Source organism: Bradyrhizobium semiaridum (genome assembly GCF_020329505.1).
GTDB classification, from domain to species: Bacteria; Pseudomonadota; Alphaproteobacteria; order Rhizobiales; family Xanthobacteraceae; genus Bradyrhizobium; species Bradyrhizobium semiaridum.
The window spans coordinates 279,657-337,327 of record NZ_JAGKJJ010000002.1 but is presented as its reverse complement, the minus strand read 5'-3'; the positions used below and the strand labels follow the sequence as shown (position 1 = coordinate 337,327).

The following is a 57,671-nucleotide window of genomic DNA, read 5'->3' as shown; positions in this document are numbered from 1 at the left end:
CGGATCGATCGGCGCGTTGGCGCGCACGTCGACCGACGACGGCGTGCGCTGAAACACGTAGAGCTCCTTGCAGGCTCGCGCGAGGTGCGGCACGCATTGCACTGAGGTCGCGCCCGTGCCGATCAGGCCGACGCGCTTGTCGGCCAGCCGGTCCATCAGCGCGCCCGAGGGATCGCCGCCGGTGTAGCTGTAATCCCAGCGGCTGGTGTGGAATGAATGGCCCTTGAAATCTTCCAAGCCCGGAATGCCAGGCAGCTTCGGCACATGCAGCGGGCCGGTGCCGATGCCGACATATTGCGCGGTGAAGGCATCGCCGCGCGCGGTGCGGATCATCCAGCGCGATTGCGCGTCGTCCCAATCGAGGCTCGTCACCTCGGTATGAAACAGCGCGTTGTCGTAGAGCCCGAAATGTTTGCCGATCCGCTGGCAATGCGCGAGGATCTCCGGCGCATGGGCGTATTTTTCCGACGGCATGTGGCCGGTCTCTTCGAGCAGCGGCATGTAGACCATCGAGGCCGTGTCGCATTGCGCGCCGGGATATCGGTTCCAGTACCAGGTGCCGCCGAAATCACCGCCCTTCTCGACGATGCGGACATCCCTGATGCCGGCCTCGGTCAGCCGCGCCGCCGTCGCAAGGCCAGCGAAGCCACCGCCGATGAAGGCGAAGGTGACATGGTCGGTCTTCGGCGCCCGCGCCGTGACCGGCGTGTAGGGATCGTCGAGATAGTGGGCGAGCTGTCCCTTGATCTGCAGATACTGGTCGTTGCCATCAGGGCGCAGCCGCTTATTTCGCTCCACGATATATTTCTGGCGCAGCTGCTCCTTGTCGATCGCAGCGGGCTGCGCAGCCCGGGATTGGTCCGTCATCGTCATCAGGGGCGCGCTCCAGCCGCGGCTTCTTATGGTTGTTCCGCGCCGGATGGGCCGATGTCAACACTATTTGCGGCTTGCAGACGCCGCACCGCTATTCATGCGAGACCGGCCCCCTGTCGCGATAGGCCCACAGGCATTCGCGCGGCAGCGAGACCGGCGCTTCGACGCCGACCTGGTGCCGCGCCGCGGTGCCGAGCTCGATCGCCTCCAGCCGCTTGCCGAACAGCTCGATGCCGTAGGCGGTCTGGGTGCCCTGATAGCGGCGGTCCAGCACCTTGGCGGAGAACGTGTTGGCGCCGTCAGGCCGGCCGATCGCGATGTTCTCCGGCCGCAGCGCGACGCGCACCTTCTCGTCGGGCGCCAACGCATGGAATAGCGCGACCTCGCCTCGCCTGCCGTCGCCGAAATCGACCACGCCATACCGGCCGTTGCAGGCGACCAGCGTGCCCGCGAGCTCGTTGGTGGCGCCGGTGAAGTTGGCGACGAACAGATCAGCGGGGCGATTGTAGATCGCGTCAGGCGAATCCATCTGCAGCAGCTTGCCGTCGCGCATCACGCCGATGCGGTCGCCGAGCACCACCGCTTCGGCCTGGTCGTGCGTGACGTAGAGCGCGGTCATCCCGGTCTGCTTGAGGATGACGCGAAGATCATCGCGGAGTCGCAACCGCAGCTTGGCGTCGAGGTTCGACAGCGGCTCGTCGAGCAGCAGCAGTTGCGGCCGGTAGACCATGCTGCGCGCCAGCGCGACGCGCTGCATCTGTCCGCCCGACAGCGCGACCACCGGGCGGTCGCCATATTCCGACAGCCCGACCAGCGCCAATGCCTCCTCGACCTTGCGTCCCGCGTCGGCGCGGCTGATATTGCGGTGCTTCAGCGGATAGACCACATTCTGCCGCACCGTCATATGCGGCCACACCGCATAGGACTGGAACACCATGCCGAGATCGCGCGAGCGCGGCGGCACCAGCACGCCGCGTTCGGGCGACGACACCACCTTGCCTGAGATGCTGATCTCGCCGCCGGTCGGATGTTCGAGCCCGGCGACGCAGCGCAAGGTCGTGGTCTTGCCGCAGCCGGAAGGACCGAGCAGCACCACGATCTCGCCGGCGGGCACGGAAAAACTGACGCCGTCGATCGCCGGGCGACCGATCGCGAACTGTTTCCGGAGCTCGGTGACCTCGAGTGTCGCCATCATCGCTTCACCCGCTATTTACTGCCGATAGCCGTAGGTCTTGTCCCAGTCCGCGACCCACGCCGAATGCAACTTCTTGTACTCGTCGAAGTCCGGATACCAGAGCTTCACCACCTTGGGATCGAACCCTTCCGGATAGGCCGGCGGCTGCTTCAGCGACGTCAGGTTGCCGAGCTCCTTGATCATGAAGGTCTGGCCCTCCTTGGACAGGCACCAGTTCAGGAACAGCTTGGCGGCATTCGGATGCGCGGCGGTTTTCGGAATGCCGGTGGCGTACGGATTGACGGGCGAACCCTCCGGCGGGAAGAAGATTTCGATCGGCGCGCCGTCCTTCTTCTTCTGGTAGATCACGTTGTAGAGCAGCGGCGCGATCGCGATCTCGCCGCGCACCAGCGCGTCCGCCGTCGGCGCGCCGGAGGGATAGAGCACCGGATGGGTCGCGGCCTGCTTGGCCCAGTAATCCTCGCCGAGCACCTGGCGCTCGAACATGATCCGCGTCCAGGTGGTGCCGCCGGACTGCGCGAACACCTGTCCGATCAGCTTGTCATATTGCGGCTTGGTCAAGTCCTTCCAGGACCTCGGCGGGTCCTTCACCAGCTCGGTGTTGTAGCCGATCGACCAGGCGATCGTGGCGCGCGGCCAGAGTTTTGGCGAGATCAGCGCGTGCGTATCGTAATCGGCGGCGTTCGGCGGCGCGTAGTCCTGGAATAGGTCCTCCAGCGGCTGCATCAGCGCGCGGTCGGAATGGTCGACCACGTCGGCGATCAGCTTGCCGGCTGCGGCCTCGGTCTTTACGCGGGTGATGAGCTGGCCGCCCGGCGCGCGCACCATCTCGATCTTGATCTCAGGAAAGCGCTTGTTGAAGGCCTTGATCACCTGCTGCTCGATCTCGGCGAAGTTCGCGGTGTAGTAGACCAGCTTGCCTTCGGCCTTGGCCGCCGCGATCAGCTCGGGCGAGCCGAACTCCTGCGCCTGCGCGCGAGGCACCAGCGTCAATGCCGCGACGCCGGCCATGGCCCATGTCGTGGCCAACGTGGTGAAGCTCCGTCTATCCATCGCCAATCCTCCCGTTGTTTGTTGTTATCCGGTCCGGGCCACGTTGCCCTGTGCTGCGCCGCGCGACAGCCAGTTGGCGCCGCCGATCAGCACGCCAAGCAGCACCGTCTGTACCAGGCTGAAGGCGGCGGTCTTGCCGATATTGCCGCCCTCGTAATAGTCGAGTAGCAGCACCGACATCACCATGGTGTTGCTGGTGTAGAGGAACAGCGACGAGCCGAGCTCGCGGATCGCCAGCACGAACAGCAGCGTCATCGCCGCCAGCACGCCCGGGCTCGCCAGCGGCAGCACGATGGTCCTGATGGTGCCGAGCATGCCCTTGCCGCAGACCCAGGCCGCCTCCTCGAGTTCGCGATGGATCTGCAGGAACGAGGTCGACAGCGCCTTCACGGTGTCGGGCATGAAACGCGCGATGAAGGCGAGCGCCAAAATCCAGATTGTGCCGTAGAGCCCGCCCGGGATGCCGATCCAGGCCCAGAGATAGGCGACGCCGACCACCAGGCCGGGAATCGCGACCGGCAGCGTCGAGATCAGGTCGATGGCGCCGCGGCCGGCGACCCGGGTGCGATGGATGGTGTAGCCGATCGCAAAGGCGAGCGCGCCGCCGACCACCGCGGTGATGACGCCGACCTCGACCGCATTGTAGATCGACCGCATCGTCAGCGGATTGTCGAAGATACTCTCGAAATGCGTCAGCGAATATTGGCGCATGTCGAACAGGCTGGCGACGTCGCGGATGAACATGAACTTGCGGAACGCGGCGACGATCAGCGCCAGCGACGGCAGCACCACGACGACGAGGAGATAGAGAATGCCGATCGCGAAGGTGAGCCAGCGCCACGGCCCGAGGTCGAGGCTGCGCGGCCGGAACGCCTTGCCGGCGACCGTCGTGTAGCTACGCCCGCTCAGCACCCGCTGCTGCAGATAGACCAATAGTCCCGTCACCACCATCAGGATGATCGCGACCGCGGCCGCGGTGTTGTAGAGCGGCGGCGACCAGTTGGTCAGCTTGAAGATGTAGGTGGTGAGCACGTTGAGGTTGGTCGGCGCACCGAGTACCGCGGGAATGCCGTAGATGCCGAGCATCACGATGAAGGACAGCAGCATGCCGGAGACGATCGCCGGCATGATCAGCGGGAACGTCACCGTGAACAGCGTCGAGAACGCGCTGGCGCCGGAGATCTCGGCGGCCTCCTCCAGGCTCGGATCCATGTTGCGCAGCGCCGACGAGGTGAACATGTAGACGTAGGGCGCATAGTAGATGCCGAACACGAAGACGAGGCCCCACATCGAATAGAGATCGACGCGGAAGTCCGAGCCCATCCACTTGAACATCGTGTTGATCAGCCCCGTTTTGGGCGAGCCGAGGATGGCCCAGGCGACGCCCGCCACCAGCGGCGGCGCGAACAGCGGCAGGATGCTGGCCGCGGCGATGAAGCCCTTGAACGGGGTATTGGTGCGCACCACGATCCAGGAGAAGAACAGCCCGATCGCCACCGCGATCGCGGTGCCGCCGCCGCAGGCGATCAGGGTGTTGAGCAGCGCCTCGCCCACATTCGGATTGGCGAGGACGGTGAGGAAATTCGCGACCGAGAGATGGCTGAGGCTGCGCGCAAGGCCGTCCACCACCGGATTGGTGTCGGTGAGCGCACCGAGCAGCAGCATAATGACGGGGTAGATCACCAGGAAGGCGAGGATCGCCAGCAATGCCCCGACCCAGAGGCCAGTGTACAAACGGCGGCGGGCCCCGTCGCTGGCGCCACGCGTGACCTCGCTGCGCCGGTCCGCCTGTCCGTGCAATGCGCTTCCCCTCCGCGGCCGCTTCTATCGTGGCCAGCTTGTATGCCAAGGGTAGTCGATCGGTCCGATGACGCAAGCTATCCGAAAGTCGTCCGCACGCGATAATGTGACACACGGACGAAACGGGGACTGCGTTTGCGCGGATGAACTGTGGGTTGTCGTCGCCCAATCGCAGCCATTGGTTCCGTCATGCGCGCGCAAAGGCTTCGCCTTTGTCGCGGGGATAACGGGTTGGTTCGCTCAACTTGCTCGGTGTCATCGCCCGGCTTGAACATCGCGCCGGGCGATGACACCGTGGTGGGGACGCAGCCTTGCATTCTCACGACAGGACTCGTTCGAACTCGCTTCGCCGAGCTCATCCTGCGAATGACTCTCCCACTCGTCATTCCGGGGCGGCCCGGAGGGCCGAGCCCGAAAATCCATTCATCCACCAACGCTGCGGCGCAATGGATTCCGGGCTCTCGCTTTACGAGCCCCGGAATGGCGGGGCAGGATCTGTCCCCTCCGGCCTCCGGCAAGGCTGCTTCGCATACGCATCATGCAGCGGCGCGGCTGTGGAACGGGATGCCGGCGTAGTACATGCGGCGCTGGAGACCGTCCCGATCATGCTCGAAAAGACCCCGACCGCCGCCGCAGTTTCAGCGCCTGTCACCGATGGATTGCCGTGGGAACGGCGGCGCTGGGCGGTGGCCGCGATCTTCACCGCGCTGGCGATGGCCTCGCTCGACACGGCGATCGCCAACATCGCGCTGCCCGCGATCGCCACCGATCTCCATGTCAGCCCGGCCGAGGTGGTCTGGGTCGTCAACGTCTACCAGATCGCCCTGGTCGCGACGCTGCTGCCGCTCGGCGCGCTCGGCGAGATCGTCGGCCACCAGCGCATCTATCTCTGCGGCCTCCTGCTGTTCACATTGGCGTCATTGGGCTGTGCGCTGGCGTGGTCGCTGCCCAGCCTCCTGATGGCGCGCACCCTGCAAGGCTTGGGCGCCAGCGGCCTGATGAGCGTCAACACCGCGCTGGTGCGCTTCGTCTATCCGAGCAAGATGCACGGTCGCGGCTTCGGCCACAACGCGCTGGTCGTCGCCACCGCCTTCACGCTCGGACCGACGATCGCCTCGGGCATCCTGGCGCTCGGTCCATGGCCCTGGCTGTTCGCCGTCAACATTCCCTTCGGCATCATTGCGATCCTGATCGGCCTGAAGACGCTGCCCCCGACGCCGCGTGCCACCCACAGCTTCGACTTCACCGGCGCGGCGCTCGCCTCCGCCTGTCTCGGCCTGTTCATCACCGGGATCGGCAGCGCCGCGCACCGGGCGGCACCCGCGCTTGTGATCGCCGAGCTGATCGGCGCGGTGCTGTTCGGCTGGATCCTCACCCGACGGCATGCCGATCATCCGGCACCGATGCTGCCGATCGACCTGTTCCGCCGGCCGGTGTTCGCGCTGTCGGCCGCGACCGCGGTCTGCTCATTCGCCGTGCAGGGCCTCGCCTTCGTGTCGCTGCCTTTCTACTTCGAGGACATCCTGCACCGCTCGCAGGTCGAGACCGGCTTCTTCATGACGCCGTGGCCGCTGGTGGTGGCCTTCATGGCGCCGATCGGCGGGCGGCTGTCCGACCGCTATCCGGCCGGCATCCTCGGCGGCATCGGCATGCTGCTGCTTGGGCTCGGCATGACGCTGCTGGCGACCCTGCCGGCCGAGCCGAGCGTCGCCAACATCGTCTGGCGCACGATGATCTGCGGCGTCGGCTTCGGCTTCTTCCAGACACCGAACATGAAGGCGATCATGTCGAGTGCGCCGCCGCATCGCAGCGGCAGCGCCAGCGGCATCGTCGCCACCGCGCGGTTGATCGGGCAGACCACCGGCGCTGCGCTTGCCGCATTCTGCTTCGCACTGGCCGACCGCGAAGGCGCGACCGTCGCGCTCGCCCTCGGCGCCGGCTTTGCGGCAGTCGGCAGTGTCATGAGCTTCCTGCGGCTGGCCGTCGCCTCGCCGAAAAAGGCATGACAGGCATGTGATATTCGCAGCCGCGGCCAAACACCGCGCGCGGTCAATTCTTGTCGGGTTGCAAACGCGGTTTCTTGATTTGAACGGTTCCAGTTTCGAGGCCAGATTGCCGCGCAGTTCAATCGATGGATTGGACCAATCAGGGGACCGCGATGGCAAACCTCAAAATCAATGGCAAGACAATCACTGTAGACGTCGAGGACGACACGCCACTGCTGTGGGCGATCAGGGAGAATGTCGGACTGACCGGAACGAAATACGGCTGCGGCATCGCGCAATGCGGCGCCTGCACGGTGCATATGGACGGCGTGGCGATGCGCTCCTGCGGCGTCACGGTCGGCGAAGCTGCCGGCAAGGAGATCACCACGATCGAGGGCCTTGCCGTCAACGGCGTGCTGCACAAGGTGCAGACGGCCTGGATCGCCAATGACGTGCCGCAATGCGGCTACTGCCAGAGCGGCATGATCATGGCCGTCGCGGCGCTCTTGAAGGACAATCCCAAGCCGACCGACGACGACATCAACGACGCCATCACCAACATCTGCCGCTGCGGCACCTTCCAGCAGGTGCGCGAGGCGATCCATGCTGCCGCGAACGCGTAAGGGGGCAGCCATGAATCAGCACGTCAAGATCAACCGCCGCTCCTTCGTGGTCGGCGCAGCAACCGCGGGTGCCGGCCTTGCGATCGGCCTCGACCTTCCGTTTGGCGGCCCCGCCGTGGTGCGCGCGGCCGACGGCTCGCCCGAGATCAACGCTCCTGAAGTCAACGCTTGGGTGGTGATCCGGCCCGACGAGACCGTCGTGATCCGCATCGCCCGCTCAGAGATGGGCCAGGGCACGCTGACCGGCCTCGCCCAGCTCGTCGCCGAGGAGCTGGAGTGCGACTGGTCGAAGGTCACGACCGAATTCCCGACGCCCGGCCAGAGCGTCGCCCGCAAGCGCGCCTGGGGTGATTTCTCCACCGGCGGCAGCCGCGGCATCCGCTCCTCGCAGGATTATGTCCGCAAGGGCGGCGCCACCGCGCGCGTGATGCTGATCCAGGCCGCCGCCAATGAGTGGAAGGTGCCGGCCACCGAATGCAAGGTCTCCAGCGGCGTGATCACGCATACGCCGTCCGGCAAGACCACGACCTACGGCAAGGTCGCAGAAGCGGCCGCAAAACTCGAGCCGCCGGCCGACGTCAAGCTGAAGGACCCGAAGGACTGGACCATCGCCGGCAAGGGCCTGAAGCGGCTCGATACCGCCGACAAGGTCACGGGCAAGATGATCTACGGTGCCGACGTCAAGCTGCCGGGCATGCTGAACGCCGCGATCAAGGACTGCCCGGTGTTCGGCGGCAAGCTGAAGAGTTTTGATGCCGCCAAGATCGCCAATATGAAGGGTGTCAAGAAGGTGGTGCAGGTCGGCGACAGCGCGGTCGCCGTCGTCGCCGACACCTGGTGGCACGCCAAGACGGCGCTCGACGCGCTGCCGATCATCTGGGACGAAGGCGATAACGCCAAGGTCTCCAGCGAGACGATTGCAAAATGGCTGGCCGAGGGCCTCGACAATGCGCAACCTGCCTATATCGGCAACCAGAACGGCGACGCCAAGGCTGCGATTGCCGGCGCGGCTAAGAAGGTCGAAGCTGTCTACAGCTACCCCTACCAGAACCACGCCACGATGGAGCCGATGAATGCCACCGTGCTCTACACGCCCGAGAAATGCGAGGTGTGGTGCGGCACGCAGAATGGCGAGGCGGCGTTCGCCGCGGCGCTCGAGGCCTCCGGCCTGCCGCCGGAGAAGGTCGACGTGCACAAGCTGCTGCTCGGCGGCGGCTTCGGCCGGCGCGGCATGACCGACTATGTCCGCCAGGCGGTGGCGATCGCCAGGCAGATGCCGGGCACGCCAGTCAAGCTGCTGTGGTCGCGCGAAGAGGACATGCAGCATGGCAAGTACCACCCGATCACGCAGTGCAAGCTGACCGGCGCGTTCGACGCCGACAACAACCTGATCGCCCTGCACTACCGCCTCTCGGGCCAATCCATCCTGTTCTCGGTGCGTCCCGAAGCGCTGCAGAACGGCATGGACCCCGCCGCGTTCCAGGGCGTCGCACAGACCGGCGAGGCCGCGATCGGTTACTCGGTGCCGAACTTGCTGGTCGAGCATTCGATGCGCAACCCGCACGTCCCGCCCGGCTTCTGGCGTGGCGTCAACGTCAATCACAACGCGATCTACATGGAATGCTTCATGGACGAGCTGGCCCACGCCGTCGGCCAGGACCCGCTCGAATTCCGCCGCAAGCTGATGGGCAAGCATCCGAAGCATCTGGCGGTGCTCAATGCCGTGGCCGAGAAGATCGGCTGGGGCACGCCGGCGCCGAACGGCGTCTATCGCGGCATCGCGCAGGTGATGGGCTATGGCAGCTATGTCGCGGGAGCAGCCGAGATCTCGGTCACCGACGGCAGCAAGATCAAGGTGCATCGCATCGTCGCCTCCACCGATCCGGGCTACATCGTCAACCCGGCGCAGGTGGAGCGCCAGATCGCGGGCTCGTTCGTCTATGGCCTCAGCGCGCTGTTCTACGGCGGCTGCACCGTGAAGGACGGCCGCATCGAACAGACCAATTTCGACACCTACAACTCGATGCGGATCAACGAAATGCCGAAGGTGGAATCGGTGATGGTGCCGAGCGGCGGGTTCTGGGGCGGGGTCGGCGAGCCGACCATCGGCGTCGCGGCGCCGGCGGTGCTCAACGCCTATTTCGCGGCGACGGGCAAGCGCATCCGCAGCTTCCCGCTGCGCAGCCAGAACATCACTTTCGCCTGATGCAATCAGAAGCAGCGGCCGGTTCGGCCGCTGCTTCGCTTTCCGGATTGTCGTGCATGGCCGTCACGCGTCGCCTGACGCGCAGGAATGTCATTGGTGGCGCCGCTGCCGTCGCGGCGGCGGCGCTGGCGCGTCCGTCGCTGGCGCAAGGCGCAGCCCGCGTTGCCGTGATCGGCGGCGGCTTCGGCGGCACAGTCTGCGCGCGGGCGCTGCGGCGGCTCGATGCGAAACTGCAGGTCACGCTGATCGAGCCTAACAAGACCTTCACCGCCTGCCCGTTCAGCAACGAGGTGATTGCCGGCCTGCGCGATCTTCCGCAGCAGCAATTCAGCTACGACAGGGTTGCAGCCGACGGCGTCACCATCGCTGCGCAGGCGGCCAGCAAGGTCGACGCGCAGGGACGTACGATCGGTCTCGCCGACGGCACGACGCTAGCCTACGACAAGCTGGTGCTCGCGCCCGGCATCGACATGCGCTTCGACGCCCTTTCCGGCTATGACGAGGCGGCGGCGGAAAAGATGCCGCATGCCTGGAAGGCCGGTGCGCAAACACTGCTGCTGCGCCGACAGCTTGAGGCCATGGACGACGGCGGCCTCGTCGTGATCGCAGTGCCCGCGGCCCCGCTGCGCTGTCCGCCGGCGCCTTACGAGCGCGCCGGCCTGATCGCGCACTATCTGAAGGCGAACAAGCCGCGCTCGAAGATCCTGGTGCTCGACGCCAAGGACGGCTACTCGCAGCAAAAGCTGTTCGAGAAGGCCTGGCAGGAGCTCTATCCCGGCATGATCGAGCGCATCGCGCTGTCGCAGGGCGGCCGGGTCACCGCGGTCAATCCGGCCGCGAATGAGATCGTCACCGATTTCGGCAATTACACCGCCGCGGTCGCCAACGTGATCCCGCCGCAGCGCGCCGGCCGCATCGCCGCGATCGCCGGCGCCGCCGACCGCACCGGCTGGTGCCCGATCGATCCCATCACCTTCGCCTCGAAGCTGGTGCCCAACATCCACGTCATCGGCGATGCCGCGATCGCCGGCGGCATTCCGAAATCCGCCTCTGCCGCCGCGGCGCAGGGCCGCGCCTGCGCGGCGGCGATCGTGAATGCGCTCGCGGGCAGGCCGCCGGAGACGCCGCGGCTCGATGGTGCCTGCTACAACACGGTGGCACCGGGCTACGCGTTCTCGCTGCGCGGCATCTATCAACCGAAGGACGATCAATACGCCGAGGCCGAAGTGACCACGAGCCCGGTCGATGCACCGCGCGAAATGCGGCAGCGCGAGGCCGAGGAGGCGGTGAACTGGTTCAAGACAATCACGGAGGACGCCTTTGGCTAGGCCCGTCCTCATCGCGTTGCTCGCGACCGCTGCGTTCGCAGCTTGCGGGCCTGCGGGTGCAGAGGGCCTGCTTCCCTACACCGTGGCGGGCGATGCGGTTCCCGACTCGCTCACGGGAACCAAAGGCGATGCAACACGTGGCCGGGCGCTGATCGTCGAGCGTTCCTCGACTTGCATCCTCTGTCACAGCGGCCCATTTCCCGAGCAGGCGTTTCAGGGCGATCTCGCGCCGAACCTGTCCGGCAGCGGCAGCCGCTGGTCGGAGGGACAGCTGCGGCTCCGCCTGGTCGATGCGTCGCACTTCGATCCGGCAACGATCATGCCGTCCTACTATCGCATCGACGGGCTGACGCGCGTCGGCAATGCGTGGCGCGACAAGCCAATCCTGTCGGCGGAGCAGATCGAGGATATCGTGGCCTATCTGGTGACACTGCGGGACTAGCGCATGATCCGGAAAAGTGGGAACCGGTTTGCCGATAAGATCATGCGCAAGCAAAGGACAATGATGCCGAATTCGGATCACACCACGCGCCGAACGTTTCTCACCCTCGCCGGTGGCGCTGCCGTGCTGGGAGCGGTTCCGGCCGTCATCGTGCGTCCGGCGGAGGCAACACCGGCGATGCTGTCGGCAGCGATCCGCAACGTCGTCGGCGAAGCCAATGTGCGCACCGGCAGGGTCAAGCTCGACATCCCGCCGCTGGTCGAGAACGGCAACACCGTGCCGATGACCGTCAGTGTCGCCAGCCCGATGACGACGGATGACTATGTGAAGAGCATCCACGTCTTCAATGAGAAGAACCCGCAGCCGAACATCGGCAATTTTTATCTCGGACCGCGGGCAGGCCGCGCCCAGGTCTCGACCCGCATCCGCCTCGCTGACAGCCAGAAGGTGACGGCGATCGCGCGGCTCTCCGACGATACGTTCTGGTCGGCGACAGCAGACGTCGTGGTGACGCTCGCCGCCTGCACCGAGGAGGCGATCTGATGCCGTCCGCGCTGATCAACGTGCCGTCGAAAGCGAAGCGCGGCGATGTCATCGAGATCAAGACGCTGATGTCGCACATCATGGAAACCGGCTATCGCCACACCGCCTCCGGCGAGGTGGTGCCGCGCGACATCATCACGAGCTTCACCTGCCGCTTCAACGGCGCGGAGATTTTCCGTGCCGATCTTTATCCGGCAATCGCCGCCAATCCATTCCTCACCTTCTTCACCACGGTGACCGAAAGCGGCAAGTTCGAATTCGAGTGGGTCGGCGACAAGGGGTTTTCGGAGACCGCATCGGCTTCGATCACGGTCGAATGAAGTTCGTCGGCTGCATCGCGATCCTGGCGGCGCTGGCGGGCACCGCGCTCGCGACCGAGATTCCGCAAGCCGATCGCCGCTCCGGCTACAGTTTCATGGGCCCCGACAGCAGGGCGATGCAGGATGATGACACGTCCAACCCCGGCATGCTCTGGGTGCTCGACGGCGAGACGCTGTGGAAACGCAAGGCCGGCACCGCGGGCAAGGCATGCGGCGATTGCCACAGCGACGCGCGCGTCAGCATGAAGGGCGTCGCGGCGCGCTATCCGACCTTCGACAAGGCCCTCGGCAAGCCGGTCGATCTCGAAGGGCGGATCAATCTCTGCCGCAGCAACCACCAGCAGGCGCCGCCCCTCGCCTACGAAAGCCGCGAATTGCTGGCGCTGACAGCCTATGTCGCGCAGCAATCGAGGGGCATGCCGATCGAGGTTGGCAATGATCCCGATCTCGCACCGTTCGTCGCCAAGGGACACGAGCTGTTCACCCGGCGGCAGGGCCAGCTCAATCTCGCCTGCGCCAATTGCCATGACGACAACTGGGACAGGAAGCTTGCCGGCGCGCCGATCACGCAGGGACAGCCGACCGGCTATCCGCTCTACCGGCTGGAATGGCAGTCGCTCGGATCGCTGCAGCGGCGGCTGCGCGCCTGCATCACCGGCATCCGCGCGCAGGCCTACGAATATGGTTCGCCCGAGCTGGTGGAACTGGAGGCGTATCTGATGTCGCGGGCGCGCGGCATGAAGCTGGAGACGCCTGCGGTAAGGCCGTAAATTCCCACTGCCCCATCCACGTCATTGCGAGCGCAGCGAAGCAATCCATCTCACTGCATGCTTGGTGACAATGGATTGCTTCGCTGCGCTCGCAATGACGGTGGTGGAGAGCGGAGCGGGCCTCAGCGCTCGGCGAACGCCTTCTCGACCACGAACTGCGCCGGCTCGCCGTGATTGCCCTCGACGAAGCCGCGGCCGTTGAGCAGCGTGCGGGTGTCGGCGACCAGCGCCGGCGAACCGCAGATCATGACGCGGTCATGCGCGGCGTCGAGCGCCGGCAGGCCGATGTCGTCGAACAGTTTTCCCGTGGTGATGAGGTCGGTGATGCGGCCGCGGTTGCGGAACGGATCGCGCGTCACGGTCGGGTAATAGATGAGTTGCTCGCGCACCAGCTCGCCGATCAGATCGTCGTTCGGCAGCTTCTCGGTGATCATCTCGCCATAGGCGAGCTCCTTGACGCGGCGGCAGCCGTGCAGCAGCACGACCTTCTCGAAGCGGTCATAGGTCTCGGGATCCTTGATCACGCTGAGGAACGGGGCAAGCCCGGTGCCGGTGCCGACCAGATAGAGGTTGCGGCCGTCCTCGAGGTTGTCGATGACAAGCGTGCCCGTGGCCTTGCGGCTGACGATGATCTCGTCGCCTTCCTTGAGGTGCTGCAGGCGCGAGGTCAGCGGACCGTCCGGCACCTTGATCGAGAAGAATTCGAGCGTGTCCTCGTAATTCGCGCTGGCGACGCTGTAGGCGCGCAGCAGCGGCTTCTCGCCGACCTTGAGGCCGATCATGGTGAACTCGCCGTTGCGGAAGCGGAAGGTGGGATTGCGGGTGGTCTTGAAGGAGAACAGCGTGTCGGTCCAGTGATGAACGCTGAGGACGCTTTCCTGGTTGAAATTGCTCATCGCACCAATCCCTGATTTGTGCTGCGCGGATAAGGACTTGAACCCTGTTGACCGGCCGGATCGTTTGTATACGATCATTCGTATACAAACGAATAATCCGGCTTGATCCGAAAGTCAAGCCGGGCTCAAATTCCCGAGCAATTTCAGGACAGAAGGAAACCACCATGGCTCACGACGCGCCCCAGGCCACCGGCCCCAGCAAGCTGGTGATCCGCAATATCGGGCTACTTTTGTCGGGAGCGCTGGAGAAGCCGATCCTGGATGCCGACACCATCGTCGCCGAGAACGGCAAGATCACCGCAATCGGCCGCCTCAAGGACGTCGACACCGAAGGCGCCACCACCATCGTCGACGCCAACGGCACCACCGTCGCCCCGGGGCTGATCGACAGCCACGTCCATCCGGTCGCCGGCGACTGGACGCCGCGGCAGAACCAGATCAACTGGATCGACAGCTACCTGCATGGCGGCGTCACCACCATGATCTCTGCCGGCGAGGTCCACATGCCCGGCCGTCCGCGTGACGTGGTCGGCGTCAAGGCGATGGCGATCTTCGCGCAGCGCGCGTTCTGGACGCTGCGGCCCGGCGGCGTCAAGGTGCATGCCGGCGCGCCGGTAATCGAATGCGAGATGGTCGAGGACGACTTCAAGGAGATGGCCGCCGCCGGCGTCAAGCTGCTCGGCGAGGTTGGGCTCGGCGGCGTGAAAGACGGCCCGACGGCGCGCAAGATGGTCGGCTGGGCACGCAAATACGGCATTCAAAGCACGATCCACACCGGCGGCCCCTCGATCCCGGGCTCGGGCCTGATCGACAAGGACGTGGTGCTGGAGGCCGACACCGACGTGGTCGGCCACATCAATGGCGGCCACACCGCCCTGCCCGACGACCAGATCCGCTGCATCTGCGAGGGCTGCAAGCGCGGGCTTGAGCTGGTGCACAACGGCAATGAGCGCTCGGCGCTGTTCACGCTGCGCACCGCGCGCGAGATGGGCGACCTGCACCGCGTCATCCTCGGCACCGACGCGCCGGCCGGTTCCGGCGTGCAGCCGCTTGGCATTTTGCGCATGGTCTCGCTGCTGTCCTCGCTCGGCGACCTCCCCGCCGAGCTCGCGTTCTGCCTCGCCACCGGCAACACCGCGCGGATGCGCGAGCTCGATTGCGGCCTGATCGAGGTCGGCCGCTCCGCCGATTTTGTCCTGATGGACAAGGCGCAGCATTCGCCCGGCAAAAACATCCTCGACAGCGTGCAGCTCGGCGATCTCCCCGGCATCGGCATGACCATCATCGACGGCATCGTCCGCACCCAGCGCAGCCGCAACACGCCGCCCGCGGGCAAGGTGCCGGAGATCGTGGCGAAGTAAGGCGAACAAGCCGGAGACCGTCGCTCTGAGAAGCGCGGCCTCCCCACGCCGTCGTCCTGGCGAAAGCCAGGACCCATAACCACCGAATTTGATTTGCAACGGGATAGTGGCCCCAGCGTCGCGCAACAACAAGCGATTGGGGCAATGGGTCTGGCTTTCGCCAGGACGACGCTAGATGTTTGGTGCCGCTCGCGAGTCATACATTCACCTGCAGGATCGGTGCTTATTCAATCCCTTGAGCAAATCTGCCAGATCACATGCCCCCCGCCGCGCGGCTATGCCGCGCTGGCGACGTCACCGAAGCTTGTTTTCAGCTGTCACCATTGAGGTGTAATCTGCCCACGAGCGAACCTTGACCGGCAGCACTCGCAAGAGGCATTTCGATCCGGATTTGAAGTTCTTGCCGTTGCATGCCGCCGTGCCGTGTTGATCACATCACACAATCAGGAGGGCAGCCGATGACGATGAGGCCAGATCCCACGTTCCACGCCTCGCCGAAGCTCGCGATGGAAGCGCCGGCCGAGAACTTCGCCTATACCGTGTTGCTCAGTCCGGACCATTCCAGGCCGGATGCGCTGGCCGTGATCGACGTCAAGCGCGGCTCGCCGACCTACAGCAAGATCGTCCACACCGTGACGATGCCCAACACGGGCGACGAGTTCCACCATTTCGGCTGGAACGCCTGCTCGTCGGCGCTGTCACCGCTCGCCGGCCACGCCTTCCTCGAGCGCCGCTACCTCATCATCCCCGGCATGCGGTCCTCCCGGATCTACATCATCGATACCAAGCCGGATCCGACGCAGGCCAAGATCCACAAGATCATCGAGCCGGAGGAGGTCTTCAAGAAGACCGGCTACTCGCGGCCGCACACGATCCACTGCGGGCCGGAAGGCATCTATGTCTCGACACTCGGCGGCGGCGGCAAGGACGGCACCGACGGACCGCCCGGCATCTTCATCATGGATTGCGAGACGTTCGAGGTGCTCGGCCGCTGGGAGATCGACCGCGGCTCGCAGACCAAGCATTATGACTTCTGGTGGAACCTGCCGCGCGACTACATGGTGAGCAGCGAATGGGCGCTGCCGCCGCAGTTCGAGAACGGCATCGTGCCGGAGGATCTGCTGTCGAACAAATATGGCCACCGCCTGCACTTCTGGGATCTGCGCGCCCGCCGCAACGTCCAGACCATCGATCTCGGCGCCAACCATCAGATGGCACTCGAGGTGCGGCCGGCACATGATCCGGTGCGCGAATATGGCTTCGTCGGCGTCGTGGTCGATACCACGAACCTCGAGGGCTCGATCTGGACCTGGTGGCGCGAGGGCGGCAAGTTTCACATCGAGAAGACGGCGACGATCCCGCCCGAGCCCGCGCCGAAGGACAAGCTGCCGCCGCTGCTGCAGGGCTTTGGCGCGGTGCCGCCGCTGGTCACCGACATCGACCTGTCGATGGACGACCGCTTCCTCTACGTCTCCTGCTGGGGCACCGGCGAGATGCGCCAGTACGATGTCTCCGATCCGCGCAAGCCGAAGCTTGCCGGCTCGGTCCGGATCGGCGGCATCGTTAGCCGCGCGCCGCATCCAAACGGGCAGGCCTTTGCCGGCGGACCGCAGATGGTCGAGATCAGCCGCGACGGCAAGCGGGTGTACTGGACCAACTCGCTGTACTCGACCTGGGACGACCAGTTCTATCCGCAAGGCATTCCCGGCGCCGAGGTGATGGCAATTGCCGGCCCGAACGGCGGCCTCGAACTGGCGAAGGATTTCTGGGTCGGCCTCCCCGACGGCTACCGCGCGCATCAGATCCGGCTCGACGGCGGCGACTGTTCGACCGACTCGTTCTGCTATCCCTCGGTCTGAATGTGAGTGCGGCCGACTGGACGCCGGCCTGGCTGTGGCTGGCTGTCATCGCGAGCGGCCTCTACCACGGGATCAACCCGGGAATGGGCTGGCCGCTCGCCGTGTCGGCCGGCTTGATGCAACGAACCCCGCGCGCGCTGCTTGGCGCGCTCGGGCCGCTCGCGATCGGGCACCTGCTCGCGATGCTGCTGGTGATCCTGCCATTCGCGATGCTGATCGCGCTGGTCGAATGGCAACGCCCGATCCGCATCGCGGCCAGCCTGCTCGTCATCGCCTTCGGCATCTACCGGCTGGTCGACCGCCGTCATCCGCGGGCGCTGGCGCGGATCCCGCCGACCCAACTGGGACTGTGGTCGTTCACCGTCGCGATCGCCCACGGCGCGGCGCTGATGCTGCTGCCGATCTATCTCGGGCTGTGCCGGGAGGCCGATGCCGATCGTGGCCACGAGGCCGCCGGTGCGCTGATCAATGCCAATTTCACGATGGCGCTGCTGGTCTCAGTGGTCCACGCCGGCGCGATGATCCTCGCCGGCGGGTGCCTGGCGTGGCTGGTCTACCGCTATCTCGGCCTCAAATTCGTATCGCGCAGCTGGTTCAATTTGGACACCGTCTGGGCCGCCAGCCTTGTGCTGGTCGGAGCAGTCGCGCTGGTGCTCGCGTCATGACGCCGGAATCCATTCATCCACCGAACATGCGGCCTGATGGATTCCGGGCTCTCGCTTCGCGAACCCCGGAATGACGAGGGGATGGAGTTGCGCAGCGTGCGCAAACAAATCGTCACCGCAACTTTCCCAGCAGCGCGATCAGCGTCTCGCGCTCCTTGGCGTCGAGCGGGGCCAACGTTTCCTTGGAGATCGCGTGTGCATGCGGCGCGGTCTTCTCCGCCATCTGCTGGCCGGCGCGCGTGAGACTCACCAGCAGCCGGCGGCCGTCGTCGGGATCGGGCGAGGTCTCGGTCAGGCCGCGCGCAGTCAGGCGGTCGATCACGCCCTTGATGGTTGCGACGTCCATTGACGTCAGCCGGCCGAGCTGGTTCTGCGAGCATGCCCCGACTTCCGCGAGCTTCGACAGCGCGGCCCATTGCGTCGGCGTCAGGTTGATGCCGATCTCGCGGGCGAAGATCATGGCGTGGCGCTGCGACACCTGGCGCAGGATGAAGCCGATCTGCTCGTCCAGCACGTAACTCGGCTTCGCCGCCTTGCCGTTTCGCTTCTGTGCAGCCGCTTTCGCCATGGTCCTGCATCGCCCTACAGCGACAGATGCGCGTCGCGGATGTCCGGCCGCGCGTCGAGTTCAGCCATGGTGCCGCCGAAGCAGATGCGGCCGCGCTCGATGATGTAGGCGCGATCCGAGATCAGGCGGGCGAAATGCAGGTTCTGCTCGGAGACGACGATGCTGACGCCCTCTTTCTTCATCGCCAGGATCGCATCGACCATCTGCTCGACGATCTTCGGCGACAGCCCTTCCGAGGGCTCGTCGAGCAGCACCAGCGACGGATTGCCCATCAGCGTGCGCGCGATCGTCAGCATCTGCTGCTCGCCGCCGCTCATACGGCCGCCGGGCCGGTTGCGCATCTCGCCGAGATTGGGGAACAGCTTGAACAGTTTGTCGCGATCCCATTGCGGCGCGCCCGCCCGCTTCGGCTGGCGGCCGACCTCGAGATTTTCCTCGACCGTCAAATCCGTGAAGATGCGGCGCTCCTCCGGCACGTAGCCGAGGCCGCCGCGCACGATCGCGTGCGTCGCCTCGCGCGAGACGTCCTTGCCCTCGAACATGATGCGGCCGGTGCGGTTCTCGACCAGGCCGACGATGGAGCGGAACGTGGTCGACTTGCCGGCGCCGTTGCGCCCGAGGAGCGCCACCACTTCGCCCTCGCCGACCTCGAGCGCGATGTCGAACAGGATATGCGCCGGGCCGTAGAAGCTGTTGAGGTCCTTCACCGTGAGCTTCATGCCGATGCTCCCTCCCGGTGCCGCGCGTCGTAGACCAGTCCTTCGCCGAGATAGATCGCCCGCACCTGGGCGTTGCCGCGGACCTCCTCCGGCGAGCCTTCGGCGATCAGGCTGCCGCGATTGAGCACCAGGATGCGGTCGGCATGCTCGAACACCACGTCCATGTCGTGCTCGGTGAACAGCACGCCGATCGCCTGCTCGCGCGCGATCCGCGCCGTCAGCCGCATCAACTCGACACGCTCGCGCGGCGCCATGCCGGCAGTCGGCTCGTCCATCAGCAGCAGTTTTGGTTGGTTGGCGAGCGCGATCGCAAGCTCCAGCCGCTTGAGGTCACCATAGGCGAGCTCGCCGCAGGGCCGCTCCGCATACGCGCCCATGCCGACCAGATCGAGCAGCCGCCCGGCCTCGTCGCGCGCGTGCTTTGCGGTCGAGGCCCACACATTGAACAGCTCACCGCCGTGCGAGACCAACGCGACCTGCACGTTCTCGCGCACCGTCATGGTCGGGAACGTCGCGGTGATCTGGAACGTGCGGCCGACGCCCATCCGCCAGATCAGGCGCGGCTTCTTGCCGGTGATCTCCTCACCAAGTAGCCGGACCCGCCCGGAATCCGGAATGATCTGACCGTTCAGCGCGTTGAAGCAGGTGCTTTTTCCGGCGCCGTTCGGCCCGATCAGCGCCAGGATCTCGCCGGCGCGCAACTCGAACGAGACGCCGCGCATGGCATGCACGCCGCCATAGGACTTGGTCAGGCTCTCGACCGACAGCAATGTGGGGACCATGCTCATTCGGCGGACTCGATGCGGGAGGCAAGTAAGGGCGAGGCCGATGATGACGCGGACTTGCGGCGGCGATGCAGCAATGCTTCCAGCGTGCCGACGATGCCCTTCGGGAAGGCCACCACGATCAGCACGACGAAGCCGCCGAGCACCAGCTTCGACAGATCGGTCTGGCTGACCAGCCAGATGTTGAGCGCCTTGTAGACGATCGCGCCGATCACTGCACCCGACACCGTCTCGACGCCGCCGAGCAGCACCATGACCAGCGCATCGACCGAGAGCGAGATGCCCATATTGTCCGGGAAGACGCTGCCCTTGAGGTAAGCGAACAGCGCGCCGGCGACGCCGGCCACGGTGCCTGCGATCACGAAGGCGGTCCACTGGATACGCTTGCTGTTGATGCCGATGGCTTCGCTGCGCAGCGGCGAGTCGCGCGTCGCGCGCAACGCGAAGCCGAACGGCGAGAACACGATGATACGGAGGATGACGACCGCGAGCGCGGCAATGCCGAGCGACAGCCAGTAGAAATGCGCCGGGCCCGCCGCCCAGTTCGCAGGCCAGACGCTGAGGATGCCGTTGTCGCCGCCGGTCACCGACACCCACTGGAATGCGATCGACCAGACGATCTGGGCAAAGGCCAGCGTCAGCATCGCGAAATAGACGCCCGAGAGCTGCACGGCGAAGAAGCCGAACACCGCCGCGCCGAGCAGCCCGACGATCGGCCCGAGCACCAGGCAGACGATCATTGGCAGCCCCGCCTTGGTAGCCAGCAGCGCCACGCCGTAGGAACCGAGCCCGAAATAGGCGGCGTGGCCGAATGACGCCAGCCCGCCGACCGACATCAAGAAATGCAGGCTGGCGGCGAAGATCACGAAGATCGCGATCTCCGAGCCGACCGTGAGCAGATAGGGATTGTTGAGGACCGGCAGGGCTGCTGCGACCAGCAGCGCCGCGAGCGCGGCGAAGCGCTCATTTGTGGTCAGCGGCCGCCATGGATTGACCGTCAGGCCGGGCGTGCGCCGCGCCGGCGCCTCCGGCTTGCCGAACAGGCCCCAAGGACGGACGATCAAGACCACCGCCATCACCAGGAACACCAGGATGATCGAGATCTTCGGGAAGATCAGGATGCCGAAGGCGTTGAGTTCCGACACCAGCACGGCGGCGACGAAGGCGCCGATGATGCTGCCGAGGCCGCCGATCACCACCACGACGAAGACCTCGACGATGATGCGCAGGTCCATCGCGTGATTGACGGCGTCGCGCGGGATCTGCAGCGCGCCGCCGAGCGCGGCGAGGAAGACGCCGAGTGCGAACACGCTGGTGAACAGCCATTTCTGATTGACGCCGAGCGCCGCGACCATGTCGCGGTCCTGCGTCGCCGCGCGCACCAGGATGCCCCAGCGGGTGCGCTGGAACAGCAGCCAGAGGATGCCGAGCACGATTGGCCCGAGCGCGATCAGGAACAGGTCGTAGCTCGGAATGTTCTGGCCAAAGAAATCGATTGCGCCTTTGAAGCCGGGCGCGCGGCGGCCGACCAGATCGTCAGGGCCCCAGATCAGCACCACGAGGTCCTCGACCATCAAGGTCAGGCCGAAGGTCGCGAGCAGTTGGAACAGCTCCGGCGCATGATAGATGCGGCGGAGCAGCAGCATCTCGACGAGCACGCCGATCACGGCCACTGCCAGCGCCGCCGCGACGATGCCGCCCCAGAAACCGAGCGCGCCGGAATAACGCTCGGTCAGCGTGAACGCGACATAGGCGCCGAGCATGTAGAACGCGCCATGGGCAAAGTTCACGATCCGCGTCACGCCGAAGATGATCGACAGGCCAGAGGCGACCAGGAACAGCGATGCCGCGCTGGCAAGACCGGTCAGGAACTGGACGACGTAAAAAGCCATGGGCGGTCCGCGTTGGCGTTTGTGCGTCGATCGAGATCGCCGCGTTCTCTCTTCCACCTCGCCCCGCTTGCGGGGAGAGGTCGGATCGCATCGAAGATGCGATCCGGGTGAGGGGGACTCTCCGCGAGCTGCACTCGTGGAGAGAGCCTCTCACCCCGACCCTCTCCCCGTAAGAACGGGGAGAGGGAGAAGTATCAATCCTTCGGCCGCATCTTCTCGATCTCGGCGTCACCAGGCAGATAGTCCGCACCCTTGCGATAGGCGCTGTCGACCATGATGCCCTTGCCGTCCTTGAGCGCGGTCCGGCCGGTGAAAGCGCCCAAGGTCGACTGGTGATCAATCTTGCGGAAGGTGATCTCGCCGAACGGCGACGGCATCGAGATGCCCTCGGCCGCGGTGATCAGCTTCTCCGGATCGGTCGAATTCGCCTTGGCGAGGATCGCCGCCGCCGCCTTGATGGTCTGGTAGCCGACGATCGAGCCGAGCCGCGGATAATCGTTGTACTTGGCCTGGTAGGCCTTCAGGAATGCATCATGCTCCGGCGTCTTGATCGCGTACCAGGGATAGCCCGTGACGATCCAGCCCTCCGGCGTCTCGTCCTTGAGCGGGTCGAGATATTCCGGCTCGCCGGTCAGAAAGCTCACCACCTTGCGATCCTTGAACAGGCCGCGGGTGTTGCCCTCGCGCACGAGCTTCACGAGATCGGCGCCGAAGGTGACGTTGAGGATCGCCTCGGGATTCGCCGCGGCAACTGCCTGCACCACCGGGCCGGCGTCGATCTTGCCCTGCGGCGGCCACTGCTCGTCGACCCACTGGATGTCGGGCCGCTTCTCCGACATCAGCTTCTTGAACACAGCAACCGCGGACTGGCCGTATTCATAGTTCGGCGCGATCGTCGCCCAGCGCCTTGCCGGCAGCTTTGCCGCTTCCTCCACCAGCATCGCCGCCTGCATGTAGTTCGACGGGCGCAGACGGAAGGTGTAGCGGTTGCCCTTCGACCAGGTGATGGCGTCGGTCAGCGGCTCGGCCGCGAGGAAGAACACCTTTTTCTGGTTGGCAAAGTCGCTGACGGCAAGGCCGATGTTGGACAGGAAGGTGCCCGCCAGCATCGCCACCTTCTCGCTCGACACCAATTCGTTCGCCGCGGTCTGCGCATCCGCCGGCTTGCCGCCGTCATCCTTGGAGACGACGACGAGTTTCTTGCCGCCGATGCCGCCGGCCGCGTTGACCTCCTCCACCGCGAGCTGCCAGCCCTTGCGATAGGGCTCGGTGAACGCCGGCAGCAGCGAATAGCTGTTGATCTCGCCGATCTTGATCTCGCCGCTTTGCGCCATGGCCGGTGTTGTCATGGCGCTGCTCGCCATGGCCGCAACCGCGATCGCCAAACCCGCCCCTACGAAATAGCCACGCATCCCGTACCTCCAGTTCGTCTTCAAAGAGATTATCGCAATCCGTCTTCGCCCTTGATCTCGTCCACCGTCAGCCCGCCGACCCGCGGCAGCGGCCGGCCGCTGTCGGTCACGGCAACCGCGACCATGATCTCGTTGGCCCGCGGCGCGTCGTTGATCTGCACCTCCATGCCGTCGAAATGGCTCCGCACGAAGGCCGCATCCTTGTGCCCGAGCGGAATGTCCAGCGTGGTGCCGGGGCCCGAGCGCTTCTTCGACGACGGAATCAGCGCGGCGCCCTTGGAGAGCACCTTGCGCACCGGCGCGCCCATCTTCGGATGCAGGATCGCGGCCGCGTGCTCCAGCTCACCATTCTCGCCGACCGCGGCGGCCTTGCCATAGCTGTGCGCGTTGGCACCGTCGATGCCGAGCGCGGCCACCGCCCGCTTCGACAGCAACTCACCGAGTTCCTCGCCAATCGCGATCAGCGGCGAGAGATCCTCGACATAGCGGCCCGCGAACGGATTTTCGATCACGGCGATGGCGGCCGCCCGGCGGGTCGGCGGCGCAATGGTCTTGCCCATCTCCAGATGGGTCTCCTCGACCACGGTGACGATCTTGCGAATGACGGCGCTCATCTGGCCTCGCTCCCGATCATGCCTGCAGCATGTTGTTTATCGTTCTTGCGTGAAACGCGTGCGGTGCCGGCGCTTCGCTGCCAATTGCACCGACCAACCGCGTTTCGCCCAATAGACGCAATGCCGCGCCCTCGATCAATCCCGACATCAGAAGCACGCGCGCCCGCGCCGCGCCGGCGTCGAGCGCCTGCTCGACCTCGTGTTCCGCCAGCGGACCGACGTCGCGGGTGACCAGCCGCATGCCGAGATCGCTGTCCGGCTGCAATTCGTCGGCCGGAATGCGAACGATCGCGGGATGGCCGGGCAGATCGACCGCATTGGCGATCACCGTCGCCGCAGCATCCGCCTGCGACGCAGAACGCGCCAGCACGGTGACGGCATCGGCAATCCCGAGCGAAAAACTGCGGCCGTGACGCCCGCTGGTTGCGATCCCCCGAACCGGCATGTCGGCATCGACGGTCGTCGTGCGCATCACGCCATGACGGTCCGGCCGGTCCATCAGGCCGATGCTGAACTGCTCGCCGCCAGCCAGATGCAGGGCAATATCGCCGCCATTGTTGACATAGGCGCGATCGAGCGTGGCCGCCCGCAGCATCGCGCCGAGGATCTCTTCGGCCACAGAGCCCGCGACTGCCGCCATCGGAGTGATGAAGCAGTCGCCGGCAAAAGGTGCGACCGCCGCGTGCATGCGCCGCGCCGCGACGCCGTTCAGCGCACAATGATGGGGGTCGGCCGCACTGCGCAGCAAGGGCAGTTCCGCACAGAGTTCATCGAGCAGTCCCGTGAAACGTTCCGCCGCAGCCTTGTAGGCCAAACGGATGTCGGCCTCCCTGCCCTTCGCCTCGATGATGAGATCAATGGGACCGTCCTGCAAATGCAGCCGCTTGCCGTCGGGAAGAAGCGCGATTTGCGGGAGCCGCGTCATGCGCGCCGCCCCGGGATATAGGGCATCGGCCGGACCTCGGCGCTGTCGCGCAGAGACGACAGCGGCCGGACGTAATCCATGTGGCCGCCGAGCGCCGCATAGTCGGATAGCCGCATGGTGAACTCGATCGGCGCCACCAGCGCCGGCGTCGGCACATAGCCGAACGCGCCGGCCGGCATCTGCGTGACATCGACCATGAAGGTGATGCCGCCGCCCGGCCAGACATAGACCGGCGCGCCGCCGCTGGTGACCCGCGTCAGCGCGTCCTTCACCGAGCGCGTCAGCCGCACCGGATTGTCGGTGACGCCGGCGCGCAGCGAGCCGCCGGCGCCGCCCATGAACAGCACCGTGCACAGCGCCGGCTCGCAATTCTCCTGGATGCGCTCGACCGAGAATCTGAGATCGGCCGGCATCTCGGTCTCGATCGGCCGCAGCGCGTCATCGAGCACGTAGTAGGAGGCATGCTCGCCGGTGGTCGAGACCATCAGCATGGTCAGCCCCGGCCGCGCCTCCTTCGGGTTGAACGGGCCGAGGATCGACAGCGGATCGGAGATGTTGGTGCCGCCCCAGCCGGTGCCGGGCTCGGCGACCTGGAAATACCGGCCTGGTGTCGAGCGCCGGCCCTTCATCTTGATGCCGGTGTCGGCGATGTCGAGCAGCTTGCCGGCCTGGTGCTCGCTGAGCACGCCGGTGATGTGGTCGTCGACCACCACGACTTCGTCGACCTTGCCGTGCCACTGCTTTGCGAACATGCCGATGGTCGCCGAGCCGCAGCCGACCCGCATCCGCTCTTCGGCCACGTTGTTGACGATCGGCGGCTTGCCGGCCTGCACGATCACGGTGGCGCCGCCGTCGATGGTCAACTCCACCGCCTTGCAGTTGGAGAGGTCCATCAGCGTGTCGCAGGTGAGGCGGCCTTCCTTCTTCGAGCCGCCGGTCAAATGATGCACGCCGCCGAGCGACAGCATCTGCGAGCCATATTCGCTGGTCGTCACATGTCCGACGGCCTCGCCGTCGGCACGCACCGTCGCGGTCTCCGGGCCGAGATAGCGGTCGGTGTCGATCTTCACCTTGACGCCGCAATAGGAGAAAATGCCCTCGGTCACCACGGTGACCATGTCGACGCCGTCGAGCTCCGACGAGACAATGAACGGTGCCGGCTTGTAATCGGGATAGGTGGTGCCGGCGCCGATCGCGGTGACGAAGATGTCGGGCTGGCGCACGATCTTGCCGTCCCAATCGCCACTCACCTGGAACGGCACCAGCTTGCCGCCGTGCGACACCGTGCGCTCCAGCACCACATGCGGATCGACGCGGACCAATGTGCCATCGTGATTGGCGTAGCGGTCGCAGGCGCCGGCCGCGCCCGGCTTGATGTAGCACATCACCGGACAGGCATCGCAGCGGATCTTGTCGCCGGCGGCGACGGTCATTGTGTCAGCCATCGTGACCAAGCCTGGACTTGAGGCGGCGGTCGATCATACTTCGCATCCCTCCGCCGATATCATTCGTGTACGAATGATCCTGCGCGCGGACCCGAAACCTGTCAAGCGGCCATCGCGAGCAAAAGCTGCTGCTGCCGAATAATAATCCATTTGCCTAGCCGCCCTGTTCATAAAGCGGGCACGCGCTGCAGCGCGGCATGCCGCCGCTTGCACGTTTGTATACAAACGTTATCCTCGCCGGCGATCCGACGCTCGCATTGCAGCGCAAACACGAGGGGAGAACCAGGGCGATGCGCCTGACCGTGAACGGCAGGAATCATGACGTCGACGCCGCTCCCGACACCGCATTGCTCTACGTGCTGCGCAACGATCTCCAATTGAACGGACCGAAGTACGGCTGCGGCCTCGGCGAATGCGGCGCCTGCGCGGTGCTGATCGACGGCGTCGCCGCGCGATCCTGCGTGATCCCGATCGAAGGCTGCGCGAACCGCGACATCGTGACGCTCGAAGGACTCGGCACGCGCGAGTGTCCCGATCCCGTGCAGGACGCCTTTATTCGCGAGCAGGCCGCGCAATGCGGCTATTGCCTCAACGGCATGATCATCACCACCAAGGCGCTGCTCGCGCGTAACGCTACGCCCTCCGAGCAGGAGGTGCTGGAAGCGCTGCGCTATAATCTGTGCCGCTGCGGCGCGCACATTGAAATCATCCGCGCCGCGATGCGCGCTGCCGGCCATACGCTCGAGGCGCGCGATTGATGGCCGATGCGGAGCAAGGCAAGCGCGGCTCGCTGTCGGTCGTCCGCTCCGCGGTGCTGGGCGCGGAAGGCGCGTTCGAGACCTTCGTCAGCATCACCGCCGACGGTTCGGTCAATGCCTATAACGGCCATGTCGACCTCGGCACCGGCATCCGCACCGCGCTCGGCCAGATCGTCGCCGAGGAGCTCGACGTCTCCTTTGCCCGTGTGGTCGTGATCCTCGGCGATACCGCCGTGGTGCCGAACCAGGGCGCGACGATCGCGAGCGAGACCATCCAGATCACCGCCGTCCCGCTGCGCAAGGCCGCCGCACAGGCGCGGCACTTTCTGATCGCACGTGCGGCCGAGCGTCTCGAACTGCCGGTCGAGGACCTCACCATCGAGGACGGACTGATCCGCGGCCATGACAACCGCAGCATCAGCTATGGCGAATTGATCGCGGACGAGACGATCCGGCTCGAACTGACCGACGATGTCCCCGTCAAGGACGTCAGCGCCTATTCCATCGTCGGCAGATCGGTGCCGCGCGTCGACCTGCCGGCGAAGGCGACCGGCGAACCGGTCTATGTCCATGACGTGCGTGTCCCCGGCATGCTGCACGGCCGCGTCGTCCGCCCGCCCTATGCCGGCGTCGATGCCGGCCCGTTCGTCGGCACCAGCCTGATCGCGGTCGACGAGGCTTCGGTGCGTGATATCCCCGGCCTCGTCGCGGTGGTGCGGATCGGCGACTTCGTCGGCGTCGTCGCCGAGCGCGAAGAGAATGCGATCAAGGCGGCGGCGCAGCTCAAGGTGACATGGAAGCCGGGACCGGCGCTGACCGATCTCTCGAACATCGAGCGGGCGCTGCGCGCCAACCCCTCGACGCCGCGCCAGCTGATTGACAAGGGCGATGTCGATGCCGCGATTGCCGCGGCCGCAAAACCGATGCAGCGGACCTACGTCTGGCCGTACCAGATGCACGGCTCGATCGGTCCGTCCTGCGCAGTCGCCGACTACGACAGCGCCACGATCCGCGTCTGGTCCGGCACGCAGAACCCGCACATCCTGCGCGGCGATCTCGCGCTGCTGATCGAGCGGCCCGAATCCGAGATCGAATTGATCAGGCTGGAAGCGGCCGGCTGCTACGGCCGCAACTGCGCCGACGACGTCTCCGCCGATGCGCTGCTGTTGTCGCGCGCGGTCGGCCGTCCCGTGCGCGTCCAGCTCACCCGCGAGCAGGAGCATGCCTGGGAGCCGAAGGGCACCGCACAGCTGATGGATGTCAATGGCGGGCTCAACGCTGACGGCAGCGTCGCCGGTTACGATTTTTCCACGCGCTATCCCTCGAACGGCGCGCCGACATTGGCGCTGCTGCTCACCGGACGCATTGCGCCGACGCCGGCCGTGTTCGAGATGGGTGACCGCACCGCGATCCCGCCCTACGACTACGAGAACCTGCGCGTCGTCGCCAACGACATGCCGCCGATCGTGCGCGCGTCGTGGCTTCGCGGCGTCTCCGCGCTGCCGAACACCTTTGCGCATGAATGCTATATCGACGAGCTCGCCGCCGAGGCCGAGGTCGATCCGATCGAATATCGCCTGCGCTATCTGAAGGACAAGCGCGCGATCGATCTCGTCAACGCGGTCGCCGAACGCGCCGGCTGGACGCCGCGTCCGGTGCGACAGGAACCCGAGCCGGAAGGCGACATCGTGCGCGGCCGCGGCTTCGCCTATGCGCTCTACGTGCACAGCAAGTTTCCCGGCTACGGTGCGGCGTGGTCGGCGTGGATCGCCGACGTCGCCGTCAACAAGGCGACCGGCGACGTCAGCGTGACGCGCGTCGTCGCCGGCCAGGATTCCGGATTGATGATCAATCCGGAGGGCGTGCGCCACCAGATCGAGGGCAACGTCATCCAGTCGACCAGCCGCGCGCTGATGGAGGAAGTCTCCTTCGAGCGCGGCGCGGTGACGGCGCGGGAATGGGGCGCCTACCCCATCATCAAATTCCCCGAGCTGCCCAAGATCGACGTGCTGATGCTGCCGCGGCAGGACCAGCCGCCGCTCGGCGTCGGCGAGTCCGCCTCGGTGCCGAGCGCCGCCGCGATCGCCAACGCGATCTATGACGCGACCGGTGTGCGGTTCCGCGAGCTGCCGTTCACGCCGGAACGCATCGTCAAGGGGTTGCACGGCGAGCAGCCGGCGGCCGCGCTTGCGCCGCCTCCTCAACCGGTTCAGCGCAACAAATGGCAGAACCCGTTCGTCAAGCGCGGCGGCATCCTCGCTGGTGCGGCTGCGCTCTGCGCCGCCGCGATCGGCATCGGCGCGGCGGTGCTGCCCTGGCGCGCGATCGCGCCGATCACCCGGACCGATGCCTCGGTCTTCTCCGCGGCGACGATCGCACGCGGCAAGGAGCTTGCGGCCCTCGGCGCCTGCGCCGTCTGCCACACCGCGGACAACGGCGTCCTGAATGCCGGCGGCCGCCCGCTCGAGACACCGTTCGGCACGATCTACGCGACCAACATCACGCCCGATGTGGCCACCGGCATCGGCGCCTGGTCGTATCCTGCGTTCGAGCGCGCGATGCGCGAGGGCATCCATCGCGACGGACGGCACCTCTACCCGGCGTTTCCCTACACGCATTTTGCCAGGGCAAGCGACGCCGACCTGCAGGCGCTCTACGCCTATCTGATCGCGCAGGCGCCGGTGCGCGCCGAGACGCCGCCGAACGCGCTCGCCTTCCCGTTCAACCTGCGTCCGCTGCTCGCCGGATGGAATGCGCTGTTCCATCAGCCCGATACGTTCCGGCCCGATCCGTCCAAATCGGAGGTCTGGAATCGCGGCGCCTATCTGATCGAGGGTCTCGGCCATTGCAGCGCCTGCCACTCGCCGCGCAACGCGCTCGGCGCGGAGCAGCAACGCGCGTATCTCGCCGGCGGCTTTGCCGAGGGGTGGGAGGCGCCAGCGCTGACCTCGCTGTCGAAGGCGCCGATCCCCTGGAGCGAGAACGAGCTCTACGCTTATCTGCGCACGGGCCAGTCCCGCCTCCATGGCGTCGCTGCGGGACCGATGGCGCCGGTCGTGAAGGAGCTGGCTGCACTGCCGGACCAGGACATCCGCGCGATGGCCGTCTACCTCGCCTCATTCAATGAGCCCGCCGACCGGCCGGCGCATGAGGCGCTGGTCGCCAAGCTCGAAGCCGGCACCGCCGTGACCGGTGCTGCCTCCGCGGGCGCGCGGACCTATCAGGGCGCCTGCGCGGTGTGCCACGAGGTCGGCGGCCCGCCGTTGTTCGGCAGCCGGCCGTCTTTGGCGCTGAACAGCAATCTGCACAGCGACGTGCCAGACAATCTGATCCAGGTGATCCTGCACGGCATCGCCAAGCCCGCTGTGACCGATCTCGGTTACATGCCGGCCTTCAAGGACAGCATGACCGACAGCCAGGTCGCCGAACTGGTCGGCTTCCTCCGGCGGCAATTTGCCCCGGGCAAGCCTGAATGGACCGGCGTCGCTGCAACCGTCGGCCGTATCCGGCAGACCATAGCGCGATGACCTGCCATGTTCCGCCCGAAACCCACTGGGCGCGCGGCGTCCGGCAGGCTAGAGTTCCCGCATGACCGTGACAGATATCGCGACCCGGACCTACAACCACGGCTGGCGGCTCGACCCGATCGTGCGCAGCCTGCTCGACACTGATTTCTACAAGCTGTTGATGCAGCAGATGATCCGGGAATGCTATCCGGACACCCGCACGACCTTTTCGGTGATCAACCGCTCGACCCATATCAAGCTCGCCGAGGTCATCGACGAGGGCGAGCTGCGCGCGCAGCTCGATCACGCCCGCACCATCCGCTTCTCCAAGAAGGAATTGATCTGGCTCGCCGGCAACACGTTCTACGGCAAGACCCAGATGTTCTCGCCTGACTTCATCAACTGGCTCTCGAACTTCCGCCTGCCCGAATACGAGCTGCACAAGGTCGACGGCCAGTATGAGCTGCACTTCCACGGACCCTGGACCCACACCACGATGTGGGAGATCCCGGCGCTCGCGATCCTCAACGAGCTGCGCTCGCGCGCGGCGACCAAGGACTATGGCCGCTTCGCGCTCGACGTGATCTACGCCCGCGCCAAAGCAAAACTGTGGGCCAAGGTCGAGCGGCTGCGCAAGCTGGACGGCCTGCGGCTGTCCGATTTCGGCACCCGTCGCCGCCACGGTTTTCTCTGGCAGCGCTGGTGCGTCGAGGCGGTGAAGGAAGGCCTCGGCCCGTCCTTCACAGGGACGTCGAACGTGCTCCTGGCGATGGACAACGATCTCGAGGCGATCGGCACCAATGCGCATGAGCTGCCGATGGTGGCTGCCGCGCTCGCCAATTCCGATGAGGAGCTGCGCTGGGCGCCCTATCGCATCCTCGACCAGTGGCGCCACACCTATGGCGGCAATTTGCTGATCGCGCTGCCCGACGCGTTCGGCACAAAACCGTTCCTGCGCGACGCGCCGGACTGGGTGGCCGACTGGACCGGCTTTCGTCCCGACAGCGCGCCGCCGATCGCGGCGGGCGAAGACATCATCAAATGGTGGAAGCAGAAGGGCCGCGATCCCCGGGAGAAGCTTTTGGTGTTCTCCGATGCGATGGATGTCGGCTCGATCGAGGAGACCTACCACCACTTCAGGGGACGCGTCCGCATCAGCTTTGGCTGGGGCACCAACCTCACCAATGACTTCGTCGGCTGCGCGCCCGACGGCTCGACCGAGCTCGACCCGATCTCGATCGTCTGCAAGGTGACGTCGGTCGACGGCCGCCCGGCCGTAAAACTCTCCGACAATCCGGAGAAGGCGACCGGCATCCCGTCCGAGGTCGAGCGCTATTTGCGCGTGTTCGGCAATGTCGGCCGCGTTCGCACCGCAGTTCACGTATAACCCTACGCGGCAATCCTTTCATCGACCGACCTGACGAGTTTCGCATGCCTGCACCCAAGCCGCCTGCCTTCGAAACCCTGAGCCTGCACGCCGGCCAGCGGCCCGATCCTGCCACGGGCGCGCGCGCCGTGCCGATCTATCAGACCACGTCCTACGTGTTCCAGGACGCCGACCACGCCGCGGCGCTGTTCAACCTGGAGCGCGCCGGGCACATCTACACGCGCATCTCCAACCCGACGACCGCCGTGCTCGAAGAGCGCATCGCCGCGCTCGAATGCGGCGTCGGCGCGATCTGCACGGCGAGCGGCATGGCCGCGATGCACCTTGCCATCGCGACGCTGCTCAATGCCGGCGACCACACCGTCGCCTCCGCCTCGCTCTATGGCGGCACCATCAACCTGCTGGCGCATACGCTGCCGCGCTTCGGCATCACCACGACCTTCGTGAAGCCGCGCGCGCTGGACGAGTTCCGCGCCGCGATCAGGCCGAACACGCGGCTGGTGATCGGCGAGACCATCGGCAATCCCGGCCTCGAGGTGCTGGACATTCCTGCCGTCGCGCAGATCGCGCACGACGCGAAGGTTCCGCTGCTGATCGACAACACTTTTGCGACGCCCTATCTTAGCCAGCCGATCGAACTCGGCGCCGACATCACGATGAACTCGGCGACCAAGTGGATGGGCGGCCACGGCATCGCGATCGGCGGCGTCATCGTCGACGGCGGCCGGTTCGACTGGCGCGCGTCGGGCAAATTCCCGCAGCTCACCGAGCCCTATGCCGGCTATCACGGCATCGTCTTCGACGAGCAGTTCGGCAGGGCCGCGTTCATCATGCGCGCGCGCACCGAGGGCCTGCGCGATTTCGGCGCCTGCCTGTCGCCGACCAACGCGTTCCAGCTGTTGCAGGGCATCGAGACGCTCGGCGTCCGCATGGACCGCCACGTCAGCAACACCAGCGCCGTGTTGGACTTCTTGACGGCGAACAAGGCGGTCGACTGGGTGCTGCATCCGTCGCTGGAGACCCATCCCGACTACGCGCTCGCGAAAAAACTGCTGCCGCGTGGTGCCGGCTCGATCGTCAGCTTCGGCATCAAGGGCGGGCGCGCCGCCGGCAAGAAGTTCATCGAGCAGCTCAAGCTGATCAGCCATCTCGCCAATGTCGGCGATGCCAAAACGCTGGTGATCCATCCGGCCTCCACCACGCATCAGCAGATGGATGCCGCACAGCTCAAGGCCGCCGGCATCGGCGAGGACCTGGTGCGGCTGTCGGTCGGCATCGAAACCGCTGACGATATCATCGACGATCTCGGCCAGGCGCTGCGCGCCTCGCAAAGGACTTAGGCACATGCAGCTTTCCGTCAACGGATCGGACACCTTCATCGCCACCGGCGGCAAGCCGTTCGATCCCTCGCTGCCGGCAGTGGTGATGCTGCATGGCGCCGGCTTCGATTCCTCGACCTGGGCGCTGCACAGCCGCTGGTTCGCGCATCATGGTTTTGCCGTGCTGGCGCCGGACCTGCCCGGCCACGGCCGCTCCGCCGGCAAGCCGCTGGCGACGATTGCCGAGATGGCCGACTGGACCGCTGATCTGATCGCTGCCGCCGGCGCGAGCAAGGCGCGGCTGATCGGCCACTCGATGGGCTCGCTGATCGCGCTCGAGACCTCGGCCCGGCATCCGGACAAGGTCTCCGGTCTCGCGCTGATCGGCACCGCCGCGACCATGACGGTCGGGCCCGATCTCTTGAAGGCCGCCGAAGCCAACGACGCCGCTGCCATCGACATGGTCTCGATCTGGGGGCTCGGCTTCAAGGCCGAGCTCGGCGGCAGTCTCGCGCCCGGCCTATGGATGCACCAGGGCGCCCAGCGGGTGCTGCAGGAGGCGAAGCCCGGCGTGCTGTACAACGACCTCAATGCCTGCAACGCCTATCAGAATGCGCTCGCCGCCGCAGCCGCGGTCAAGGTGCCCGCGACCTTCATCCTCGGCGAGCGCGATATGATGACACCGGCGAAGGCCGGCAAGACGCTGGCCGCCGCGACGCCGAATGCGCGAACAGTGGTGCTGCCGGGTGCCGGCCACATGATGATGGTCGAGCAGCCCGACGAGTTGCTGGCGGCGTTGCGATAGCGACTATGGCCCACTAGCGGCACCAAATTCTCAGTGTCGTCCCGGCGAAAGCCGGGACCCATAACCACTGAAGATCCGCGATGCTGGGGCCGCACCTTCTTCAACAATCCAATCCTGTGGTTATGGGTCCCGGCTTTCGCCGGGACGACACCGGATATGTTGCACCGCTGTTCAACCCCTCACCTTTGAGGAGCGCGGAACGCGCTTCTCACGATAGGTCCGCACTCACTGCTTCGCGGGCTTCCGCTCGATCGGATGAATCTCGATCGCGCGCAGGCGGCCTAACCGCAGCACGTCCATCGACAGCGTCCGATCGATCCGGCTGTGGTCGAGCGCGCGGATCAGGTCGTCGACGCCGTTGATCTCGACGCCGTCGAGCTTGATGACGACGTCGCCCGGCAACAGGCTTGCTCGCGCGGCGGGGCTGTCCGGCTCGATCTGCATCAAGAGCGCGCCCATCTTGTTCTCGACACCGGCCAACACGGCGTGCCGCCGCGGCACCGGCGCGGTCTGGCCGGCGACGCCGATGAAGGCGCGGCGGACATAGCCGTGGCGGATGATCTCCGACAACACGAACTGCGCGGTGTTGCTGGCGACCGCAAAGCAGATGCCTTGCGCGCCGCTGATGATCGCGGTGTTGATCCCGATCACCTCGGCGTTCGACGCCACCAGCGGCCCGCCGGAATTGCCCGGGTTGAGCGCGGCGTCGGTTTGGATCACGTCCTCGATGGTCCGCCCACTGACCGAGCGGATCGAGCGTCCGAGCGCCGAGACGACGCCGGCGGTGACCGTCGATTCGAAGCCGAGCGGATTGCCGATCGCGACCACAAGCTGGCCGCGCCGCAGCGTCTTGGAATTGCCGAGCGCGGCGTAGGGCAGATCACGTGCGCCATCGGCGCGCAGCAACGCGAGATCGGTGTCGGGATCGACCCCGAGCACATGGGCGTCGGTGACGAAGCCTTCGGTGTCGCGCAGGCGGATCTCCTTCGACGAGCCAACCACGTGGCTGTTGGTCAGCACGAGGCCATCGGGCGAGATCACGATGCCCGAGCCGAGCCCGCCGCGCTCGCGCGCATTGCGCACCTTCGGCCCGGTTTCGACGCGGACCACCGCCGGGCCGACGCGTTCGGTGACGTCGATCACGGCGTTGGAGTAGGCATCCAGCAAAGCCCGGTCGTCCGGGGCAGCATCAACCATCCGCGGTGACGGCCTGTCACCGGCGGCATCTGAGGTAAAATCCAGCATGGCGAGAATCCTTTGGTTCCCACAGATGGTGACCAGCTCCCGCCGCCGCAAGTGGCTACGTCCCGCGCAGGCCTGCTGCCCTGTTAGGCCCGCCGCAGCGTCCCGCCACGCGCCCGGACCGGGTCGAGCAGCGACCAGTCGCCCTCCTCCAGCACATGGCCCTTCGGGAACGGCGCGCGCAGTTCGAAGCCGAGCGAGCGCAGCACGCGGTCGTCGCGGTAGTAGCATTGCAGCACGACACGGACGAGCGTCGCCGCGGCCGCACCGCCGGTGGCGCGAAACTCCTGCGCCACCGCATCGCGCTTCGCTTCGTCGAGCTCGGCGAGCGGCTTGCCGGCGAGCCTCGCCAGATGATCCAGCGCCTGCGCGACCAGCGCGGTGTCGCGGCCGAGCGTCGCCAGCATGTCGGCCTGGATTACCGGATCGTCGGCGCCCGGCACCCGGTACTCGGAGCTCTCGGGTACGATCATCGCGGCGACGGTGCGGAGGTCGGCCCGCTGGGCTGCGGTCAGTTGATTGTTATCGGACATGACGGCCTCAATCGAACAGATCGGCGAGGCGCTGCTTCATCTGGTCGGCGATGTAGAGCGCGAGGGCCTGGATGGTGGAGGTCGGGTTGACGCCACCAGAGGTGACGAAGATGCTGCCGTCGACGATGAAGAGGTTCTTCACATCGTGCGAGCGGCCCCATTCATTGACCACGGAGCGTTCAGGATCGGTGCCCATCCGCGCGGTGCCGAGCAGATGCCAGCCGCCCCACGGGATCGGCGAGTTGACGCAGAGATCGGTCGCGCCGGCGGCTTCGAGCACCTCGCGGCCGCGCGCCAGCGCGTGGTCCATCATCTTCCTGCTGTTCTCGCTGATCGTGTAGTCGATCTTCGGCGCCGGAATGCCGTGGCTGTCCTTCAGAACGGGATCGAGCGTGACGCGGTTGTGCTCCTCGGGAAGGTCTTCGCAGATCGCAGAGAAACCGAGCCGGTGCCCGTTCAGCTTGCGGAAGACGCGGTGATGATCCTTGCCCCACGGCAGGATGCCCTTCTGCTCGCTGACCACGGCCTCGAACACCGGCCCGGCGCCACGCACGAACTGGACGCCGTAGCCGCGGACGAAGCCGCGCGAGAGGTCGGTGTCGTACCACTCCTTGCTCCACAGGCAGGTCGGCGGCGCGCGATTGGAATCGGTCGGCTCCTTCACATAGCCGTAGATCTGCGCATAGGGATGGAACATCAGGTTCTTGCCGACCAGGCCTGATGAGTTGGCGAGACCGTTCGGAAATTTGCCCGACACCGAGTTCAGCAGCAGCCGCGGCGTGCCGACGCCGTTGCAGGCGATGATCACGACCGCGGCCGGCTGAAACTGCTCGACGCCGTCCTTGTCGTAATAGACGACGCCGGTCGCCATGCCCTCGCCATTGGTCAGGATCTCGCGCACCCGGCAATGCGTCTTCAGCTCGACCCCGGCGCGGATCGCGTGCGGCCAATAGGTGATATCGGTCGAGGCCTTGGCGCCCTGCGCGCAGGCCGGCGTGCAGTGGCCGAGATTGATGCAGCGGGCCCTGCCCTCGTAATCCATCGTCGCGACCGTGGTGTCCGACGGCCACCAGTGCCAGCCGAGCTTGTTCATGGCCTTGCCGATCAGCGGCCCGGACAGGCCGAGCGGCTGTGGCGGCATCGGCGGATGCGACAACGGCGACTTTGGATCGCCCGACAGGCCCGAGGTGCCCATCATGCGATCGTTCTCCTCGAAGAACGGGGTGAGCGCGTCATAATCGATCGGCCAATCGTCGGCGACACCGTCCAGCGTCTTCACCTTGAAGTCGGACGGATGCAGCCGCGGCCAGTGCGCGGTGTACATCACGGTCGAGCCGCCGACGGCATTGAAGTTCACCACCTTGATCGGCGAGTTGTCGTCGTTGATCGGATAGTCTTCCGGCCGCCTGCGGACGTTCGGGCTGGACGACCACTCGCCATAGAACTTTGCTTCCCAGTCGCGACCGGTGCTCGGATATTCGGCGGGATTCATCCAGCCGCCCTGGTCGAGGCAGAGGATATGCATCCTGGTGTCTGCAAGGCTCCAGGCCACCGCGGCGCCGGAGGCGCCGGCGCCGATGATCAGGACGTCAACGGGATCGTTCTTCATTCTTCTTCCTTGTTCTCACTATCCCGTCATGCCGGGGCGATGCGAAGCATCGAACCCGGAATCTCGAGATTTCCCGGATGCAAGCAACGATAAGGGGAATCGCGCGGCTGAGTAAAGCCGCGGGGCGACGCGCCCCCGCAAATCGCGATACCAGCCCCGCTTTGCAATGTTTGTCGGCGGCGGCGAGACCGGTTAGCCTTGCCGGCAATCAACAAGGTTGGGAGCAACGCGAGGTGGCCGCACAGCGTCAAGACACAACTCCGTCGCAGACGGCTGCGCTGGACTACGACGTCATCGTCATCGGCGCCGGCCTGTCCGGCATGTACCAGCTCTACCGGCTGCGCGAGCTTGGCCTCAAGACACGCGTGTTCGAGGCCGGCACCGGAGTCGGCGGCACCTGGTACTGGAACCGCTATCCCGGCGCGCGCTTCGATTCCGAGAGCTATTCCTACGGCTATTCGTTCTCCAAGGAGCTGCTGCAGGAATGGGAATGGTCCGAGCACTTTGCCGGCCAGCCGGAGACGCTGCGCTACTGCAATTATGTCGCCGACAAGTTCGACCTGCGTCGCGACATCCAGTTCGAGAGCCGTGTCACTGCTGCGATCTATCAGGACGAGACGCGAAGCTGGCAGGTCACGCTGACAAGCGGCGCGCAGTACAGCTGCCGCTTCCTGATCACCGCGATCGGCCCGCTCTCGACGCCGACGCTGCCGCGCATCGAGGGACGCGACAGTTTCAAGGGCCAATCCTTCCACACCGCGCGCTGGCCCAAGGAGAAGGTCGATTTCGCCGGCAAGCGCGTCGCCGTGATCGGCACCGGCGCCACCGGCATCCAGACCATCCAGACCATCGCGAGCGAGGTCGGACACCTCACCGTATTCCAGCGCACCGCCAACTGGGCCGCGCCGCTGCACAACGGCAAGATCGACGCCGCCACCCAAGCCAAGATCAAGGCCAGTTATCCCGAGATCTTCGCGCGCTGCCAGGAGACCTTTGCCTGCTTCATCCATACGCCCGATCCACGCGGCGCGTTTGAGGTCTCCGACGCCGAGCGAGAGGCGAACTACGAGAAGCTCTATGGCGAGCGCGGCTTCGGCATCTGGCAGGGCAACTTCAAGGACATCCTGATCGACCGCAAGGCCAATGCGACAATCAGCGATTTCATCGCGCGCAAGATCCGCGAGCGGGTCAAGAACCCTGCGGTGGCGGAGAAGCTGATCCCGAAGAACCATGGTTTCGGCACCCGCCGCGTGCCGCTCGAGACCTTCTATTTCGAGGTCTACAACCAGGACAATGTCGAGCTGGTCGATCTGAGCGAGACACCGATCGAGACGATCACGCCCGAGGGCATCCGCACCAGCGCGCGGGATTTCGCATTCGATATCATCATCTACGCCACCGGCTTCGACGCCATCACCGGCAGTTTCGACGCGATCGACTTTCGCGGCAGCGGCGGCGCGCGGCTGAAGGAGAAGTGGAAACACGGGCCGGAAACCTATCTCGGACTGATGGTCGACGGCTTCCCCAACATGATGATGCTGATGGGCCCGCACACCGCGCTCGGCAACATCCCGCGTAGCATCGAATACAGCGTCGACTGGGTCACCGGCCTGCTGCGGTTTGCGCAAGCGAAGGGCCTGACGTTTCTCGACGCAACGCCCGAGGGCACCGCCGGCTGGACCGATCACGTCAAGGCGCTCGGCGTCGGCCTGCTGTCCAACGAGGTCGATTCCTGGATGACCGGCATCAACCGCAACGTCGAAGGCAAGCAGACCCGCATCGTCGCCCGCTACAGCGGCAGCGCGCCGGCGTATCGTGCGCGCTGCGATGAGGTCGCGGCAAACGGGTATGCGGAGCTGCGGCTGGGTTGAACCTTCCTGCACGCAGGATGCGGGAGAGGGTTAGGGAGAGGGGTGCCACACGGCGCGCACCCTCCGTATGGAAATGCGACGGCTTACGTGATTGCGAGAGCGATCCCGCATCGAACAGTTGAGCCCGCGGCCACCCCTCTCCCCACCCTCTCCCGCAAGGGGAGAGGGAGCCTGAGAGCGTGCTCACCTTACGTCACCACGCGTCGATGCACGGCCGCTTGCGGTGGGTGCGCGGCTCGACCTTCGGCACCGAGCGCAGGCCCGCCATGATCCAGTGCCGGGTGTCGGCGGGGTCGATCACCTCGTCGATCTCGAGCACCGAGGCGATCGAGACCGCCTTGCCGTTGGCGTAGAGCTCGGCGACCTTGGTTTGAAAATACTTCTCGCGCTCGACGGGATCCTCGATTGCTTCCATCTCCTTGCGGAAGCCGAGGCGGACATAGCCTTCGAGGCCCATGCCGCCGAATTCACCGGTCGGCCATGCCACCGTGAAGAACGAGGCGTGGAAACCGCCGCCGATCATCGATTGCGCGCCGAGGCCGTAGCCCTTGCGCAGCACGATGCCGAACAGCGGCACGGTGATGCTGGCGCCGGTGACGAACATCCGCGCGACGTGGCGCACGATCGCGGTCTTCTCCGCCTCCGGGCCGACCATGAAGCCCGGCGTGTCGCATAGCGAGATGATCGGGATATCGAAGGCGTCGCAGAGCTGCATGAAGCGCGCCGCCTTGTCGCCGGCCGGCGCGTCGATGGCGCCGCCGAGATGTTTTGGATTGTTGGCGATCAGGCCGAACGGCTTGCCCTCGATGCGGATGAAGGCGGTGATCATGCCAACGCCGAAGTCGCGGCGCAGCTCCAGCACCGAGCCTTCGTCGGCAATGAGGTCGATGACGTTGCGGATGTCGTAGACGCGCAGGCGGTTCTCCGGGATCGCGCGGCGCAAGAGCCGCTGGTCCGGCGCCATCCAGTCCCGTACCGCGCCCTGGAAGTAGGACAGATACTTTTGCGCCGTGGTCGTCGCCTCGGCCTCGTCTTCGACCAGGATGTCGATCACGCCGTTCGGCGACTGGAAGCTGACAGGACCGACTTCGGCTGGATGATAGACGCCGAGCCCGCCGCCCTCGATCATCGCCGGGCCGCCCATGCCGATCGAGGCATTCTTGGTGGCGATGATGACGTCGCAGACGCCGAGCATCGCGGCGTTGCCGGCAAAGCAATAGCCGGAGACGATGCCGACGACCGGCACGAGGCCGGAGAGTCTTGCGAACTGCACGAAGGAAGGACCGTCGAGGCCGGTCATGCCGAGCCGGTCGGTATCGCCGGGCCGGCCGCCGCCGCCCTCGGCGTAAAACACCAGCGGAAGCCGCCACTGCTCGGTCAGCGTGAGCATGCGGTCGATCTTCTTGTGGTTCATGTGGCCCTGGGTGCCCGCCAGCACGGTGTAGTCATAGGCGATCACCATGCAGCGTGCGCCTTCGGGACCGAAATCCTTCGCGTTGACGGTGGCGACGCCGGCGATCAGGCCGTCGGCCGGCGTGTTCTTGATGAGGTCCTCGACCTTGCGGCGGCGGCGCTGCGCTGCGATCGCGAGCGAGCCGTATTCGACGAATGAGCCCTCATCGACCAGATGGGCGACGTTCTCGCGCGCGGTGCGCTGGTTGGTCTTGCGGCGGCGCTCGACCGAGGCCGGCCGGTTCTCGTCCAGCGTGATCGCCTTGCGCGCGATCAGCTCGGCGAGATCGGGACGGATATGATCGAGGTCGATCGCCGCCTCCTGCTCCGCGGTGTGGCCGTCGACCTCGGCCGGCTCGAGGAACAGGATCGGCTCGCCATGCATCAGCGTGACGCCGGGACCGCCCGCGATCCTGGTCACCCGGCCGCCATGCGGCGCGGCGACGAGATGCTCCATCTTCATCGATTCCAGCACGGCGATCTGCTGGCCGGGGCGGACCAGATCGCCTTCGGCGACCTCGATCGCCACGATCGTGCCCTGCAGCGGTGCGGGCACGGGGAGCGACCCTTCGGGTGCGGCCTCTGCGACGACCGCCTTGGTTGCAGCGGTTTCGCTGACCTCGACCAGCGGCGCGGCAAGCTCCTTGGCCGCGCCGACCAGCGCCGCGACATGGGTATCGATGAAGTTGGTGCTGATCTTGTTGCGGGCAAAGCTCTGATGCGCCAGCACGGCGCCGAGGAACGGGATGTTGGTGGCAACGCCACCGATGCGGAATTCGCGCAAGGTGCGGGATGCCTTGTGCACCACGTCGGCCCATTTCGCGCTCGGCGAATGCACGATGACCTTGGCCAGCAGCGAGTCGAACGCTGCGCTGGTCCGGTAGCCGGAATAGCCGAATGTATCGACACGCACCCCCGGGCCGGACGGCAGATCGAACACCGCCAGCGTGCCGCCAGTCGGCTTTGTCACCCCCTTCTCGTCCATCACCTCCATGTTGACGCGGAGCTGCATGGCATAGCCACGCGGCAGCGGCACCGCGGCCTGCGCGAGATCGAGCGAGGCCAGCGTCGCGCCGGCAGCAACCGCGAGCTGCGCGCGGACCAGATCGACGCCGAGCACCGCCTCGGTGACGGTGTGCTCGACCTGCAGCCGGGGATTGGCCTCGATGAAGGCAAACGCGCCCTCGCCCTCGCCGGCCTCGTCATCGACAAGGAATTCAAAGGTACCGAGATTGTCGTAGCGCGCGGCCGACGCGAGCTGCTTGGCCGCCTCGATGATGCGGGCTCGGAGCACATCGCTCAGCGACGGGCTCGGCGCCACCTCGATCAGCTTCTGGTTGCGGCGCTGGATGGTGCATTCACGCTCCCAGAGATGAGAGATCGCGCCGTGACGATCACCGATGATCTGCACCTCGATATGGCGCGCCTTGCGGATCAGCCGCTCGACATAGACGGCGTCGCTGCCGAATGCCGCCTTGGCCTCGGACTGGCAACGCGCATAGGCCTCCGGAAGCTTGGCAGCGTCCTCGACCACGCGCATGCCGCGCCCGCCGCCGCCGGCGATCGCCTTGATCATCACGGCAGCGCTGTCGCCGAGCGAGGCGAAGAAAGCCTTTGCTTCGTCCAGCGTGGTTGCGCCCGAGGTGCCGGCGATAACAGGCACGCCGCACTTCTTCGCCAGCGCCTTGGCCGTGGCCTTGTCGCCGAACAGATCGAGCGCGTCCGGCGACGGGCCGACAAAGGTGATCTTCTCCTCCGCGCAGCGCCGCGCCAGTGCCGCATTCTCGCTGAGGAAGCCATAGCCCGGATGCAGCGCGTCGCAGCCGGTCGCTTTCGCAGCCGCGACCACCGCCTCGATGTCGAGATAGGCCCGCGCGCCGCGGCCGGGGATCTCGCGCGCCTCGTCGGCTGAGCGGACATGCAGCGAGGCCGCATCGTCGGCGGGATAGATCGCGACCGTGGCAAGGCCGCTCTCGCTGGCGGCGCGGGCAATGCGGATGGCGATCTCTCCGCGGTTGGCGATCAGCAATTTCTTGAAGGACATGGCCGGTTCCGTTGGTTACTTACCTCGCCCCGCTTGCGGGGAGAGGTCGAAGCCGAAGCGAAGCGCAGGCTTCGGGTGAGGGGGAGTCTCCGCAAGCGCGCCTGGGGAGAGTCCCCCCACCCGAAATTCGCGCTGCGCGCAAATTTCGACCTCTCCCCGCAGGCGGGGCGAGGTGAAGACGCACGCGGCTTGATATCTCATCGCTCAACGATCCTTCATGGTCGGATCGAGCACGATACGCAGGGATTCTCCCAGCGCGTTGAACGCCAGCGAGACGACGAGGATGGCAAGGCCCGGCGCGTACATCTGCTCGGGCGCGATCTCCATGTATTGATAGGCGCGCGCCAGCATGGCGCCCCAGCTCGGATTCGGCGGCTGGATGCCAAGGCCGAGGAACGACAGGCTGGCTTCGGCCAGCAGCGCCGCGGCGAGCAGTAGCGTCACCTGCACGATCACCGGCTGCAGCGTGTTCGGCAGCACGTGGCGCCACAGCACATGCCGGGTCGGGGCGCCGAAGCCTCTGGACGCATCGACATAGAGCTCCTGCCGCACGATCAGGGTGCGGGCGCGGACGATGCGCGCCAGCGCCGGAAACATCGTGATGCCGACCGCGATCATGCCGTTGGTCAGGCCGATGCCGAGCGCGCCGGTGACGGCGATCGCGAGCACGATCGCAGGGAACGAAAGAAACGTATCGATGACGCGGCTGATGATGTCGTCGATCCAGCCGCCGAAATAACCGGCGACGAGGCCGACCGGCAGGCCGATCAGGACCGCGACGCCGACCGCGAGCAGGCTGGCATAGACGGTCGCCGGCGCGCCGTAGATCAGGCGGGACAGCACGTCGCGGCCGAGATCGTCGGTGCCGAGCAGATGGGCGGGGCCCGGCGGCGCCAGCATGTTGTTGACGTCCTGCGCGGTCGGCGCGTAGGGCGCGATCCACGGCGCGCCGATCGCCACGACGACCAGCACCAGCAGCACCAGGATCGACAGCCCGGCGCGGAGATCGCCGACCAGCCAGCGCACGAGGCGGCGCAGCGCCGTCGGCTGTGCCGGGACCTTCAGCGGAGCGAGCGCCGTGTCGGTCATTGATCGATCCTCGGATCGACCGCGGCACACAAGAGATCGGTGACGAGGTTGACCACGATCACCACGACCACCATGGTGAAGACGACGCCCTGCACGATCGGAAAATCGCGCTGGATCGCGCCGCGCACGATCAGGCTGCCGAGGCCGGGAATCGCGAACACCGCCTCGATCACCACGGTGGCTGCCAGCATGCGGTTGACCAGGAGGCTGATTATGGTGAGCAGGTTGACGCTGACATTCTTCAACCCGTGCTGCCAGAGGATGCGCGACATCGACAGTCCCTTAGCATGCAGCGTGCGGACATATTGCGACGACAGCACCTCCAGCAGCGCACCGCGGAGCTGGCGCGCGACCTCGGCCATGCCGTAGGCCGCGATCGCAATGCCCGGCAGCAGCGCGTGCCTGACGGCATCGATCGGCGAGGCGGTGAAGGACTTTGCGCCGGTGGCGGGCAGCCAGTTCAACTTCAGCGAGAATTCCGCCACCAGGATCATCGCGAGCCAGAAACCGGGCACCGCGACGCCGAGCGAGGCGAGCATGCTGATCAGCTTGTCGATCCAGCCGTTCGGCTTGATCGCGGCCATCACGCCCATTGGAATGCCCGTCACGAGCGCCAGCGCCAACGCGATGAGGACGATCAGCAGCGTGTTCGGGAAGGCACGCCCGATCGAGTCGGCGACCTTCTCGCCGGTCAGCAGCGACTGCGAGAGATCGCCCTGCACGACATGGCCGAGCCAGGCGCCGTATTGCACCAGGAACGGGCGGTCGAGGCCGTAGATATTTCTGATCTCCGCGATCCGCGCATCGGTGGCGTTGTCGCCGGCGAGCGTCACGGCGATGTCGCCGGGTACCAGCTTGAGCAGCGCAAACACCATGAAGGTCGCAAGCAGGATCACCGGCAGCGCCTGCAACAGGCGGCTGCCGATGACCTTGACCGGTGACCGTCGTGCCATGGTTTACCCTTCAAGCCAGACGTCGTCGTATTTCGGCTTGCCCAGCAGGTTCGGCCGATAGCCCTGCACCTTCTTGTTCATGGCAACGAGCTCGAACTGGAACGCCAGCGGCGCGACGAAGGCATTCTCCATCACCAGCCGCTGCACGGTGGAGAACGCCTTGCGCCTGGTGTCGAGATCCTCCGATGCGCGCGACTCCCGGATCGCGGCCTCGAGCTCCGGCGGCACCGGCGCGCGGCCGCCATTGTAGTAGGCGTCCTTAGTGAACATCAGCGAATAGGTCAGGCTCGGATCGGGCCGCCCGGTCCACGCCGCGAGCAGGCCGGAGTTCTTCTTCTCCGGACCGAAGAACGAGGCGGAGGCTTCCGCGATCGGCGCGTTGACGAAGCGCACGTTCATGCCGGCCTTGCGGAACTGCTCGATCAGGATCTCCTGGCGCTGCACCGAATCCTGGTCCGGATAGCCGCCGAGCTCGATCGTGGTACCTTCCTTGAAGCCGGCCTCGGCGAGCAGCTTGCGCGCCTTGTCGGGATCGTAGGGATAGAGCTTTGCGACCTCGGCATCGTAGGCCCAATGCGCCTTCGGCAGGTTCATGTAGGCGGGCTCGGCGAGGCCGGCGAGCCCGGCCTTGACGAAGGATTCGCGATCGATTGCGAAGTTGAAGGCTTGCCTGATCTTGACGTTGTCGAACGGCGGCTTGGCCCAGTTGATGAAGATCTGGAACACATACAGCGTCGGGCCGTGCACCACCTTGACGCTCGAGGCGCGCTCGATGATCGCCTTCTGCCGCGGCGGCAGCTGGTAGATCAAATCGTTCTGGCCGGCGGTGACCGAGCGCGCGCCGGTGGTGAGCTCGGGGATGATCGAGAGCTCGATGCCGTCGGGATAGGGCCGGTTCGGCTTCCAGTATTTTTCGTTGCGCTTGACCACGATCTTCTCGCCGTCAGCCCAGCTGACGAACGCATAGGCGCCGGCGCCGACCGGCTTGCGGGTGACGACGCCGCCCTCGGCCGCCTTCAAGGCGGTCGGCGACACCATCATGCCGGCGCGATCGGACAGGATGCCGGGCAGCGCGGTATCAGGCGATTTCAACATCAGCGTCACCTGCTGGGGACCGGTGACCTCGACCGAGGATACCGACAGCAGATCGGCCTTGATGTTGGATTTCGCGTCGCTGCGGTTGCGATCGAGGTTGAACTTGACTGCCTCGGCATCGAGCGGCGTGCCGTCGTGAAAAGTCACTCCCGCGCGGATGTTGAGCACCAGCGTCGTCGGATCGACGAACTTCCAGCTTTCGGCGAGACCGGACTTCGGCTTCAGCGTGTCGAACTCCCATTCAGTCAGCGTGTCGTACATCGTGAACAGGAAGGCATGATCGGAGCCGGCCCCGCCGGTCGCCGGATCGAGGCTCGACGGATTGGCTGGCGCCGAGATGCGCAGGATCCCACCCTTCTTCGGCGCGCCCTCAGCGAATGCTCTGCCGCCGAGGCTGGTGCTCGCCAATGCACCCGAGATCAGCGCCATGGCTTCGCGTCGTGTCGTCATCGTCATGGCATTCCCTCCGGTGTTGTTAATTCGGCGAAAAGTTCGGGCGGTCGGCAAAATGGCATGCGACCCAGTGGTCGGGCGTCAGCTCGCGCCAATCCGGTGCACGCTCGGCGCACAGCGGCTGCGCATGCGGGCAGCGGGTGCGGAAACGACATCCTGACGGCGGATCGATCGGGCTCGGCACCTCGCCTTGCAGGACAATGCGCGCATCGGTGCGCATCGACGACGGCAGCGGCCGCGGTTCGGCCGATAGCAGCGCGATGGTGTAGGGATGCAGCGGCCGCTCTGCGACTTCCTCCGTCGGGCCGAGCTCGACGAACTGCCCGAGATACATCACCGCGACGCGCTCGCTGATATGTGAGACCACGGCGAGATCGTGGGTGATGAAGACATAGGTGAGGCCGAGATCGCGCTGCAGATCGGCGAACAGATTGAGCACGTCGCCGCGGATCGACATGTCGAGCGCGGCCACGACCTCGTCGCAGACAATCAGCTTTGGCCTCAAGGTCAGCGCGCGGGCGATCACGACGCGCTGCTTCTGGCCGCCGGAGAGCTGGTGCGGATAGCGCGCGCCGAACTCCTGCGGCAGGCCGACGCGCTCCAGCGCCTCCCTCGCCTGCCGCTCGCGCTCGGCCTTCGATCCGACGCGGGCAAGCTCCAGCGGCTCGAGCACCGAGGCCAGGATGGTCATGCGCGGATTCAGCGCGGCGTTCGGGTCCTGGAAGATGATCTGGTAGTCGCGGCGGTGGCTCCGGAAGGCGCTGCGCGACAGCGCCGTCGGGTCGACGCCGTCGTGCAAAATCGCACCGGCGCTCGGCTTCAGCAAAAACACCAGCGCGCGGCCGATCGTGGTCTTGCCGGAGCCTGATTCCCCGATGATGCCAAAAGTCTCGCCGCGGCGGACGTCGAAATTGACGCCGTCGACTGCCTTCACGGTGGCGCGGCGGTCGGTGGTCTGGAAGCGGACCTGGAGGTCGCGCACCGAGACGATGGGCTCGCGGGGCTCGGTCGATGTTGCAGTCATTGTCGCGCGACCATTGGCGCGGCGGCGGGTCCGGGCGGATGCAGCGCCCCCGGCAGATTGAGCTCGGCGAAGCGCCAGCAGCGCACGCGCCGGCCGCCGGCGTCCTGCAATGCCTGCTCGGCCTCGCAGCCCTTTGCGGCGTGCGCGCAGCGGGCACGAAACCGGCAGCCGTTCGGCATCTCGGCGATCGACGGCACCCGGCCCGGGATCGACGGCAGCCGGCCGTGGCGCGGGCACAGATGCGGCAGCGAGCGCAACAGGCCCGAGGTGTAGGGATGGAGCGGCCGCACCAGCGCCTCGTCGACCGAGGCATCCTCGATCACCTCGCCGGCATACATCGTGATCATCCGCGTGCAGGTCTCGGCGACGACGCCGAGGTCGTGGGTGATCAGCATCAGGGCGGTGTGCGAGGTTTCGCTGATGTCGCGCAACAGTTCAAGGATCTGCGCCTGCACGGTGACGTCGAGCGCGGTTGTCGGCTCATCGGCGATCAAAAGCTGCGGCCCGCAGATCAGGCTGGCGGCGATCATCACGCGCTGGCGCATGCCGCCGGAGAGCTGGTGCGGATAGTCGTCGATCCGCCGCTCCGGCGAGGCGATCCCGACTCGCCGCAGCATCTCCAGCGTCTTCGCCCGCGCCTCCTCGTAACTGATGTCGGTGTGAACGCGCAGCGTCTCGGCGATCTGGTGGCCGACGGTGAAGACGGGATCGAGCGCGCTCATCGGCTCCTGGAAGATCATCGCGATCCGCTTGCCCCTGATCGCGCGCATCTGCCGCGCGCTGCAGGAGGCGAGATCGATGCCATCAAACAGGATCTTGCCGTCGAGGCCGGCGAAATTGCCCGGCAGCAGTCGCAGGATCGAGAGGCCCGTGATGGTCTTGCCGCAGCCGCTCTCGCCGACGATGCCGACCCGCTCGCCCGGCGCGATGTCGAAGTCGATCTTGCGCGTCGCCTGCCAGACGCCCTGCGCGGTCTTGAAGCGAATACCGAGGCCGCGCACGGACATCAGCGGCCGCGCGCCGTCGCGCGCTCCCTCCGCCCCAGGCTGTGCCGGCCGGCCTGTCCCCATCAGCCTGCCGCCCGCTTCTTCTCTTTCACCAGCTGCTCCTCCATCAGCATCTCGGTGCCGATGATGCCCTCTTGCGCCAGCTCGGCAAGCTCGGCGTCGGAGAGGCCGAGCATGCCGCCGAGGATCTCGCGATTGTGCTCGCCGAGCGTCGGCGGCACCGAGCGGATCGCAAACGGCGCGGCGCCCTCGCGGAACGGCATCGACGGCTGCGGGTGCTTGCCGATGAAGGCGCGGTCGACCTGCTGGATGAAACCGCGGGCCTGGAGCTGCGGGTCGTTCAGGAGTTCGATCGGCAGCCGCGCCACGCCCGCCGCGACACCGGCTGCTTGCAGCGCGGCCATCGCATCGTCAGGGTCGCGAACCGAGGTCCAGGCGTTGATCGCGGCCTCGATCTCCGACTCGATCGCGCGGCGACCTGCGGCTGTCGCAAGCGCGCGATTGCCCGCCCAGTCCTCGCGGCCGAGCAGCCGCGCCAGCTTCGGCCACATCGTGTCGTCGGAGGCCGCGACCACGATCCAGTTGTCCTCGCCGGCGCAGCGGAAGCAGCCATGCGGCACGAGATCCGGATGCCGATTGCCGTATTTCGTCGGCGGCTTGCCGTCGATCGAATGAGCCACGATCCAGGGCGCGGCAAACGGCATCATGCATTCGATCTGCGCGAGATCGATGAACTGGCCCTGACCCGTCAGCCTGGCGTGGATCAGCGCGGTGAGGACGGCCGCGCAGCCGTTGAGGCCGCCGACGGCATCGCCGAACGCAGTGTGGCTCATCACCGGCGGCCCGCCGGCATCACCGACCACGCTCGGCAGTCCGGAGCCCTGCTCCAAGGTCGAGCCATAGGCGCGGCAGTCGCGATGCGCGCTGCCGGCGCCGAATGCCGACATCGACATCATCACGAGCTTTGGGTTGGTCTTGCTCAGTACCTCGTAGCCGAGGCCGAGCTTGGGCAGCACCTCGACCGAATAATTGTCGACCACGAGGTCGGCATCGGCGAGCAGGCGTTTCGCCAGCGCGAGCCCCTTCCGCCGGGTGAGGTCGAGCGTGATGCCGCGCTTGTTGCGGTTCATGATGCAGTAGCGCACCGACTTCTCGTACATCTGCTCCAGCACATAGGCCGGGCGGCGGTCGACACCGCGCCACCAGTCCGGATACTGGATCGCCTCGATCTTGATGACGTCGGCGCCGAGATCGGCGAGCGTGCGGGTGCAGATCGGCCCGGCCCAGCCCATCGAGAAATCGATGACGCGGATGCCTTCAAGCGGCAATCGAGCCGCCGCAGCGGGCTTCGGCACTGGCACCCGCGGTGCAGCCTCGCGCCTTGCCTGCTGCTCGCCGACATCAGGCACGCGTCCCCCGCGCAGCGGCGGCGTTGCCATCAGCCGCTGCATCGTGCCGGCGGAAAAGCCGGTCTCGTCCCCGACCGTGATCGGGACGATCGCGCCGCGGGCGCGCTTCTCCTCGTCCGCGATCAAGTCCGCGATCTCCGGCACCGGCACGATCGGGATCTTGCGCTTGAGGCCTTCGGCAAACCATTCCTGCGCGGTGCGCTGCTTCAGCTTCGGCAGGATCCTGCCTTCGATCTCGGCGACATGCTTGAGCCGGTCGACGCCCATGAACAGCGAGGGATCGTTGCCCAGCTCAGTGAGCCCGAGCATCTCGCAGAACGCACGCCACTGCGCGGGTGTCACCGTGGTGACGCCGAGCCAGCCCTGCTTGGTCTCGTAGATGCCGACCGGGAACGTCGGCCAGAACCGGTTGACGCCGATCCGCCGCATGATGTCGCCTCGCTGGAACGCCTCGAACATGATGTACTCGGTGACGGCGATGCTGGCCTCGAACAGGCTGAGGTGACTGCTGCGCCCGCTTCCATCCTGCATGCGGCCGAACACCGAGGCGCTCGCGGCGATGAAGCCCCACAGCCCGCCGAGAATGCCGGTCTGAAAATCCGGCGCGTGCATCGGCGGCCCCTGTTCCGGGCCGACCAGTTTGATCAACCCGGTCAGCGCGCGGATCGTGGAATCGGTCGCCGCGAAGTTCGCGTAGGGGCCGCGATCGCCGAACCAGGACAGATCGAGATGGATCAGACCAGGATTGTCCCGCTTGATCGCATCGAGATCGACCGCTGGACACTCCGCCGCATCGATGCCGCGGCCGTCGAGCAGAATGTCGCAGCCGGCAATCAGCTCGCGCAGGCGAGCCGCGTCATCCTTGCCGAGCGCGAGGCTCGATTTGTTGAAATTGAGGAACGCGAACCACGCGCTCTGTCCCTTCGGCGTCAGTGGCGCGGTGCGGCGCAGCGGATCGCCGTGCGGCGGCTCGATCTTCTGCACGTCGGCGCCGAAATCGGCGAACAGCCGCGCGCAGTAGCTGGTCGCAGCCGCGCTTCCGACCTCGACAATCCGCAGATGCGACAACGCGCCCATCACGCTTCCTCGCGACAAAATGACCAGCCGATGACATCAGCTGATTCAGTTTCTTGTTGGCTGAACTTGAAGCCGCGCCGACACTGTGATGCAAGTGGAATTTTCTTCCGCTTCGCGGAATACGCGCGGTCGTAACGACGATAGCCGATCGGTCTGGCGCGTGCCTTTGCCGCCTAAATGCAGGTGAGCTGCGCTGCGAACCAGTCCTGCAATGACGTCGAAAGCTGCGGCCATGCACGCAGAACATGCGCGTATGTGGCAGCACTTCCGCGATAGAGGCCACGCAGTTCCTGTTCGATGCCGGGGAGATCAACACCCAAGCACCGACCATTGCTGACGATGCTGCGCCCCTCGACGACGACGTCTCTCACCAGCGACGCATTGCCGCGTGCAAACAACAGATCGAGCGGATCGGCGGCGAGGATCTGACCGTCCTCGAGGCGGTCGAGATCGATGCTGACGAAATCGGCCGGTGCGCCGACCGCGAGCTCGCCGCTTCCCGGCGCGCCGGTGGCGCGGCGGCCATTGCGGATCGCAAGCGTGAAGAATTCCTGCGGCGTCCAGGTGCGCGCAAAACCGAGGCCGCCGTGCATCATCTGCACCAGCCGCATCTCGCGCAGCACGTCGTCGTCTTCGTCGAGCGCGAGGCCGTCGACGCCGACCGCGATCGCGCAGCCGCAGCGGTGCGCCGCCGCGATCGGCGCCAGCCCGGAGCGCAGATGCAGGTTGGACGAGAAATTGGTGACGATGCGCGCGCCGGATGCCGCGATCATCTCGATCTCGTCGGGCCTCGCATGAATGCAGTGCGCCAGCGTCAGCCGCTCGGAGAGCAGACCGATGTCGCGGAGATAGCGAACGATGCCGCCGGGGAAATGCCGGTCGGCCCAGGCGCGCTGATAAATCGTCTCGAGCAGGTGCATATGGACGCGGCGTCCGGTCTGCGCGGAATTCTCCGCGACCGCCTCGAGCAGCGGCTTCGAGCACCATTGCACGCCGGCAGGCCCGAGCTGCACGTCGACCATGGGACCTGCGATCGCCGCTGCGATGGCATCGGTCAGCTCGGTATAGGCTTTCGGCGACATCGGCGCGCGGACGAACAGTTGCTCGATCGCGTTGCGATCGTCGGCGGCGAGAGCCGACAGCACCGGTTCGCTGTCGCCATAGACGATCGGGTTCTGATCGCGCACCGCGATGGCAAAGGCGATGCGGATTCCGACATCGCCCGCCGCGCGCGCAATCGCTTTGGCCTCCTCGACCAGCGGCATCCTTCCGCTCGGTCGGGTGTAGTGCACCATCATCGCCGCGCAGCCGGCCTGTGCCGCACGCGCGAACGCGGAGGCCGCCGTCAGATACGGATCGACCGGCGCCCCCACCACCGTGCGCAGGATCCAGCCTTCCAAGGGCATGCCAACCACGCCGAAGCTGGACGCCCGCGGGCGGGCGTGATCGTGGGAGTTGATGAAAGCGGGGAGGATCAGGGAGCGCGGGCCTTCAACCCGGCCCTCGGCTTCCGAGATATCGGTGATCACGCCGCCATCGTGCCGCAGCACGACGTTGTCGCGGATGGCGGCGCCAGGACCGGTGAACAGACGGGTTGCGTTGACGTTCACTGCCGCTGCCCTCCACTGTCATTGCGAGGAGCGAAGCGACAAAATTGCACATCAATTTTGCGCTGAAGCGACGAAGCAATCCATCTATCTCCGCGCTGAGGAATGCATTGCTTCGCTTCGCTCGCAATGACGAATTGCCTCAGTTCGCCGTATACACCAGATCCCTCTCCGCGCGCGGCGGCAGGAATTCGCGCGAGAACACTTCCGCCGGGGTCGGCGCGCGGGCGAGCTGGTAGCCTTCGACGATGATGCCGATGGCGCGGGCCATACGGTCGTCCTTGACGTCGCCGATCCCGATCTCCTTCATCTCCGGCGAGACGATCAGCTTCTCGAAGGAATATTGCAGCCGCCGCTTCTCGACATCGACATTGATCAGATTGTCATAGTTCAGCGCCGCCTTCATGCCGGCGTTCTGGTCCGTGGCGACCGCGATGGCGCCCTTGTTGATGGCACGGACGAGGCCGGCCACCGCCTTCGGGTTCGACGCGATCAGCTTGCGCGAGACCATTACGCCGTTGGAATAGAGGTCGAGCCCGTAATCGCCGAACGAGAACCATTTGAAATCCTTGTCCGGGTCCTGGCGGTTCAGCACCAGGTTGAAGTAGCTGGTGATGTTGAACACCAGCGCGGCATCGATGTCGCCCTTGATCAGCATCGGCTCCTGCAGGTTCGGCGCCATGTTGGAGATCTTGATCTTCTCGCCGTCGAGCCCGTTCTTGTGCACGAACACCGGCAGCAGCCGCGTGGTCGGCGTGCCCTGCGCGCCGCCCAGCGTGTGGCCCTCGAAATCCTTGATCGACTTGATGCCGCTGGAGTTCTTGGCGACGATCGCGAATGGCGGCTGGTTCCACATCATGTAGACCATGACCGGCGCATCCTGCGGCTTGGTCGCGGCGTTCTGGATGATCGCGTTGACGTCGCCGAAGCCGGCATCATAGGCGCCGGACATGATCCGCGTCACCGTCGCACCGGAGCCCTCGCCCTGGTCGATCACGACGTTGAGGCCTTCCTCTTTGAAGTAGCCGTTGTCCTTGGCGTAGAAGAACGCGGCGTCGCTGCCTTGCGTCTTCCAGCCCAGCGTGAACTTGATGGTGGTTTCCTGGGCGCTCGCGGACCCCGCAACCAGGGCCAGTCCCAGCAGCGCAGCGCTTATTGTCTTCAGCATGACGACCTCCTCAACTCCAGTGAACGGCGATTGACGAAACCTCAGGTAGCGATGACGTTGTCCTTGCGCGTCGCCCATCCCGTCACCTGGCCCTCGATCAGCGAGAACAGGACGTAGAGCGCGACGCCGAGGCCGGCGAGCACGAATAACCCGGCGAACACCAGCGGCACGTTGAAATTGGAGGACGCGGTCATCATCACGTTGCCGATGCCGCGGTTCGAGGCGACGGTCTCCGACAGCACTGCGCCGACGAACGCGTAGGAGATCGCGACCTTCAGCGAGGCGAAGAAGAACGGCATGGTTCTCGGCAGGCCGACATTCCAGAGAATGTCGAGTTTGCTGGCGCCGAGCGCCTTCAGGACGTCTTCGAGCTCCGGCTCGGTGGTGGCGAGGCCTGTCGCGATATTGACCACGATCGGAAAGAAGCAGATCGACAGCGAGGTCAGCACCGCCGGCACGGTGCCGGAGCCGAACCACAGCACGAAGATCGGCACCACGGCGACTTTCGGGATCGAGGAGAAACCGACCAATAGCGGATAGCAGGTGTCGTACGCGGTCCTGGAGACGCCGATCACGGCGCCGAGCGCGACGCCAAGCGCCACGCCGAGCACGAAGCCGATCATGGTGGTGACCAGCGTCTGGACGATGTGCGGCCACAGCAGCGGGAATTTCTCGATCAGCGTGACGAAGATCTGCGAGGGGCGCGGCAGCACGAGGTCCGACATACCCGTGATCAGGCAGAACAGCTCCCAGGCGACGAAGAACAGCACGATCAGCACCGCGGACCAGGCCTTCTGCCTGATATCAGACACGGACACGGTCAGGGCTCCCCTTGCGCCGACGTGCGCGCCTCGACGATGAAGGCACGGAGCTTCTGGTTGAGGGCGACGAAGTCGGGTTCGAACGTCATGGCGACCGTACGGGGCCGCGCAAAATCGACCCGGGAGTCGTCGAGGATGCGGCCGGGCCGCGCGCTCATCACGCAGATGCGGCCGGCCAGGAAGCCGGCCTCGCGCAGATCGTGGGTGACCAGCAGCACGGTCGGCTTGTGGGTCATCCAGAGCTGCTGCAGGATTCCCCACAGCTCCTCGCGGGTGAACTGGTCGAGCGCGCCGAACGGCTCGTCGAGCAGCAGCATGCGCGGCTCGTGGATCAGTGCGCGGCAGAGATTTGCACGCTGGAGCATGCCGCCGGACAGTTGCCAAGGATAACGGCCGCCAAAACCCTTCAGCCCGACCTGCTCGAGCAGCGCGTTGGCCTTGTCGCGGAATTCGGTCTTGCGCAGCCTGCGGAACTGCGAGCGGTACGGCTCGACGATCTTCAGCGGCAGCATGATGTTCTTTTCGATCGTCATCCACGGCAGCATGGTCGGGTTCTGGAACGCCATGCCGACCCGCATCGCCCGCGCCGCGACCTCGCGGCCGCCGACGATGACGACGCCGCCGGTCGGCCGCGTCAGACCCGAAACCAGCCGCAGGATGGTGGACTTGCCGCAGCCGGACGGGCCGACCAGCGCCACGAACTCGCCGTCGGCGATCCTTAAGGTGGTGGTCGACAGGGCCGGCACGGCGCGGGCGCCGCGGCCGAAGGTGACGGAAGCTTCCGACAGCTCGATCGCGGTCGGCGCGGATCCGGCGGGAACGACCTCGCCGGCAAAGTCGGAGTTTGGTTGCATGCGCATCACGGGCAAAGTGCATGCAAGCTGGATGCCAGCGGCCGGGCTGTGGAAAATCAAGGGGATCGCGGGACACGCGGACGAGAAGCCGGATTCCGTTTAGGCAATTTGCGGCACAAACTGCATGCAATTCGGGCGCCCGATTGTTTCGCCGGTATGATAAAGAAGCGCCCGAAGCACTTTCTGAACAGGATTCGCTGATATGGCGGGGCGCGCCGGCACGGGCAAGACGGCTGAATCGACCGACAGGGTCAGCGTGATCTGCCGCGCGCTGCGGCGGGCGATCATCGAGCAGGCGCTGGAGCCCGGCGCGAAGCTGCCCGAGGATTCGCTCGGCGAACGCTTCGGCGTCAGCCGCACCATTGCGCGGCATGCGCTCGGGCAGCTCGCCGCTGAAGGCCTGGTCGAGCTGCGCCGCAACCGGATCGCGGTCGTGGCGACGCCGAGCTGGCAGGAGGCGCGCGATGCCTTCGACATCCGCATCGAGCTCGAGCGGCTGGTGGTGCGGCAGCTCGCGGGCAGGCTGACCAAGGCGCAAATCGCCGAGCTGACCGCGCATGTCGACGCCGAGGACCGCGCCCGCGACGGCACCGACGCGGTGTCGATCCGGCTCGCCACCGAATTCCATATCCTGCTCGCGCACATGACGAACAGTCCGATCCTGGTGCGCTATGTCAGCGAGGTGGCCTATCGCTGCTGCCTGACGCTCTCGCTGTACAGCCGGCCGCATTCATCGGAGTGCGCGATCAACGAACACCGCGCGATCATCGCTGCGCTGGTGAAGGGCGACGCCGCCAAGGCGATGGAGCTGATGCATGGCCATCTCGATTCCGTGGCAACCCGCGCCCTGGTGGCGCCGACGCCGCAGCGCGGCCGGGATCTGCTGGATATTCTGGCGCCATACGCCGATGAGACGGGCAGCGAGCGCGTGGTGAAGCTGCCGAAGGCGGCGCGAAGATAGTAGCGACAACCGCTCCATTGCCGCCATCCCTGAGCGGGTGTGAAGCTTTGTCCCACCCACCGCTGTGGTGGGCGTGCCTACGCCTCGATGCCCCGCTGCAGCAAAATCCGCTCGGCGCTGTCGTTCCAGACGTCCATCTTCACGATCCGCCCGCCCTGCACCACGAAGCGGTCGACATAGCGGTTGCCTTCGAACGGCGTGCCGTCGATCCATTCGCCGTAGAGCGTGCCGATGCTGTAGACGACGGTCTCGCCGGCACCCGGACAGACGTCGAAGCGATCCATCCGCTTCTTGACCCACCGATAGCGCTTGGCATTGAACCCGGTCGGCCCGCGCGGATGGTCGAATTCGCGCCCGCCGGTGAAGGTGATCACCGTGCCCGGCTTCATGTAGGCCGCCGCGGCGTCGGGATCGGGGATCATCGATGCGGTCAGATAGGCCTCGACGATCTCGGCATCGGACAGCGGGCGGGCATCGGCTCTGGCGATGACGGACATGCGGTATCTCCAAGGATGCTCGAACTCTACAATCTAGCGGCAAAAGTGCATGCACATTTTTTGAACAATCTGAGGGGGCAAACTGCACACAATCTGATACTGCTCGTTCCCTGCGATTCCGCTAGGCTGAAACCATCCTGGCCCTTGCTCCACGATGATCGCGAAACCTGTCTTCGACCTCGTCTTCCGTAACGCCGTGACGCGCGGCTCGGCCGCTGCGGTCGATATCGGCATTATCGGCGGGAAAATCGCCGAAGTCGCGCCACGGCTCGCCTGCGAGGCGGTGGAGATCGATCTCGGCGGCCGGCTGGCGCTGCCCGGCTTCGTCGACAGCCATATTCATCTCGACAAGGCCTGCCTGCTCGGCCGCTGCGGGCACGACCATGCCAATGTCACCGAGGCCATCCGCGCGGTGGCGGCGATGAAGCGCGACTTCACGGTGGAGGACGTCTACGCGCGCGGCGCCCGGGTGCTGGAGCGCGCGATCACGGCCGGCACCACACGGATGCGGACCCATGTCGAGATCGATCCGCGGGTCGGCCTGCGCGGCTTCGAGGCGGTCAAGGCGCTGAAGCGCGACTATGCCTGGGCGCTCGATCTGTCGCTCTGCGTCTTCCCGCAGGAAGGCCTGACCAACGACCCCGGCGCCGACGAGCTGCTGGTCGCGGCGCTGCGCGACGGCGCGCAGGCGATCGGCGGCTGCCCCTACGTCGACACCGACCCGAACGCCCAGATCGCACGCATCTTCGATCTCGCGCAGGAGTTCGACATCGATGTCGACCTTCATCTCGATTTCGATCTCGATCCGTCCTGGTGGCACATGGAGGAGGTCTGCCGGCAGGCCGAGCGGC

The 57,671-nt window shown here is 66.0% G+C and carries 47 protein-coding genes (2 of these 47 cut by a window edge); 19 read left to right on the top strand and 28 right to left on the bottom strand.

Going from position 1 to position 57,671, the window contains the following annotated elements; all coding sequences use genetic code 11:
* From J6500_RS03940 to J6500_RS03925, 4 genes are all read right to left on the bottom strand, one after another.
* Positions 1 to 873, bottom strand: partial view of a flavin-containing monooxygenase gene (locus J6500_RS03940; protein ID WP_225711354.1) — the 5' end (the start) only. It extends 948 nt beyond the left edge of the window; 873 of the gene's 1,821 nt are visible here — the first part of the coding sequence; the start codon lies at positions 871 to 873; the stop codon falls past the left edge of the window.
* A 91-nt stretch (positions 874 to 964) separates the two neighbouring features.
* A complete protein-coding gene (locus J6500_RS03935; protein WP_225711353.1) occupies positions 965 to 2,065 on the bottom strand; it encodes an ABC transporter ATP-binding protein in 1,101 nt (366 codons plus the stop codon).
* An 18-nt stretch (positions 2,066 to 2,083) separates the two neighbouring features.
* The gene (locus J6500_RS03930; protein ID WP_225711352.1) at positions 2,084 to 3,121 is read right to left on the bottom strand and encodes an ABC transporter substrate-binding protein; all 1,038 of its coding nucleotides are present in this window, start codon (positions 3,119 to 3,121) and stop codon (positions 2,084 to 2,086) included.
* 24 nt (positions 3,122 to 3,145) lie between these two features.
* The gene (locus J6500_RS03925; protein ID WP_225711351.1) at positions 3,146 to 4,921 is read right to left on the bottom strand and encodes an ABC transporter permease; all 1,776 of its coding nucleotides are present in this window, start codon (positions 4,919 to 4,921) and stop codon (positions 3,146 to 3,148) included.
* 605 nt (positions 4,922 to 5,526) lie between these two features.
* Here J6500_RS03925 and J6500_RS03920 point away from each other — a divergent pair.
* From J6500_RS03920 to soxA, 8 genes are all read left to right on the top strand, one after another.
* Positions 5,527 to 6,927, top strand: a complete 1,401-nt coding sequence (locus tag J6500_RS03920; protein ID WP_225711350.1) for an MFS transporter — start codon at positions 5,527 to 5,529, stop codon at positions 6,925 to 6,927.
* A gap of 152 nt (positions 6,928 to 7,079) precedes the next feature.
* Complete coding sequence (locus J6500_RS03915) at positions 7,080 to 7,529, top strand: (2Fe-2S)-binding protein (protein WP_225711349.1); 450 nt, start codon at positions 7,080 to 7,082, stop codon at positions 7,527 to 7,529.
* A gap of 10 nt (positions 7,530 to 7,539) precedes the next feature.
* Positions 7,540 to 9,735, top strand: a complete 2,196-nt coding sequence (locus tag J6500_RS03910; protein ID WP_225711348.1) for a xanthine dehydrogenase family protein molybdopterin-binding subunit — start codon at positions 7,540 to 7,542, stop codon at positions 9,733 to 9,735.
* 56 nt (positions 9,736 to 9,791) lie between these two features.
* Positions 9,792 to 11,063, top strand: coding sequence for an NAD(P)/FAD-dependent oxidoreductase (locus J6500_RS03905; RefSeq protein ID WP_225711347.1), 1,272 nt, complete (start codon positions 9,792 to 9,794; stop codon positions 11,061 to 11,063).
* On the top strand, positions 11,056 to 11,505 hold the full coding sequence (soxX, locus tag J6500_RS03900) for a sulfur oxidation c-type cytochrome SoxX (RefSeq protein ID WP_225711346.1): 450 nt from the start codon (positions 11,056 to 11,058) through the stop codon (positions 11,503 to 11,505). The genes J6500_RS03905 and soxX overlap by 8 nt, the downstream gene beginning before the upstream one ends.
* 63 nt (positions 11,506 to 11,568) lie before the next feature.
* The gene (locus J6500_RS03895; protein WP_225711505.1) at positions 11,569 to 12,048 is read left to right on the top strand and encodes a SoxY-related AACIE arm protein; all 480 of its coding nucleotides are present in this window, start codon (positions 11,569 to 11,571) and stop codon (positions 12,046 to 12,048) included.
* Entirely contained in the window at positions 12,048 to 12,368 is a 321-nt protein-coding gene (soxZ, locus tag J6500_RS03890) for a thiosulfate oxidation carrier complex protein SoxZ (protein WP_225711345.1), read from the top strand. Before J6500_RS03895 ends, soxZ begins: the two co-directional genes overlap by 1 nt.
* A complete protein-coding gene (soxA, locus tag J6500_RS03885) occupies positions 12,365 to 13,138 on the top strand; it encodes a sulfur oxidation c-type cytochrome SoxA (RefSeq protein WP_225711344.1) in 774 nt (257 codons plus the stop codon). The genes soxZ and soxA overlap by 4 nt, the downstream gene beginning before the upstream one ends.
* Before the next feature lie 122 nt (positions 13,139 to 13,260).
* Here soxA and J6500_RS03880 read toward each other — a convergent pair whose 3' ends face one another.
* A complete protein-coding gene (locus J6500_RS03880; protein WP_225711343.1) occupies positions 13,261 to 14,034 on the bottom strand; it encodes a ferredoxin--NADP reductase in 774 nt (257 codons plus the stop codon).
* A gap of 164 nt (positions 14,035 to 14,198) precedes the next feature.
* Between J6500_RS03880 and J6500_RS03875 the strand changes: the two genes are divergently transcribed.
* The 3 genes from J6500_RS03875 to J6500_RS03865 all read left to right on the top strand — a co-directional run bounded on the left by J6500_RS03875 (position 14,199) and on the right by J6500_RS03865 (position 17,919).
* On the top strand, positions 14,199 to 15,395 hold the full coding sequence (locus J6500_RS03875) for an amidohydrolase family protein (protein WP_225711342.1): 1,197 nt from the start codon (positions 14,199 to 14,201) through the stop codon (positions 15,393 to 15,395).
* Between the two features lie 458 nt (positions 15,396 to 15,853).
* On the top strand, positions 15,854 to 17,254 hold the full coding sequence (locus J6500_RS03870; RefSeq protein ID WP_225711341.1) for a selenium-binding protein SBP56-related protein: 1,401 nt from the start codon (positions 15,854 to 15,856) through the stop codon (positions 17,252 to 17,254).
* Between the two features lie 2 nt (positions 17,255 to 17,256).
* Positions 17,257 to 17,919, top strand: coding sequence for a hypothetical protein (locus J6500_RS03865; protein WP_225711340.1), 663 nt, complete (start codon positions 17,257 to 17,259; stop codon positions 17,917 to 17,919).
* A gap of 112 nt (positions 17,920 to 18,031) precedes the next feature.
* On the opposite strand, the gene J6500_RS03860 is transcribed toward J6500_RS03865, so the two are convergent.
* From J6500_RS03860 to J6500_RS03825, 8 genes are all read right to left on the bottom strand, one after another.
* The gene (locus J6500_RS03860; protein WP_225711339.1) at positions 18,032 to 18,487 is read right to left on the bottom strand and encodes a MarR family winged helix-turn-helix transcriptional regulator; all 456 of its coding nucleotides are present in this window, start codon (positions 18,485 to 18,487) and stop codon (positions 18,032 to 18,034) included.
* 14 nt (positions 18,488 to 18,501) lie between these two features.
* Positions 18,502 to 19,206 carry an ABC transporter ATP-binding protein gene (locus J6500_RS03855; RefSeq protein WP_225711338.1) on the bottom strand — a complete coding sequence of 235 codons (705 nt, stop codon included), beginning with the start codon at positions 19,204 to 19,206 and terminating at the stop codon, positions 18,502 to 18,504.
* Positions 19,203 to 19,994 carry an ABC transporter ATP-binding protein gene (locus J6500_RS03850; RefSeq protein ID WP_225711337.1) on the bottom strand — a complete coding sequence of 264 codons (792 nt, stop codon included), beginning with the start codon at positions 19,992 to 19,994 and terminating at the stop codon, positions 19,203 to 19,205. The genes J6500_RS03855 and J6500_RS03850 overlap by 4 nt, the downstream gene beginning before the upstream one ends.
* A complete protein-coding gene (locus tag J6500_RS03845) occupies positions 19,991 to 21,883 on the bottom strand; it encodes an ABC transporter permease (RefSeq protein ID WP_225711336.1) in 1,893 nt (630 codons plus the stop codon). The genes J6500_RS03850 and J6500_RS03845 overlap by 4 nt, the downstream gene beginning before the upstream one ends.
* Positions 21,884 to 22,077: 194 nt before the next feature.
* The gene (locus J6500_RS03840; protein WP_225711335.1) at positions 22,078 to 23,295 is read right to left on the bottom strand and encodes an ABC transporter substrate-binding protein; all 1,218 of its coding nucleotides are present in this window, start codon (positions 23,293 to 23,295) and stop codon (positions 22,078 to 22,080) included.
* Between the two features lie 29 nt (positions 23,296 to 23,324).
* Complete coding sequence (locus J6500_RS03835; RefSeq protein ID WP_225711334.1) at positions 23,325 to 23,909, bottom strand: amino acid synthesis family protein; 585 nt, start codon at positions 23,907 to 23,909, stop codon at positions 23,325 to 23,327.
* 16 nt (positions 23,910 to 23,925) lie between these two features.
* Positions 23,926 to 24,834, bottom strand: coding sequence for a UPF0280 family protein (locus J6500_RS03830; RefSeq protein ID WP_225711333.1), 909 nt, complete (start codon positions 24,832 to 24,834; stop codon positions 23,926 to 23,928).
* Positions 24,831 to 26,279 (bottom strand): 6-hydroxynicotinate reductase, encoded by a 1,449-nt coding sequence (locus tag J6500_RS03825; RefSeq protein WP_225711332.1) that lies wholly within the window; start codon positions 26,277 to 26,279, stop codon positions 24,831 to 24,833. Before J6500_RS03825 ends, J6500_RS03830 begins: the two co-directional genes overlap by 4 nt.
* Before the next feature lie 290 nt (positions 26,280 to 26,569).
* Here J6500_RS03825 and J6500_RS03820 point away from each other — a divergent pair, with 290 nt between their 5' ends.
* From J6500_RS03820 to J6500_RS03800, 5 genes are all read left to right on the top strand, one after another.
* Entirely contained in the window at positions 26,570 to 27,037 is a 468-nt protein-coding gene (locus J6500_RS03820) for a (2Fe-2S)-binding protein (RefSeq protein WP_225711331.1), read from the top strand.
* Entirely contained in the window at positions 27,037 to 30,564 is a 3,528-nt protein-coding gene (locus J6500_RS03815) for a molybdopterin cofactor-binding domain-containing protein (protein WP_225711330.1), read from the top strand. The genes J6500_RS03820 and J6500_RS03815 overlap by 1 nt, the downstream gene beginning before the upstream one ends.
* A 61-nt stretch (positions 30,565 to 30,625) precedes the next feature.
* Complete coding sequence (gene pncB / locus J6500_RS03810) at positions 30,626 to 31,930, top strand: nicotinate phosphoribosyltransferase (protein ID WP_225711329.1); 1,305 nt, start codon at positions 30,626 to 30,628, stop codon at positions 31,928 to 31,930.
* Positions 31,931 to 31,974: 44 nt separating this feature from the next.
* A complete protein-coding gene (locus tag J6500_RS03805) occupies positions 31,975 to 33,270 on the top strand; it encodes an O-acetylhomoserine aminocarboxypropyltransferase (RefSeq protein ID WP_225711328.1) in 1,296 nt (431 codons plus the stop codon).
* Between the two features lie 4 nt (positions 33,271 to 33,274).
* Positions 33,275 to 34,054, top strand: a complete 780-nt coding sequence (locus J6500_RS03800) for an alpha/beta fold hydrolase (protein ID WP_225711327.1) — start codon at positions 33,275 to 33,277, stop codon at positions 34,052 to 34,054.
* A gap of 225 nt (positions 34,055 to 34,279) precedes the next feature.
* On the opposite strand, the gene J6500_RS03795 is transcribed toward J6500_RS03800, so the two are convergent.
* The 3 genes from J6500_RS03795 to J6500_RS03785 form a co-directional block, all read right to left on the bottom strand.
* Complete coding sequence (locus J6500_RS03795) at positions 34,280 to 35,299, bottom strand: S1C family serine protease (protein WP_225711326.1); 1,020 nt, start codon at positions 35,297 to 35,299, stop codon at positions 34,280 to 34,282.
* Between the two features lie 83 nt (positions 35,300 to 35,382).
* Positions 35,383 to 35,829, bottom strand: coding sequence for a hypothetical protein (locus J6500_RS03790; RefSeq protein ID WP_225711325.1), 447 nt, complete (start codon positions 35,827 to 35,829; stop codon positions 35,383 to 35,385).
* Between the two features lie 7 nt (positions 35,830 to 35,836).
* Positions 35,837 to 37,438 (bottom strand): GMC family oxidoreductase, encoded by a 1,602-nt coding sequence (locus J6500_RS03785; protein ID WP_225711324.1) that lies wholly within the window; start codon positions 37,436 to 37,438, stop codon positions 35,837 to 35,839.
* Between the two features lie 233 nt (positions 37,439 to 37,671).
* Here J6500_RS03785 and J6500_RS03780 point away from each other — a divergent pair, with 233 nt between their 5' ends.
* Complete coding sequence (locus J6500_RS03780) at positions 37,672 to 39,309, top strand: flavin-containing monooxygenase (RefSeq protein ID WP_225711323.1); 1,638 nt, start codon at positions 37,672 to 37,674, stop codon at positions 39,307 to 39,309.
* 193 nt (positions 39,310 to 39,502) lie between these two features.
* Here the strand turns inward: J6500_RS03780 and J6500_RS03775 are convergent, their stop codons facing one another.
* The 11 genes from J6500_RS03775 to J6500_RS03725 all read right to left on the bottom strand — a co-directional run bounded on the left by J6500_RS03775 (position 39,503) and on the right by J6500_RS03725 (position 55,362).
* Positions 39,503 to 42,805 carry a carboxyl transferase domain-containing protein gene (locus J6500_RS03775; protein WP_225711322.1) on the bottom strand — a complete coding sequence of 1,101 codons (3,303 nt, stop codon included), beginning with the start codon at positions 42,803 to 42,805 and terminating at the stop codon, positions 39,503 to 39,505.
* 204 nt (positions 42,806 to 43,009) lie between these two features.
* Positions 43,010 to 43,894, bottom strand: a complete 885-nt coding sequence (locus tag J6500_RS03770; RefSeq protein ID WP_225711321.1) for an ABC transporter permease — start codon at positions 43,892 to 43,894, stop codon at positions 43,010 to 43,012.
* Positions 43,891 to 44,847: an ABC transporter permease gene (locus tag J6500_RS03765; RefSeq protein ID WP_225711320.1), complete on the bottom strand. Its 957-nt coding sequence runs from the start codon at positions 44,845 to 44,847 to the stop codon at positions 43,891 to 43,893. The genes J6500_RS03770 and J6500_RS03765 overlap by 4 nt, the downstream gene beginning before the upstream one ends.
* 3 nt (positions 44,848 to 44,850) lie before the next feature.
* On the bottom strand, positions 44,851 to 46,398 hold the full coding sequence (locus J6500_RS03760) for an ABC transporter substrate-binding protein (protein WP_225711319.1): 1,548 nt from the start codon (positions 46,396 to 46,398) through the stop codon (positions 44,851 to 44,853).
* 19 nt (positions 46,399 to 46,417) lie between these two features.
* Positions 46,418 to 47,419, bottom strand: coding sequence for an ABC transporter ATP-binding protein (locus J6500_RS03755; protein WP_225711318.1), 1,002 nt, complete (start codon positions 47,417 to 47,419; stop codon positions 46,418 to 46,420).
* Positions 47,416 to 48,489, bottom strand: a complete 1,074-nt coding sequence (locus tag J6500_RS03750; protein WP_225711317.1) for an ABC transporter ATP-binding protein — start codon at positions 48,487 to 48,489, stop codon at positions 47,416 to 47,418. The genes J6500_RS03755 and J6500_RS03750 overlap by 4 nt, the downstream gene beginning before the upstream one ends.
* On the bottom strand, positions 48,489 to 50,912 hold the full coding sequence (locus tag J6500_RS03745) for a CaiB/BaiF CoA transferase family protein (RefSeq protein WP_225711316.1): 2,424 nt from the start codon (positions 50,910 to 50,912) through the stop codon (positions 48,489 to 48,491). The genes J6500_RS03750 and J6500_RS03745 overlap by 1 nt, the downstream gene beginning before the upstream one ends.
* 173 nt (positions 50,913 to 51,085) lie before the next feature.
* Positions 51,086 to 52,522, bottom strand: a complete 1,437-nt coding sequence (locus tag J6500_RS03740) for an amidohydrolase family protein (protein WP_225711315.1) — start codon at positions 52,520 to 52,522, stop codon at positions 51,086 to 51,088.
* A gap of 139 nt (positions 52,523 to 52,661) precedes the next feature.
* Entirely contained in the window at positions 52,662 to 53,687 is a 1,026-nt protein-coding gene (locus J6500_RS03735) for an ABC transporter substrate-binding protein (protein WP_225711314.1), read from the bottom strand.
* Positions 53,688 to 53,728: 41 nt separating this feature from the next.
* The gene (locus tag J6500_RS03730) at positions 53,729 to 54,505 is read right to left on the bottom strand and encodes an ABC transporter permease (protein WP_225711313.1); all 777 of its coding nucleotides are present in this window, start codon (positions 54,503 to 54,505) and stop codon (positions 53,729 to 53,731) included.
* A gap of 2 nt (positions 54,506 to 54,507) precedes the next feature.
* Positions 54,508 to 55,362, bottom strand: coding sequence for an ABC transporter ATP-binding protein (locus J6500_RS03725; RefSeq protein WP_225711312.1), 855 nt, complete (start codon positions 55,360 to 55,362; stop codon positions 54,508 to 54,510).
* A 202-nt stretch (positions 55,363 to 55,564) separates the two neighbouring features.
* On the opposite strand from J6500_RS03725, the gene J6500_RS03720 reads away from it, so the two are divergent.
* Positions 55,565 to 56,323, top strand: a complete 759-nt coding sequence (locus J6500_RS03720; RefSeq protein ID WP_225711311.1) for a GntR family transcriptional regulator — start codon at positions 55,565 to 55,567, stop codon at positions 56,321 to 56,323.
* A gap of 77 nt (positions 56,324 to 56,400) precedes the next feature.
* Here the strand turns inward: J6500_RS03720 and J6500_RS03715 are convergent, their stop codons facing one another.
* Positions 56,401 to 56,820, bottom strand: a complete 420-nt coding sequence (locus tag J6500_RS03715) for a nuclear transport factor 2-like protein (RefSeq protein ID WP_225711310.1) — start codon at positions 56,818 to 56,820, stop codon at positions 56,401 to 56,403.
* A gap of 154 nt (positions 56,821 to 56,974) precedes the next feature.
* Here J6500_RS03715 and J6500_RS03710 point away from each other — a divergent pair, with 154 nt between their 5' ends.
* On the top strand, positions 56,975 to 57,671 hold the 5' portion of the coding sequence (locus J6500_RS03710; RefSeq protein WP_225711309.1) for an amidohydrolase family protein. Its footprint extends 596 nt past the window's final position; the window shows 697 of its 1,293 coding nt (coding positions 1-697); the start codon lies at positions 56,975 to 56,977; its stop codon lies off the right edge, out of view.

Coding starts and splice junctions, on each gene's coding strand:
- J6500_RS03935 (WP_225711353.1), bottom strand. CDS start 2,065: ATGGCGACACTCGAGGTCACCGAGCTCCGGAAACAGTTCGCGATCGGT.
- J6500_RS03930 (WP_225711352.1), bottom strand. CDS start 3,121: ATGGATAGACGGAGCTTCACCACGTTGGCCACGACATGGGCCATGGCC.
- J6500_RS03920 (WP_225711350.1), top strand. CDS start 5,527: ATGCTCGAAAAGACCCCGACCGCCGCCGCAGTTTCAGCGCCTGTCACC.
- J6500_RS03915 (WP_225711349.1), top strand. CDS start 7,080: ATGGCAAACCTCAAAATCAATGGCAAGACAATCACTGTAGACGTCGAG.
- J6500_RS03910 (WP_225711348.1), top strand. CDS start 7,540: ATGAATCAGCACGTCAAGATCAACCGCCGCTCCTTCGTGGTCGGCGCA.
- J6500_RS03905 (WP_225711347.1), top strand. CDS start 9,792: ATGGCCGTCACGCGTCGCCTGACGCGCAGGAATGTCATTGGTGGCGCC.
- J6500_RS03895 (WP_225711505.1), top strand. CDS start 11,569: ATGCCGAATTCGGATCACACCACGCGCCGAACGTTTCTCACCCTCGCC.
- soxZ (WP_225711345.1), top strand. CDS start 12,048: ATGCCGTCCGCGCTGATCAACGTGCCGTCGAAAGCGAAGCGCGGCGAT.
- soxA (WP_225711344.1), top strand. CDS start 12,365: ATGAAGTTCGTCGGCTGCATCGCGATCCTGGCGGCGCTGGCGGGCACC.
- J6500_RS03880 (WP_225711343.1), bottom strand. CDS start 14,034: ATGAGCAATTTCAACCAGGAAAGCGTCCTCAGCGTTCATCACTGGACC.
- J6500_RS03875 (WP_225711342.1), top strand. CDS start 14,199: ATGGCTCACGACGCGCCCCAGGCCACCGGCCCCAGCAAGCTGGTGATC.
- J6500_RS03870 (WP_225711341.1), top strand. CDS start 15,854: ATGACGATGAGGCCAGATCCCACGTTCCACGCCTCGCCGAAGCTCGCG.
- J6500_RS03860 (WP_225711339.1), bottom strand. CDS start 18,487: ATGGCGAAAGCGGCTGCACAGAAGCGAAACGGCAAGGCGGCGAAGCCG.
- J6500_RS03855 (WP_225711338.1), bottom strand. CDS start 19,206: ATGAAGCTCACGGTGAAGGACCTCAACAGCTTCTACGGCCCGGCGCAT.
- J6500_RS03850 (WP_225711337.1), bottom strand. CDS start 19,994: ATGAGCATGGTCCCCACATTGCTGTCGGTCGAGAGCCTGACCAAGTCC.
- J6500_RS03845 (WP_225711336.1), bottom strand. CDS start 21,883: ATGGCTTTTTACGTCGTCCAGTTCCTGACCGGTCTTGCCAGCGCGGCA.
- J6500_RS03840 (WP_225711335.1), bottom strand. CDS start 23,295: ATGCGTGGCTATTTCGTAGGGGCGGGTTTGGCGATCGCGGTTGCGGCC.
- J6500_RS03835 (WP_225711334.1), bottom strand. CDS start 23,909: ATGAGCGCCGTCATTCGCAAGATCGTCACCGTGGTCGAGGAGACCCAT.
- J6500_RS03830 (WP_225711333.1), bottom strand. CDS start 24,834: ATGACGCGGCTCCCGCAAATCGCGCTTCTTCCCGACGGCAAGCGGCTG.
- J6500_RS03825 (WP_225711332.1), bottom strand. CDS start 26,279: ATGGCTGACACAATGACCGTCGCCGCCGGCGACAAGATCCGCTGCGAT.
- J6500_RS03820 (WP_225711331.1), top strand. CDS start 26,570: ATGCGCCTGACCGTGAACGGCAGGAATCATGACGTCGACGCCGCTCCC.
- J6500_RS03815 (WP_225711330.1), top strand. CDS start 27,037: ATGGCCGATGCGGAGCAAGGCAAGCGCGGCTCGCTGTCGGTCGTCCGC.
- pncB (WP_225711329.1), top strand. CDS start 30,626: ATGACCGTGACAGATATCGCGACCCGGACCTACAACCACGGCTGGCGG.
- J6500_RS03805 (WP_225711328.1), top strand. CDS start 31,975: ATGCCTGCACCCAAGCCGCCTGCCTTCGAAACCCTGAGCCTGCACGCC.
- J6500_RS03800 (WP_225711327.1), top strand. CDS start 33,275: ATGCAGCTTTCCGTCAACGGATCGGACACCTTCATCGCCACCGGCGGC.
- J6500_RS03795 (WP_225711326.1), bottom strand. CDS start 35,299: ATGCTGGATTTTACCTCAGATGCCGCCGGTGACAGGCCGTCACCGCGG.
- J6500_RS03790 (WP_225711325.1), bottom strand. CDS start 35,829: ATGTCCGATAACAATCAACTGACCGCAGCCCAGCGGGCCGACCTCCGC.
- J6500_RS03785 (WP_225711324.1), bottom strand. CDS start 37,438: ATGAAGAACGATCCCGTTGACGTCCTGATCATCGGCGCCGGCGCCTCC.
- J6500_RS03775 (WP_225711322.1), bottom strand. CDS start 42,805: ATGTCCTTCAAGAAATTGCTGATCGCCAACCGCGGAGAGATCGCCATC.
- J6500_RS03770 (WP_225711321.1), bottom strand. CDS start 43,894: ATGACCGACACGGCGCTCGCTCCGCTGAAGGTCCCGGCACAGCCGACG.
- J6500_RS03765 (WP_225711320.1), bottom strand. CDS start 44,847: ATGGCACGACGGTCACCGGTCAAGGTCATCGGCAGCCGCCTGTTGCAG.
- J6500_RS03760 (WP_225711319.1), bottom strand. CDS start 46,398: ATGACGATGACGACACGACGCGAAGCCATGGCGCTGATCTCGGGTGCA.
- J6500_RS03755 (WP_225711318.1), bottom strand. CDS start 47,419: ATGACTGCAACATCGACCGAGCCCCGCGAGCCCATCGTCTCGGTGCGC.
- J6500_RS03750 (WP_225711317.1), bottom strand. CDS start 48,489: ATGGGGACAGGCCGGCCGGCACAGCCTGGGGCGGAGGGAGCGCGCGAC.
- J6500_RS03745 (WP_225711316.1), bottom strand. CDS start 50,912: ATGGGCGCGTTGTCGCATCTGCGGATTGTCGAGGTCGGAAGCGCGGCT.
- J6500_RS03735 (WP_225711314.1), bottom strand. CDS start 53,687: ATGCTGAAGACAATAAGCGCTGCGCTGCTGGGACTGGCCCTGGTTGCG.
- J6500_RS03725 (WP_225711312.1), bottom strand. CDS start 55,362: ATGCAACCAAACTCCGACTTTGCCGGCGAGGTCGTTCCCGCCGGATCC.
- J6500_RS03720 (WP_225711311.1), top strand. CDS start 55,565: ATGGCGGGGCGCGCCGGCACGGGCAAGACGGCTGAATCGACCGACAGG.
- J6500_RS03715 (WP_225711310.1), bottom strand. CDS start 56,820: ATGTCCGTCATCGCCAGAGCCGATGCCCGCCCGCTGTCCGATGCCGAG.